The organism is Aeromicrobium sp. (genome assembly GCF_050700635.1).
Lineage (GTDB): Bacteria > Actinomycetota > Actinomycetes > Propionibacteriales > Nocardioidaceae > Aeromicrobium.
In genome coordinates, this window is sequence record NZ_JBOHDT010000087.1 from 1 (window position 1) to 41,527 (window position 41,527).

The following is a 41,527-nucleotide window of genomic DNA, read 5'->3' on the forward strand; positions in this document are numbered from 1 at the left end:
GCCACGGGTGGTGCCGGCGGTAGCGCCCTAGGTGTCACCTTGGGCGGTGACACCACTGGTGGTCCCACCACGGGTGGTGCCACCACCGGCGGCAGCGCCACGGGTGGTGCGGCCACGGGTGGTCCCACCACGGGTGGTGCCGGCACGGGCATTGGCACGGGTGGCGCCGCCACCTCTGGTGCCGGCGGCGACGGTGCCGGTGCGGGTGGTGCCGCCACGAATACAGGCGGCAGTACGACCAGTGGTACCGGCGGCAGCGCCACCACTGGTACCGGCGGTGCCGGCGGTATGGGCGGTGCCGGCGGCGCCGGAGGTACCAATACAACTGTTTCCGGCACCGGGTCCAGCACCGGCGGCGCAGGCGGAGCTGGTGGTGCTGGCGGTGCCAGCGGCGGCGCGACGGGTGGTGCGAGCACTGCGACTGGCGGGGATGTCACCGGCGACGCGACGGGTGGTGCCGGCACCGGGACTGGCGGTGCCAGCGGTGCTGCCACGGGTGGTGCCGGCACGGGCACCGCCACGGGCGGCAACGCCACGGGTGGTGCCACCACGGGCGGCAGCGCCACAACTTCCACCACGGGCGGTGCCACCACGGGTGGTGCCACCACGGGTGGTGAGGGCGGCCTCGCCGCAGGTGGCGCTGGCGGCAGCGGCACGGGTGGTGTCGGCGGCGATGGTGCCGCCGGCGGTGCCGGCGGCGCATCGGGCCCAGGCGGTGCGGGTGGTTCCAGCGGCGACACCGGTGACACCGGTGACGCGGCCAGTGGAGACAACACCGCGAGCATGGAGTCGACGGTCAACTTCGGCGACATCGACATCAACATCGACGACTCGGACGCTCTGTCGTCCGGCAATCAGTCCGGTGCCGCTGCGGACCTCTCGACGATCGCGACCGGCGCGGCGATCGTGTCGCAAGACAACGACGCGCTGGGTATCAGCTTCGGCGACGTGATCGGTGGAGGCGGCGGTGACGGTGGAGCCGCGACCGGTGACGGCGGTGCCGGTGGTGACGGCGCAGCCGGCGGTCCTGGTGGATCCGGCGGTGACGGTGGAGCCGGGGGTTCAAGTGCAGCCGGTGACGGTGGCACCGGTGGAGCCGGCACCGGTGGAGCCGGTGGAACCGGTGTAGGAGGCGGAGGACTCGGAGGAGACGTCGGAGGGGACGGTGGAGCTGGCACCGGTGGAGCCGGCGGTGCTGGTGGAACCAGCGGTGCTGGTGGGGCCGGCGGTCCTGGTGGACTCGGCGGTCCTGGTGGATCCGGCGGTTCTGGTGGGGCCGGCGGGGACAGCGGTGACGGCGGTTCCGGCGGTGCCGGTGGCGGTGCCTCCGTCACCAACTCCGGTGCGCTGACCGTTTCCATCGACTCGAACTCCGCGGTCGGCATCGCCAATGTCGCGGCAGACGACCAGTCGGTGGCCGCTGGCATCGGAGGTGCCGCAGCCGGTCACACCGGTGGCGGCGACGCCCAGGCTGGCGTCGGGTCGCAAGTGGCCAACAACGGCGGCTTCAACGCCGGCGAGAACGGCGTCATGGGCAACCAGGGCGTTGCTGCAGGTGACGGGAACATCATCTCCTACTCCAACGGCGGAGACGCGGCCGTGGCCAACAACGAAAGCACGGCGGTTCAGGGCGACTCGTTCGTCGCCGATGGCCACGGGTACGACAACGATGCCCAGGTCACCAACGACGACTCGTTCAACGAGGACAGCAACATCACCCACGGTGATTTCTCGCCGGTGGTCTCCGCTGTCGATGACAGTGAGATCGAGGACGTCGAGATCGAGACCGAGATCGAGTGAGCATGCATTCGCACGGCGGATCCCCCGGCCCACGTTTGGGTCGGGGGATCCACCGTTCATAGCCGGACTCGGATAGCGTTTAACTCATGACGGACCCCGCAGATCCCAACTTCCGCTACGAGAATCCCCAGCGGCCCGCGGTCACGAGCGCACTGCCGCCGTTGCCGCAGATCCGCCGTCCGCTCATCGTCTGGCTGGTACCGATTCTGACCTTCGCCTCGGTTTTGTCTTCCGTGCCTGCCTTGGTGCTCACCTACCGGAAGTGGGATGCGGTGAGGAGCGCGCTCGAGAAGCAGCTGGCCGACCTGCAGCCGGACTACTCGGCAGACGACGTCCGCGTTGCCGTCCTGGTCGGACTGATCGTCATGGTCGGATTCGGCATCGTCTTCTCGCTCGCCGAGCTGCGCGCATCCGTCCGCCTGCTCGACAAGCGCCGTGGTGCACGGACGGCGCTGCTCTGGCTGGCCGCCTTCCATGTGCCGTTGATCGCAATCACGGCACAACTGCGTGATCTCGGGCAGCTCAGCCACAACGCGGCCTGGGTTCAGGGGGGGTGCCTCGTCCTGGCGGTGGCGGTCGCCTACTGGATCAGCGTCGGGAGGTGGCTCAAGGCGGTCACGCGGCAGGGTCCAATCCCGCTGCGACCGTCAACCGACCGGCGATGAGACGCTGAGGTCGGCGACGATCCACTCGCAGCTACGCGCCGTCACGCGGCAGGCCTCGGCTGTGTCGGGGTCGAACAACGGGTTGGCCGCGTAGTCGCGCCACTTCCACAGTGCAGCGAGAGCGTGTTGTCGCAGATCGTCCTCGACTCCCAGCCGCTCGGCCGCCGTGGTGCCCGAGCCACCCAGCAGGCGTTCCATCTCGGAGCGGTCTTCGGAACGAAGATTGATGCGCGAAGAGCTCACGCGGCCGAGCAGCTTCATCTCCTGGAACGGGTGCGGATCGGCGAGCAGCTCATCGACCGTCTCGGCCAGCTGCACCGCATCCGGAACAGGGTGATCGGCAAAGAGCTGTTGCAAGCCGAGCAGGACGGCGTGTGCCTTCAGCTGAGGGTGCCGGCGGCGACAGTGCACATCGATGACACGCTTCAGCTCATCCAGTCCGCTGTGCCTGACGAGCTCGTCGGCGAGCGTGGTTGCGTCCGACACACCCATCTGGATGACCGCTAGGGCCAACCGGATCCCGAACAGGCCGAGCCGGTGGACCAGGGCTGTCCGGTCGCGAGGCGACGGAAGGTCGTCCGATTCCGCCGAGATGAATCGGTCCGTCGAGACCATGAGCGCAGCAAGTCGGTCGGGTGGAAGCGCAGCCACCTTCACCAGATGGGCGAACTCGGACTGGCGCAGGGACTGACCCGCGAGTGCAAGCAAACCGGCCACTGGCACGACGGTTTCGCATGCGGCTTCGAGAGTGGGGTCGTCGCGGAGCCGATCGACGGCCTTGTTCGCCACGGCCATGGCGTTGAGGCGACCCGCACCCAGCTCGTCGGCTCGAGACAACACGGCGATCGATCCCATCGACGTTTCCCCACCCGTACGGTCGCCGAGGGTTCGTAGGAACTCGACGTCGTGGGCGTGCAGTGACCGGAGCATGTAGACGAAGGCGTCGGCGACGGTGACGCCCCCCTCGGGAGCAACGAACTCGATCGTGCGCTCGCCAACCTCGGTCGAGATCGAAGCCATCCCCGGTGTGTCGATCAGGGTGAACTCCTCCAGTGGGGCCGCCGGCCACGTGACGTCGAGCCACTCGATCTCGTTGGCATCCAGGTGGCCCAGGTCGAGCTCGAGGCGGCCAGCCTGCCGAAGAGTCCGGATCTGGACCTCCCCCTCGGTCGCATGTCGAGCGCGCACGGCGGGGGCGTTTCCGTGGCGGTACCACGTGACGATGCGCGTGCATTCACGGGCGTCGGTCGGAGCAAGCTGTTCGCCGAGCAACGCGTTGACCAGCGTCGACTTGCCCGCCTTGACCGTCCCCACGAGGGCGACTCGCAGTGGTTCATCGGCCCGTTTGCGGAGCGCTTCGAGCCGGCCCGTTGTCTCCGAGTCGCTGCGGTAGACGGTCCGGGCCTGATCGAGCAGGCCACGTACATCGTCCAGCGAGGCAGACGTCACTGTGCTCTCGGTTCGGCGGAGAGCGCCTGGGCTGAGTCGGCGAACTGCCGCAACTTCGTCAGGCGCTCGGTGAGTGCCTCGGTTCGAGCGTCTCGATGCGCGGCAGTCGTGCCCGCCCCCCGTCTGGCGGACTCGACCGACAGGTTCAGCGACTGCCGGAACTCCTCGGCGGCTTCCTCGAACTCGGTGCGCATCTGGCGCTTCACGTCCGTCAAGCTCGATCGTGTCTCCTTGACCACGTGGAAGATCGTCTCGTCGACCGCGCGTCTGATCGCGTTCCGGGCTTCGTTGCGGCGTCGATCCAGCCGGTTGGCGGCCTCCTGACGGAGCGAGAACCCGCCAAGTACCGCGCCTGCCAACACCGAGATCGGGTTGATGAGTGCCAAGCCGGCCAACGAGGTGATGATGCCCGCCATGAGGATGCCACTGTAGGAACCACGCATGACCCCGATGAGCTTCTGCCCCCCGGTCATGCGGGTCGTCCGGATCAGGTCGATACCGGCCACATGGGTGAGCATGTCGCTCGTGTCGATCGACGGGACCTGCGGAAGCCGGATCTCGCTCTCGAGGCGGAATGACTCGGCCACCGTCGTGGCCACGTGCTCGCATCGCTCGTAAGCCCACACGAAGCTGTCGGCGATCGCCTCGGCGAATGCATCCGCCAGCCACTGGGACAGGGTTTCCCACGTATCAGCTGGATCGCTTTCATCGATGAGTCGCTCGGCGTCTCGTCCGACCGACCGAATGCGGTCGCGGACGTCGTAGTCGACGTCGCTGACGAGGTCGTGGAATCCGTCATTGAGAGCCGCCTGCCACTTGGAGGCGCGCTTGTTGAGGTCGGCTGCGATGGCCTGAGCGTCCTCGAAGGTCTGCACCAGCATGGCGGCTTCAGCTGGCCGGACGAGGGTTTCGAGCTCGGCCTGAAGCACCAAGCTCAGTTGATTGCTCACGGTCGCGGCCTCCGCCGCCGCGGCCTCGCGCAGCGACGTCACAGCACGGGGCAGGAGGTCGCGATGCAGCCGCTCGATCAGCCGCGGGATTCCCGACTCGGCGGCAAGGTCGGAGTCATCGAGGGCGAGTGCCGTGCGGTACAGGTTCGCCGAGATCGGAAGGATGGTGGCATCGATCCCGGCCGACTCCAGATGCTGTCGATTGGCTGCTTCCACGTCGCGCCAGTGCGGCGCCAGGTCGATCTTGCTCAGCACACACAGCACGATCGGGCAGATGGTTCCCGCTTGGCGCAGGAAGCTGAGCTCTGGTTCGGTCAGCTCCTGACTGGCATCTGAGAGGACGACGAGCGCATCCGCGGACGGCAGCATGGCCAGGGTCGTCACGGCATGGCGAGCCACCGCCCCGCCGACGCCGGGGGTGTCGACCAACACCAGACCGTCGCGGAGCAGGTCAGCCGGGAGGGTCACCTCAACCTTCCCGCCGTCGAGGGATCCCATCTTCGCCGCGTGATCCATCACGTGCGTGCGCAGGTCGTTGATGTCGATCGGGACGTTGGCGGAGCGGCTCTCCCCGGGGACGTCAAAGGTGAGCGACGCCCCCGGGGCGGGGCCGTACTCGATGATGGTCGGTATCGCCGTCATGGAGATGTCGTCGACGGGGCATACCGGCGCCCCGACCAGGGTGTTGACGAGCGTGCTCTTGCCCTGGTTGAACGGCCCGACCACGACGACGCGCACCGTGGGCTTGTCCACACGTTCGGCCCACGAGTCGAGCCGCCTTGCGAGGTCGTCACGGTCGAGTTCGAGCGCGTCCGATCGGAGTCCCTGCAAGATGTCGGTCAGGTCGGTCGTCTCTGCCGGGGCACGCGTGCTCATTATTCGAATTCGACGTCTTCGATCTCCGCATCGTCGGCCGCGACGATCGGCGAGCTATCGCCTTCGGTGAAGTTGCTGTCCTCGTTGAACGAGTCGTCGATGGCAACCTGCGCATTGTTGTCGTAGACGTCACCGCCGGCCACGGCGGAGTCGCCCTGAACGACCGTGCTTTCGCCCGAGGCATTGGCGGCGTCAGAGTTGTCACCAGTGGTGTAGGCGACCGTGCTGTCGCTGGCTGCGACTCCTCCGTCGCCGATGACGCCGTTCTCGCCGGCGGTGAGGCTGCCGTTGTTGGCGTTCTGCGATTCTCCGCTGGCGGCCTGCGCGTCGCCGCCCCCGGTATGACCGGCTGCAGAACCACCCTCGTTCGCCGCCACCGACTGGTCGTCTGCTGCCACGTTTCCGGTACCGACAGCGGAGTTGGAGTCGACGTCGTTCGTCTGGGACAGGCCGCCGACGATGGCGCCGGACCCGACGTTGGTGGTGTTGGAGAGGTTGTCATTGTCCTGCGAGACCACGGCAGCGCCAGTCGCGACCACGGCGCCGTCGGCCGCTGCTCCGGAGTTGTTGCCGGAGGAGATCGCATCGGAGTCGTCCATGTCCAGCGTGACATCGCCCGTGGTGGTCACCGTCGGGCTGAACACGTCGTCGTCGCTGGCGAGGTTGCTGTCATCACCGGCCGCCTGCGCGTAGTCGCCGCTGGCGACGTTTCCGTCGGTGGCAATCGCTCCAGCGCCGTGGGCGACGTTGCCGTCGGAGGCCACGGCACCAGCACCGACGGCGAGATCGTCGCCGGCGACGTTCGAGTCGACGATCGCGTCGCCCAGTGCGTTGGTGCCACCGTTGTGGGCGTTCTGGATCGTCGAGCCGACATCAGCCACGTTGACATGGTTGGAATCGATGACGTTCACCTGGTCGTCTCCGACCACCGTGTTGCCGTCGCCATCGATGTCGACATTGCCGTCGCCGATCGCGACGTCGCCGTTGCCCACGAACTCGACATCGCCGCCGGCGGCCAGGCCGCCGTTGAGCGCGATGCCACTGTTCTCGACGCCACCGCTGACCGCAACGGAACCACCGGTGGCGACGTTGATCTCCTCGGCCTCGTCGCCGACGACGGCGATGCCGCCGGGGGCGGCGATGGCCTGCGAGACATCGCCTTCAGCCCACACGTTGTTCACCGTGTTGCCGTCGCCGTAATAGTTCATGACGAAGGACTGCAGGATGTCGCCCGCTGTCTCCGCTACCGGGCCGGCCGATCCTCCCCCCACCACGACAGGTACCGGGACGAACTGCGGCACGCCGACGAGCTGCGGCACCCCGACGAGCTGCGGCCCCCCGACCATCTGCGGCACCCCGACGAGCTGGGCGGGACCGCCGAGCAGGGTGGTCACCGAGTGCACGGCGTTCGCCGCTTCTTGCGCTGCGACGTGCTCCAACCCGGCATTGGCAAGGGAGCCTTCTGGGTCGGACGAGAACTCCTCGGCGGCCTCCGGGTCGGACAGGAGCCGAAGAATGAAATCAAGCAAGGTGGTGACGCCAACCATGTCCATCGCTCCCTCTGGTCACACGGACAACATGTCGCTGCAACTGTAAAACGAGTCGATCAGCAAGATATGGCGATTGGCCAAAGAGATGGAGAATCGCCCATGACCATCTCCCTGCCGAATCGATCGACCTCACGGCCTGCAGGGAAGTGATTCAATAGGGCTGAGTTGGGAGGGTGAATGACCGTCGCCGTGGACTTGGGGTCGGGTGCAGTGAAGGTGGCCGATGGAGTCGACTCGTCCGTCATTCTGGGGCATCCGATCGACTCTGAGCTCGCCGCGCGTGTGGGCACAACCGTCCCGCTGATTCGGCGCGACGGCAGCCTCGTCGTCACGCAGGCACCTCACGATGCCTACGTCCGAGCAGTCGCCACGGCGCTCGAGGGCACGGCAGCAGAGTCCGTCACGATCCTGGCTCCCGACTGGTGGTCGAAGCGGGCGCGAGAGGTGGTGGGGCAGGCCTTCGAAGCCCACGCATCCGGACCCTTTCAGCTGGTGTCACCGGCTGTCGCCGCCATCCGCGCGTCCCGCGAGAGACAGCGTCTCCCCGCAACCGTCGCCGTGCTGGACATCGGTGCCGAAACAAGCAGCACCACGATCCTCACCGAGGTCGACGGTGTTCACCGCGTGGTGGGCCGCCCGTCGGTCTTGCACGGCCGGGCCGGCAACGAGATCGACCGGCTGTTGTCGCAAGGCGTGCTCGGTTGGCTGAGCGCAGATGGCCACACCTACGAGCCAACCGGTCCGGCGATCGCCGCAGCGGGCACGTCGCTGCGTGCCCAGGTGAGGGCGGCGAAAGAGCGACTTTCCACCCGTCCGGCGGCCACATTGAAACCGGACCTCCCCGGGGCGAACGCCGAGTTGCGGCTGGTCCGATCAGAGTTCGACGAAGTGGTTCGCGGAACCATCGACGCGATCGTGGCCATGCTCAAGGCCAGCATCGGCGAGGCCCCGGATGGAGCAGGTGCGGTGCTGCTGATCGGTGGCAGCGTCTCCATCCCGTTGGTCACGCAGGTCATTTCGGTCGAGGTGGGGCTTCCGGTGATCCTGGACGACGATCCAGCGACGTTGGCAGTGCGCGGCGCAGCGACCATGGAGATGCCGGCGCCCCCGCGGCGAAAGGGATGGCGCCGTCGCCACAGACGGGGCACTGCGCGCAACGTGTTCGATCTGAACAACGCGCCGGTGCCTGACAGCGAGCCCTATCTCGATCCGCTCCTGAACCCAGCGTTCGAGCCGAGTCCAGAACCGCGGATGGAGGAAAAGTCGGCTGATGACTTCGACGTGACCCTTCCCGACGCCGACGTTCGCGTGTCCGAAGCGGGCAACCGCGTTGAGGCGAGGCTGGGCAGTCTTGTCGAAGCTTCCCGGCGCGAGGCTGCGGCGCGGCATCTGAAGTCGGCGCCGGAGCCCCTCCACATTGTCGTCGGGACAGGGGACGCGCCCTGGTCGAATCGGACCGCCCGCTGGGCGTCGGTACCCGAAGAGTCCGAATGGAACGGCGCGTGCCACGCCTGGGTCGACGATGAAGGCCAGTTCCCACTGCGGGTCAACGATCGCGACTATGAGGTGGACATGGGGACACGGCTGGCATCGACCTCCGTCACGCTGCTCCTCATCGGTCTGCATGTGTTCGTCTCGGCGTCCGAGAACGGTGAGTTGTTGCAAGAACTGCAGCTCAACCCGGAGCACGACTTTCGCCCGGAGTAGATGACGGCAAACTCCCCTTCAGTTGTAGCCGCCCTCCGGAGGCACCATCTCCGCTCGGACGCCGAGGAGCCGGATCGGGCGGTCGTCCTCGAGCCGGCTCAGGAGCTCGAGCGCCGTGGCCGAGATGATGCCCGCGTCGAAGGTGTGCTCGGGGAGCTTGCGGATGCGCGTGAACGTGAAGAACGGAGCGAATCGCACCTTGAGGTGCACGCGCATGCAGGGCCGGTCCTCGCGGCGGATGTCCTCGACCACCTGGTCGGCGAGGGCCCGCATGGCCGCGGCGATCTCGTCCGGGTCGGTGAGGTTCTGCTGGTACGTCGTCTCGCGACCGTGCGCTCGGGGCACCCAGGGCGTGTCGTCAACGTTGGCACTGCTCTCTCCGCGTCCGAGACGGCCGAAGTGCGGCCCCATCGTCGGTCCGAACTCGGCGACCAGCGCCGGCTCGTCTGCCGTTGCGAGGTCTCTCACGGTGTCGAGGCCGAGGTCGGCCAGGCGGCTCTTGATCCGCGGTCCGATGCCCCAGATGGCGTCGGTGGGGCGATCGCCCATCACCTCGAACCAGTTGTCGCGGGTGAGCCGGAAGACGCCTTGCGGCTTGCCGAAGTCGGTCGCGATCTTCGCGCGGACCTTGGTGTCGCCCACACCCACCGAGCAGTGCAGCGACGTGGCCGCCAGCACGTCGGCCTGGATGCGTCGGGCGAAGGTCTGCGGGTCGTCCGTCTCGATCCCGACGAACGCCTCGTCCCAGCCGAGCACCTCCACGACGGCCCCGTCGAGGGCACGCAGCGTCGCCATCACCTGCTCGGACGCGGCCAGGTAGACCGGCGCGTCGACGGGCAGCAGCACCGCCTGCGGGCACTTGCGGACGGCGGTCTTGAGCGGCATCCCGGAGCGCACGCCGAACTCCCGCGCCTCGTACGATGCCGTCGACACCACCGCCCGCTCCGTCGGGTCGCCGCGTCCGCCCACGATCAGCGGTAGCCCGGCGAGCTCCGGATGCCGGAGCACCTCGACCGCCGCGAGGAACTGGTCGAGATCGACGTGGAGCACCCAGGCGCCGGTCACGAATCCGACACTACGACGCCTTCCGGACGACACCCGCCACTGGCAGACTGCTCACACCACGAACACCGAGCTGGACTACTGAGCTGGACTACTTGGGGGAGACAACATGGGCAACATCGCTGTGCACGAGTTCATCGCGCTCGACGGCGTCTTCGAGGATCCGTCCTGGACGTTCGACTACGGCTTCGAAGAGAAGATGGGCGAGACGCTCTGGGCCATCACGGACCGGTCCGACGCTATCCTGCTGGGCCGCAAGACGTTCGAGATGTTCGCACCGGCCTGGCGGGACCGCACCGTCGAGGACGACCCGGGCGCTCCGTTCTTCAACGAGACGCAGAAGTACGTCGTCGGCGCCAACGAGCCGTCAGAGGAGTGGAAGAACTCGACCAGCATCGGAGCGTACGATCCCGACGCCATCCGCAAGCTCAAGGACGAGAACGAGGGCATCTACATCAGTGGCAGCGGGCAGCTCGTGCGCGGTTTGCTGGCCGAGGGACTCGTCGACGAGCTCCATCTGTTCGTGTACCCGGTCGCCCTGGGCAAGGGAGACAAGCTCTTCTCCGAGGGTGTCGACGCGACGAAGCTCGCGCTCCAGACCACCGACGTCTACGACAACGGCGTCGTTCATCTCGCCTACGGACCCGCGTAGCGAGGTGTCACCGCTCCCGCCCGGGACTAGCATCCTGAGCATGAGCACCCCCACAGAATCGTCGGTCCTCGAAAGCGTCCACCCGCAGCTGTTCATCGGCGGCCAGTGGCGCGATGCGGAGGGCGGCGGGACGTTCGCCGTGCACGACCCGTCGTCCGGGAAGGCGCTCGTCGTGGTGGCCGATGCGTCCGTCGCCGACGGCACCGCCGCGCTCGATGCCGCCGTCGCGGCACAGTCCGACTGGGCCGCCACGCCGCCGCGCGACCGCGGTGAGATCCTGCGTTCGGCCTTCGAGACGCTCACCGAGCGAGCCGACGAGCTCGCCCTGCTCATGACGCTGGAGATGGGCAAGGCGATCAAAGAGAGCAAGGCCGAGATCACCTATGGTGCCGAGTTCTTCCGCTGGTTCTCCGAGGAGGCCGTGCGCGTCGCCGGCCGGTACTCCACCGCCCCGAACGGTGCCACGCGACTCCTCACGCTCAAGCAGCCGGTCGGACCCTGCCTGATGATCACGCCGTGGAACTTCCCGCTGGCCATGGGCACCCGCAAGATCGGTCCGGCCATCGCCGCCGGCTGCACGATGGTCGTCAAGCCGGCCGGACTCACACCGCTCACCATGCTGTGGCTGGCCCAGGTGCTCGCCGACTCCGGGCTTCCCGATGGCGTGCTGAACGTCGTCACGACGTCCCGCACCGGCGAAGTGATGGAGCCGATCATCCGCGACCCGCGGCTGCGCAAGCTCACGTTCACCGGCTCCACCGAGGTGGGTCGCCGTCTCGTCGAGCAGAGCGCCGATGGGTTGCTGCGGGTCTCGATGGAGCTCGGCGGCAACGCCCCGTTCCTGGTGTTCGACGACGCCGACGTCGATGCTGCCGTCGACGGCGCCATGCTCGCCAAGATGCGCAACATCGGCGAAGCCTGCACCGCGGCCAACCGCTTCATCGTCCACGAGTCGGTGGCGGCCGAGTTCGGCGAGAAGCTGTCGAAGCGCATGTCCTCGTTGGTGGTGGGCCGGGGAACCGACGACGGCGTCGACGTCGGGCCGCTGGTGGAGGAGAAGCAGCGCGACAAGGTCGCCGAGCTCGTCGACGATGCCGTGACCCAGGGCGCCACCGTTCTCACCGGCGGTTCGGCGGTCGAGGGCGACGGCTGGTTCTACCAGCCCACCGTGCTCAACGAGGTCCCCGAGGGTGCCCGTCTCCGCAAGGAGGAGATCTTCGGACCGGTCGCTCCGATCATCACCTTTTCCGACGAGGAGGAGGGTCTGACCATCGCCAACGACACGGAGTTCGGTCTGGTCGCGTATGCGTTCACCCGTGACCTGTCCCGGGTGGTCCGTGTCTACGAGGGTCTGGAGACCGGAATGGTCGGCATCAACCAGGGCATCGTGTCCAATCCGGCAGCTCCGTTCGGCGGCGTCAAGGCCTCAGGTTTCGGGCGAGAGGGCGGCACCGAGGGCATCGAGGAGTACCTCGAGACGAAGTACGTCGGCCTGGCGCTCTGACGTCAGAACGACACGTCGGCCCGACGGTCGCCGGGGTCGCGCTCGCACATCAGGGACCCGTCGGCGAAACGCACCCCGTCGGTGAACCGCGCCTCGATCTGACCCGATCCGAACTGCTCGATGTAGAGCCTCGCGTACAGCCCGCCCGCCTCCAGCAGCTCCTCGTGGCTGCCCTGCTCGACCAGCACACCGTCCTCGACGCCGAAGATCATGTCGGCCGACCGGATGGTCGACAGCCGGTGGGCGATCGCGATGGTCGTGCGGTTGTGCGTCGCCCGCTCCAGGGCCTCCTGCACGAGCCGTTCGGTCTCGGTATCGAGTGACGAGGTGGCCTCGTCGAGGATGAGGATGCGGGGGTCCATCAGCAGCACACGGGCGATGGCGAGGCGTTGCTTCTCGCCGCCGGACAGCCGGTAACCACGTTCGCCGGTGATGGTCTCGTAGCCGTCGGCGAACCCCAGGATGCGGTCGTGGATGTTCGCGTCGCGGGCCGCCTGCTCGATCTCGGCCGCAGTGGCGTCGGGCTTGGCATAGGCGATGTTGTCGCGGATGGTGCCGTGGAACAGGTAGGGCTCCTGCGTCACCATGCCGACCGCCTCGGACACCGAGCCGAGGGTGAGGTCACGGACGTCGTGACCGTCGATCAGCACGGTCCCCTCGGTGACGTCGTAGAACCGCGGTACGAGGTAGGTCATCGTGGTCTTGCCCGCGCCGGACGGCCCCACGATGGCCGCGAGCTGGCCGGGCTGGACCTTGAACGAGACGCCGCGCAGGGCCCAGCCCGACGTCGGCTCCTGGTCGTCGTCGAGGTCGGCCGTCTCCTCCGGCCGTTCGATCCTGACACCCGTCTCACCGAAGCGGTCGCGGTTGACGGTGCCGCTCAGCTCGCGCGGCTCGGGGTACTGGAACCAGACGTCGCTGAACTCGATCTCGCCGCGTAGCTGTGAGCCGTCGAGGTGGGAGGCACCGGGTCGCTCAGTGATCGCGGGTTCGAGGTCGAGGTACTCGAAGATGCGGCGGAACAGCGCGAGCGACGTCTGCACGTCGAGGGTGACTCGCATGAGCTGCAGCAGCGGCATCTGAAGGCGGGCCTGCAGCGTGGTGAACGCGACGAGGGTGCCGGCGGTGAGGGCGGTGCCGCCGTTGATCATCAGCCCCGCCATCAGGTAGAGGAGTGCCGGCGTGATGGCAAACGACGCCTGCACGGTGGCGAAGAAGGTGCGTCCGGTCATCGCCTGATCAACCTGCAGGTGGGCCTGCTGGCGGTTCGCCTCTCGGTAGCGTCCGACCTCCGCGTCAGCCCGGTTGAACACCTTCGAGAGCAGGATGCCCGAGACGCTGAGCGCCTCCTCGGTGATCGCGGTCATCTCCGACAGCGACTCCTGGGTCTTGCGCGCCAGCCGCTGGCGGCGCTTTCCGACGCGCATCTGGACGACGATGAAGATCGGCATCAGGATCAGCGTGAGCACCGTGAGCTGCCACGACAGCAGCACCATCGCGATGAAGGCCGCGGTGACGGTGACGGAGTTCTGAAGGATGGACGTGGCCGTGTCGGTGAGCACGGTGCGGACGCCGGCCACGTCGTTGGCGAGCCTCGACTGGATGGCGCCGGTCTTGGTGGCGGTGAAGAACGCCAGCTCCATCTTCTGCAGGTGGGCGAACAGCTCGCTGCGCAGGTCGGCCATCGCCGAGTTGCCGACGGTGGAGGTGAGCCAGTTCTGGCCGATGCCGATGAGCGCGGCGACGATGGGGATGACGCACATCGCCGCGACCAGCCAGCCGAGCAGCTCGAGGTCGGGGCCGCCCGATTGCGGGAACAGCGCGTCGTCGAAGACCGCCTTCGTGAGGAACGGCACGATCGACGTGAGGGTCGCGGCCGTGACGACGGCGACGGCGACGAGCACGAGCTTGACTCGGTAGGGCCGCAGCAGAGCCGCGATTCGTCCGAGCACCGGCTCGTCCGCGGAGGCGGCGATCTCTTCGTCGGTGAGGTGGGTGACTCTCGGCATCAGCCGTCGATCCTTGTGACGGTGATGTCGGTGGCACCATCGATGACCGGTACCAGCTCGGTCGTGCCCCACACGCCGGCGTCAGTGCGCAGGCGCGCCCACAGCAGCAGCCGATCCGGGTCGGCCACGTCGGCGGGATCGGCCTGCAGGGTGAACGCGGTGGGTCCGCCGTCCGCGCCGACGGACGTGCCGGCGAGCACCTCCCCGGCGGTGTCGACGAGCTTGACCGTGACGACTCCTCCATCGCCGGCGTCCTCGGGCACGAGGACGCTCCCGGCGACCGCGAGCACGGGAAACGTCATGTAATCGATGGTAGTTCGGCTGAGCCGGGCGGTGTCTCCGACGAGTTGCGCTGAGCGTGAACACGTCTGGCTCGTCGTCGAGGGGCGTGGTTGCGTGGACGCATGGCGAACGTGCTGGTGCTCGGGGGAACGGCGTGGCTCGGTCGGGAGGTGGCGCGTGAGGCGGTGGCACGCGGCCACGACGTGACGTGTCTGGCGAGGGGCGAGTCCGGCGAGGTCGCCGAGGGCGCGCGGCTCGTGAGCGCGGACCGCGACGACCCCCGTGCCTACGACGACCTCACAGGCGCACGCTGGGACGCCGTCGTCGACGTCACCCGTCAGCCCGGACACGCGAGGGGGGCGGTGCTGACGCTCGGTGCGCAGGCGGAGCACTGGACCCTGGTCTCCACCGGAAACGTCTACGCCGACCTCGCGCATCCCATGGCCGAGGACGACGCGCTCCGCGATCCGCTCGCCGATGACCACGCGTCGCCGGAGCTCTACGGCGAGGGCAAGGTCGCCTGCGAGGAGGCCGTCGGCGCCCTCGCGAACCACCTGATCCTGCGCTCCGGCCTGCTCGGCGGGCCCGGCGACCCGTCCGACCGCGCCGGCTACTGGGTGGCGCGCTTCGCGATGGCCGGCGACGAGCCGGTGCTGGTGCCGGACCTTCCGGACGCCGATGTGCAGCTGCTCGACGTCCGCGATCTCGCGACGTTCGTGGTCGACGCAGCGCTGCGCGGTGTCAGCGGGGTGATGAATGCGGCCGGGTTGTCGCACCCGCTCACCGAGTTCCTGTCCGTCTCGGCCGACGTCGCCGGCCACACCGGTGTGTCGATCGGAGCCGCTGCCGACTGGCTGGTCGAGCACGACGTCGAGCCGTGGATGGGCCCGCGTTCGTTGCCGTTGTGGCTCCCGGACGAGGCGCTCGGCATGGCCGCGATGGACACCTCGCGTGCCGCTGCCGCCGGGCTGACCCGCCGGCCCCTTGTCGAGACCCTCGCCGACACCCTGCTCGACGAGCAGGCCCGCGGCCTCGACCGCGAACGCAAGGCCGGCCTCACCCGCGACGACGAGCTCGCCCTCCTGGCCGCGCTCTGACGCTCAGTCCTACGAGTGGCGGAGGTTTGGCGGGTCCGGCCGACCCTAGTGGGAGCATGGACAGGCGCCCGCCCTAAGGTCGGCCCATGAGCGAGATCCCAGGCCTGGACGGCGCCCTCGGCGTCCAGTACGTCGAGACCGGCCCCGACAAGGTGGTCGTGCAGTTCACCATCGGCGAGCACCACCTGCAGCCCTTCGGCATTCCGCACGGGGGCATCTACTGCGCGGTGCACGAGTCCACGGCGAGCATGGCGGGGATGCAGTGGCTCGACGGCAGAGGTGTGGTGGTCGGCACCAACAACATCTGCGACTTCCTGCGCCAGGCCAAGGTCGGCGACACCATCACGGCGACCGCGACGCCTGTCCACCGCGGCCGATCCCAGCAGCTCTGGCGCGTCGAGTCGGTCGACCAGGACGACCGGCTGATCGCGCAGGGTCAGGTCCGGCTGGCCAATCTCGACCGACCAGCATGAGACGCCACAGCCGGTCCGGCTCGCCCTACGAAGACAAGATCGGCTTCAGCCGGGCCGTCCGCTACGGCGACCTCGTGGCGGTGTCCGGCACCGCGCCGGTGTGGCCGGGAGGCGACGTCGAGGCCGACGTCTCCGAGCAGGCCCGCCGATGCTGGCGGATCGCCCTGGGCGCCCTGACCGAGGTCGGCGGCAGCGCCCACCACGTCGTCCGCACCCGTCAGTACATCGTCGACGCCACCGACGCGGACGCCGTCGGCGCCGTTCACGGCGAGGTGTTCCGCAGCGTGCGCCCGGCCAGCACCATGGTCGTCGTCGCTGCCCTGCTCGACCCGCGCTGGAAGATCGAGGTCGAGCTCGACGCCGTCATCCCGGACGGGCTCACCGGCCCGCGCCTGACTGCCAATCTCTGAGCCGTCAGGGGTAGTGGACCTCAGCGGAGTGTCCTTCGAGGAAGGACGCGAGGTCGAACTCCTCGCCTCGTCGCGCTGCCGCGCTGCCCGCGTAGAGGCCTTCGAAGAACTCGGCCGTCCTGAGCGCAGGGCGAACCTGCCAGTTGAGGCGGGTCCCGGCCGCACCGACCATCTGATGCACCGCGCCGGCCGGGACGTGGAAGATCTCGCCCGCGGCGTGGCTCTCCTCGACGCCGTCGATGATCGTCCTGACCGTGCCTTCGAGCACCTCGAAGTGCTCGTCCTGGGCCGGATGGAAGTGTGCCGCCGGCAGGGCGGCGCCTTCGCGGTAGGTCGATTCCATCTCGAGCAGGTCGCCGTCAGTCTCGGCTGCCGTGCGGATGAACCGCAGTCGATTGCCCGAACCGGTCAGCTCTTGTCCTGCGTGGACCATGGTCCCGCTCCGTCCTGGTCGAAGATGTCCGTCATCCGTCCATCATCACTGAGAGCCGGGTCCGGTCGGTAGACTCGATGGGGTCGGACCGTGACTGGCGTTGAGGTGGTTGCCCCTCTCAGCCGTAACTGCTGAAGGACCTTCGAGTGACCATGATGACGATGACCCCCACGACACCCTTCCCAGCCGAGCGCGTCCAGGACAGCGACGTGCGGGTGCTGCTGCTCGAGAACATCCACACCGACGGCGCGAACTTCTTGCGCGGCAAGGGCTACCAGGTCGACACCCTCGACCGCGCGCTCGCCGAGGGCGAGCTGATCGAGGCCGTGCAAGGCGTGCACCTGCTCGGCATCCGCTCCACGACATACATCACCGAGAAGGTCCTGAACGCAAGTGATGATCTGATCGCCGTAGGCGCATTTTGCATCGGCACCAACCAGATCGACCTGCCGGCCACGACGCGGCAGGGCGTCGCCGTGTTCAACGCGCCGTACTCCAACACGCGGTCGGTGGTCGAGCTCGCCATCGCCGAGATCATCTCGCTGGCCCGCCGGCTGCACGAGAAGTCGACCGACATGCACGCCGGCATCTGGAACAAGTCGGCCGCCGGCAGCCACGAGGTGCGCGGACGCACGCTCGGCATCGTCGGCTACGGCAACATCGGCAGCCAGCTGTCGGTGATCGCCGAGGCGCTGGGTTTCAAAGTCATCTTCTTCGACATCGACGACAAGCTGGCCCTCGGCAACGCACGTCGCTGCTCGACGATCGAGGAGCTGCTCACCGACGCCGACGTCGTCTCGCTGCACGTCGACGGGCGCCCCGGCAACGCCGGCCTGTTCGGCGAGGAGCAGATGAGCCTGATGAAGCCGCGCTCGCTGTTCCTCAACCTCTCCCGCGGCATCGCAGTCGACACCACGGCGCTCCGCAAGCACATCGAGTCCGGACACATCGCGGGTGCGGCGGTCGACGTCTTTCCGGTCGAGCCCAAGCGCCAGGGCGACCCGTTCGAGAGCGAGCTGCGCGGGCTGCGCAACGTCATCCTCACCCCGCACGTCGGCGGCTCCACCGAGGAGGCGCAGCAGGACATCGGCCGGTTCGTCGCCTCCAAGCTGCGCTCGTACGCGTCGAACGGCGGCACGTCGCTGAGCGTCAACATGCCGGAGATCAACGTGCACGTCGACGCGACCCGGCACCGCCTCGCGCACGTGCACCACAACGCCCCCGGCGTGCTGGCCAAGCTCAACGCAATCATGGGCGACCACGGCGTCAACATCGAGACGCAGTCGCTCGCCACCCGCGGCGAGATCGGCTACGTCGTCACCGACATCGCCGCCGAGGTCGGCCCAGACGTGCTCGCCGAGCTCGCCCAGCTGCCTGAGACGGTTCGGCTGCGTCAGCTCAGCTGAGGCTGAACGGCGGGTACTCGTCCGTCAGCAGGTAGAGGTACGCGCTCACGCGCGTGCTCCAGCGCAGGACGCCGATCAGGAAGTCGTTGAGGCCGGTGGGCCAGCGGCCGAGGATGATCACGGCGAACCAGCCGATGATCACCACGACCACAGCCGCGATCCACACGAAGACCAGCACCAGCAGCTGCGGGATGGCCATGAAGAGCCGGAAGAAGATGGTCAGCCGGTTGCGGTTCTCGACCGCCGGGGCCACGTCGACCCTCACGCGTGCATCGTCGCCGGGGTCGGCGAACGGGATGTCGAACGCGAACGGCGGGTACTCCTCCCGCTGGAACAGCAGGTAGGTGGTGACGCGGGCGTTGTACCGCAAGTACATCGCGATCGGCTTTTGCAGTCCGCCCGGGATCCTGCCGGTGAACAAGGCGGCGAACCACGCGATGAAGGCGAGGATCTGGGCGACTTGCTGGATCACGGACAGGATGAGGAGGTGCGGAATCGCCAACAGCCAGTGGACCAACGGCCGCCAGCGGGCGATCGTCTCCGGGGAGTCGAACGTCAGCGTGACCGGGTAGTCGCCCTGAGCGTTCGGCGGCGGCGGCGGCGGTGGTGGTGGCGCAGGCGTCTCGGTCATGACACGAAAGTACGTGATTGCAACGGTTTTGGGGCCAAAACTGACAGAGTCTCGGCGCATCCGGCGTCGACGCGTGCATCCGCCAAGTCGTCCCCGCGCGTGGCACCGCGGTTGACGATGACGACCGGCACGCCGTTGGCCCTGGCTCGCCGGACGAAACGCAGCCCGGACATCACCTGCAACGAGGAACCGAGCACGACGAGGGCCTCGGCGGCGTCGGTGAGCCGGTAACAGTGCTCGACCGTCTCCTTGCGGACGTTCTCGCCGAAGAACACGACGTCGGGCTTGAGCCGGCCACCGCAGCGCTCGCAGGTGGCAACGACGAATCCGCCGGTCTCCTCGAGCAGCACGTCGCCGTCGGGAGCCACGGGTGCGTCTCGTTCCCAACCGGGGTTGAGCGCGTCGAGGCGGCGTTGGACTCGGCCGCGAGACGTCCGCTCGCCGCAGTCGAGGCACACCACCCGGTCGAGCCTGCCGTGCAGCTCGATGAGACCGCGGTGGCCGGCCCGGCGGTGCAGACCGTCGACGTTCTGCGTGACCAGCCCGGACAGCCGACCCTCGGCTTCGAGCGCCGCAAGCCGGTGGTGGGTGGCATTCGGTTCTGCGCTGCGCATCCGTCGCCAGCCGAGGTGGGCGCGGGCCCAGTACCGCTGCTGGGCGTCAGGACCGGACACGAACTGCTGGTACGTCATCGGCGTGCGGGCCGGCGCGCCAGGCCCGCGGTAGTCGGGGATGCCGGAGTCGGTCGAGACTCCGGCGCCGGTGAGCACCAGCCAGCGCCGGTCGCGCAGGACGTCGCGCATCCGCTCGACGTCGGCCGGGTCGGGATCGTGCACCCCACCAGCGTAGGACTACTGCGTCAACGAACGCCTTGCTTGCGCAGGGCTGCGGCGATCTCACGTCCCAGGTAGGGCGCGAGAGTCCTGACGTAGGTACGGGTCAGGTGGGTGTTGTTCTTGTAGACCATGACGCCGCCGATGACCGACGGGCACGTGGTCTCGTCGCAGTAGAACCGCGTCATGTCCACCAGGCTGGCCTTGTCCACCCGCTCGACGGCTTCGGGATGCCCGTCGAACTTGCTCAGCGCCCAGGCCCTCGACGAGGCGCAACGGTCGGGGTCGGTCTTGCCGAACTGCTCTACGCACTGGACGTTCGTGAGCGCCGTCTGTGGGTTGTCGACCAGGGCTATGACGGGGACGTCGCTCGGGGTCTGCGTCGTCCACGCATCGACGAGACCTTGCACTGCCGTCTGCTCGTACGGCACTCCCGCCGGGGAGTCCACGGCCACGGACGTCGCCTTCGAGGTGATGACGGCGTCGAACGCCCCCGGCCGGTCCAGGTAGGCGGCGAGGTTCTCCTGCCAGGCCTTGCAGTTCGCCGTCAGGCTCTTGGTCTTGCGGCTCGGCTCGGCGGCGGTCCAGTTGCACCCGGCGTGGCCGGCGACGTCGATGCGCCAGTTGTACTTCTCGGCCATCACCTCGAACGCGGGAATCAGCTGCTTGGTGTGGGAGTCGCCAACCGCGGCGATGCGAAGGTCGTAGCCGCTCACCGGTCCCACCGTGCACGCGCTCAACACGGTCTCTTCGTTCCCGGACCAGCATCCCTGGCGGTCGGTGCGGTCGTTGATCGCGTCGGCAGGGTGCGGGACGACGACACCGTCGAGCGCCGGATTGACGCACTCGCGGTCCGGATCCATCGACGCAGCGCCCAGGCAGCGTGGGTTCTCCTCCAGGACCCGTGCCAGCTCGGCGGCATGGCCGGCCTGGTCCTGGTCCACGGCGGCCCGGCCGAGCGCGGGGACGGCGAGGACGGGAACCATCGCCACCGCCACGGCGATGAGCATCGTCCGCGGCCGCACTCTCTGGGCGAACGAGAAGCGGATCGGCTCCTCGACGAGTCGCGTCGAGACCCACGAGATCGTGACGGCCAGCGCGAAGATCAGGTACTTGTCGGTGTTGCTCAGAGGACGGACGGTGACGAACGGCAGCAGGATGATGAGCGGCCAGTGCCACAGGTACAACGCGTAGGAGATGCGCCCCAGCACGGCAGCGGGCTGCAATGCGCCTACGGTCGTCGCGAACGTCGAGCCGCCCCAGCGCACCACTGCGACCGTGCCGAGCACGGGGAGGGCGGCGACGGAGCCGGGGAACGGCGTACCGGAGTCGATGACGAAGAACGACGCGATGATCGCCACGGCGCCGGCAATGGTCAGGAGAGTGTGCGCGGCTACTCGCCGTCGCGGCAGGTTCGCGATCGCCGGTACGGCGAACGACGCGAGGCCGCCCAGGCCGAACTCCCACATCCGGGTGAAGGTCGAGAAGTACGCGACGTCCGGGCTGGAGGCCGTCAGGTACACGCTGTAGGCGAACGACGCGATCGTCACGGCGATGAGGACGATCCAGATCAGCTGAAGGCGGCCGACCCTCCCCACCTTGGCCGCGACGAGGGCCAGGCACATCAGCAGCGGCAGCGCGACGTAGAACTGCTCCTCGACCGACAGGCTCCAGAAGTGCTGGGCCGGCGACGGCAGGTTGTCGGCCGCGAGGTAGTCGACGGCGTTGGAGGCCAGCAGCCAGTTCTGCACGTAGCTCGCCGACGCCATGACCTCGTAGAGGAACTGGTCCCACAGGCTTCTGGGGAGGAGCAGCATGACACCGACAGCCGTGAGCACGAGCGTGAGCAGGGCGGCCGGGAGCAGCCGTCGGGCGCGGGCCGCCCAGAACCGGCCGAGCCTGAGGCGGCCCGTCTTCTCGACCTCGCGGAACAGGTGGGCGGTGATGAGGTAACCGCTGATCACGAAGAACACGTCGACGCCGACGAAACCGCCAGGGAGCAGGTCGGGCCACAGGTGGAACACCACCACCGACGTGACCGCGATGGCCCGGAGTGCCTGGATGTCGGTGCGCAGCGAATGCAACGGTTTCGCCGGGGGACGGTCGACGGGCGCGCGCTCGTCCAGAATCGCCGTCACCACCGGGCTAATCTAGCGGCGCGCTGGTCGCGTCGTCAGTCGGTTGCCAGCTCGATCAGCTTCTCGACGGTGCGCAGGTTGCGCGACGTGCCGGGAACACCGAGCGCCTTGGCGATCGCCGGGGTCTTCATGTCGGACCGGCCGGCGCCGTGGTCGTAGCGGATGTGCCACTCGCAGCCGATGACCTCCCATGCGTCCGCGCCGGTCTCCAGGCCGCGGGCCTTCTCGATGGCCGCCTTCGTCGGCCGGCCCAGCAGGAAGGTGATGTGGCCGTTCTTGGGGTCGTCGACCTCGAACGGGTAGTTCGTGCGCGCCGTCGCCAGCTCTGCGGGCGTGCGCATGATGCACTCACGGAAGAATCCGTACTTCTTCTCGATGGCCTTCTCGAGTGCCGTGCCGAAACCCTTGACGTCCTGGGGTGGATCGCAGATGAGATTGCCCGACGCGATGAACGTCGAGACGTCCGTGGCGCCGAGGTCTGCGGCCAGCTCGCGCAGCTCGGCCATCGGCAGCTTCGCGCCACCGACGTTCACCGCGCGCAGCAGGACCACGTGGACGCTCACGCCCGCGATGCTAGCGGCGCGTTCCGCTAAGCGCTCTGCGTTTCCTTCGAAGCGAAATCGGTGTGGCGGGGCACGACCGCGAGGGCGGCGAGCATCACCACACCGGCGACGGCTGATCCGATGAAGACGGCGTGCAGCGCGGGTTCGAGCACGCTGGGCGACAGCTGGTCGAGATCGCCGCTCACGTCGCCACCGCGCCGCGCGACGGCGGCGTTGGCCACCGCACCGAAGACCGCGACGCCCACTGCGCTGCCCACCGAGCGGGCGAACAGGTTCGTTCCGGTGACGACCCCACGCGTCGCCCACCCGACGGACGACTGCGCGGCCACCAGGGTCGGCGAGGCGATCAGGCCGAGCCCGAGGCCGACGAAGAAGGATGCGACCGCCAGGTGCAGCACCGAGCTGTCGACGCCGACGATCAGCAACAGTCCGGTGCCGACGAGGATCAGAGCCGCACCGACGAACCCGGTGTCGCGGAAGCCGATCTTGAAGTACAGATGTCCGGACAGCGCGGCGGAGATCGGCCAGCCCACCGTCATCGCCGCCACGGCGAAGCCGGCAACGAGCGCGGACGAGCCGAGCACGCCCTGCGCATAAAGCGGCACGTACGACACCAGTCCGATCAGCAGCACGCCGACGACCAGGCTCGCCGCGTTGGTGCCGGTGAGGATGCGGTGCCCGAAGATCCACAGCGGAAGGATCGGCTCGGCGGCACGGCTCTCGACGAACCCGAACGCGACGAGCAGCACGCCCGCACCGGCGAGCACCGCGATGCTGGTGGGCGAGTCCCAGGCCCACGCGATGCCGCCCTCGAGCAGCCCGAGGACGAGGAGCGAACCTCCGACCGCGAGGAGTCCGGCGCCGGCGTAGTCGATGCGATGGCGCTTGCGCTCCACCTGCTCGTGGAACCGGCGCCACAGCATCGTCGCTGCGGCGATGCCGATCGGGATGTTGACGAAGAAGATCCACCGCCACGACAGGTAGTCGGCGAAGAAACCGCCGAGCGTCGGGCCGACGATGGACGACATGCCCCAGACGGCGGCGGTGTAGCCCATCACCTTCGGTCGCTCGCGCAGCGTGTACAGATCGCCGATGATCGTCATGGCCATCGGGAAGATGGCGCCCGCACCGAGACCCTGGATGGCGCGGAAGATGATGAGCGCCGGCATGCTCCAGGCGATGCCGCACAGCACGGAACCGACCACGAACAGGCCGATGCCGGCGAGCATCACCGGCTTGCGGCCGACGAGGTCGGACAGCTTGCCGTAGATCGGCACCGACACAGCCTGCGCCAGCAGATAGATGGAGAACAGCCAGGGGAACTGCGAGAACCCGCCGAGATCGCTCACGAGCGCCGGCACCGCGGTGGCGAGGATCGTCGCGTCGATGGCCACCAGCGCGGTTGAGAGCATCACCGCCAACAGGACCGGCCCGCGCTCGCTGCGCAGGCCGATGGATGCACGGGTGACGGGAGAGGTGCTCACGTCAACGTTTCAACTCATCTCGTGACGTCGCCATTCCCACCACCTCTTGCGCGAGCTTTTCCACTCACTTGGTCTCGATACGCCGGGCGCCTTCGGCGCGCACACTCGACCTGGCTCGCCGTTCGCTCGCAGAGCTCGCTCAGACGAGCGCAGAATGGGTAAATAGCCCGATGCCTGAGTGCCTTGTGGGTGCCTAGCGTGGGGTACGTACAAGGAGGACAACCATGGAGAGTCACAGAAACGCAGGTCAAGCGCGTGCGGCCATCGTCGCCATCGCACCTGTTGCACTGCTGCTGGCGATGATCTCGCACCCTTATCTCCCCGGCCGTCTGCCGGATCACGCTGCAGTCGCGGACGCCGTAGCTGATGGCACCACTCGCTGGGCGCTCGCGCACCTGGCGGCAGCCGTGGCCTCCGGAGTTCTCGTCCTCGCCTTCATCGCCATTCGCGGCTACCTGCGGGAGAGGGGCGACCCGGCCTTGAGCGCCATCGGTCTCGGGTTCATCGTGATGGGGAGCCTGTCCTATGCCATGCTGCCGGGGATGGAGTTCACGCCCCTCGCTGCGGTCGAGATCGGCGCTGATCCTGCAGCGGCCCAGGCCGCTCTCGACGACTGGTTCGTCCCGGTCCTGTTCATCGGCGCCCTGTTGTACGCGATCGGTGTCGGCTGCGTTGCAGCAGCGATTCGCCGCCACGGGGGTCTTGGGCCGACGCTGACGTGGGTCGTGGTCCTGGCGCTCATCGTCATGGTTGCGTCGCGGTTTGCGCCGTTCGCAGCAGCGCAGTTCTACGTCCAGAGTGCGGCGGCTCTGATCGCCATGTGGCCGCTCGCCTGGGTCATGAGAACCGGTCGCGAGCAAGCGGGTTCCGGGGGTCCGCCGAGACAGACGGTGAGTGCCTGAATCCGCTGCGCGTCACAAGGCGGCGGCGAGCTCGGTGGCCTGCTTGATCGCGCGCTTCGCGTCCAGCTCGACGGCAACATCGGCGCCGCCGATGACGTGCACCGAGACGCCGGCCGCTTCGAGCGGCTCGACGAGGTCGCGCACGGATTCCTGACCGGTGCACAGCACGATCGTGTCGACATCGAGCGTCCTGGGCTCATCGCCGACCGTGATGTGGAGGCCGTCGTCGTCGATGCGGTCGTACGTGACACCCGGCACCATCTCGACGCCCGAGTCCTTCAGGGTCGCGCGGTGCACCCAGCCCGACGTCTTGCCGAGGCCCTTGCCGAGGCTCGACGTCTTGCGCTGCAGCAGGTGGATCCGACGACGCGGCGGTGCCTTGACCTTCGTGGCCAGCCCGCCCCGGTCCTCGTCTGCGTCCGAGACGCCCCAGCGCTCCATCCAGTGCTCGAGCGACTCGTCGACGTCGTGCAGCAGGAACTCCGAGACGTCGAAGCCGATGCCGCCGGCGCCCATCACCGCGACGCGCTCGCCCACGGGCACGCGCTCGCGGATGACCTGCTGGTAGTCGACGACCTTCGCGTGGTCGATGCCGGGCATCGAAGGGATGCGCGGCTCGACGCCGGTGGCGATGACGACGTCGTCGAAACCGGCCAGGTCGTCCGTAGTCGCACGCCGCCCGAGGTGGATCTTGACGCCGCCGAGCTCGAGCCGGCGGGTGTAGTAGCGCAGCGTCTCGCGGAACTCCTCCTTGCCGGGGATGTGCATGGCGAGTCGGAACTGTCCGCCGACCTCGGGCTGTTCCTCGAACAGCTCGACCTGGTGCCCGCGGTGCGCCAGCTCACTCGCGACGGCGAGGCCGGCCGGTCCGGCCCCGACGACGGCGATGCGCTTGGCCGAGCGGGTCGGCAGCAGCACCAGCTCGGTCTCGTGTGCGGCGCGTGGGTTGAGCATGCAGGTGGCGCGCTGGTTCTTGAACGTGTGGTCGAGACAGGCCTGGTTGCACGCGATGCAGGTGTTGATCTCGTCGGCGCGGCCCTCCTCGGCCTTCTGCACGAAGAACGCGTCGGCGAGCAGCGGCCGCGCCATCGAGATGAGGTCGGCCTGGCCGTCGGCCAGGATCTGCTCGGCGATCTCCGGGGTGTTGATGCGGTTCGACGCCACCACCGGGACGTCGACGACGCCCTTGAGCTTCTCCGTCGTCCAGGCAAACGCGGCGCGCGGCACGGAAGTGACGATGGTGGGGATGCGCGCCTCGTGCCAGCCGATGCCGGTGTTGATGATCGACGCGCCGGCCGCCTCGACGCGGCGGGCCAGCTCGGCGGTGTCGTCCCAGCTCTGGGCATCGTCGACGAGGTCGAGCAGGCTCATCCGGTACATCACGATGAAGTCGTCGCCGACAGCCTCACGGACCCGCTCGACGATCTCGACCGGGAAGCGCATCCGGTTCTCGGCCGAACCACCCCAGCGGTCGGTGCGGTTGTTGGTGCGGGCGGTGAGCATCTGGTTGACGAGGTAGCCCTCGGAGCCCATGATCTCGACGCCGTCGTAGCCGGCACGCCGAGCCAGCATCGCGGAAGCGGCGAAGTCGTCGACGGTCTGGTCGACCTCCTTGGTCGACATCGCCTTGGGCCGTCCGAGTGGAGTGATGGGCGACGCGATGTTCGACGCGGCCCGCTTGAACGGGTGGTAGCCGTAGCGCCCGGCGTGCAGGATCTGCAGCGCGATCTTGCCGTCGTGCTCGTGCACGGCGTCGGTGACGAGGCGGTGTTTGTCGGCGAGCTTCTTGCTCGTCATCAAGGAGCCGAACGGCAGCAGCCAGCCGTGCCGGTTGGGCGCGTACCCGCCGGTGACGGATAGCGCCACGCCGCCCTGCGCGCGTTCGGCGAAGTAGGCCGCGAGCTCCGGCAGGTGCTTGGCCCGGTCCTCCATGCCGGTGTGCATCGAGCCCATGATCACGCGGTTGCGCAGCGTGGTGTGCCCGAGGTCGAGCGGTGACAGCAGGTGCGGATAGGGGGAGTTCATCGCTTCTCCAGTTCGGTGAGGATCTCGTCACACCACTCGACGGCACCGGTTTCGGCCCGCAGGCCACCGCGCAGCACGAGATAGGGGCCGATCTCCTCGTCGGTGAGGTCGGACGGTTCGGGGTAGAACTTGGCGGCGCTGCTCTCGTAGCTCGCGAGCTGGGCCGCGTGCTGGGCTCGCCGCACCCGCACCTGGTCGAGGAGCGTGTCGCGGTCGCCGAGATGCATGGCCCGGAGCTTGACGGCGAACTCGCTGCGGAGTGCTTCGGGCGGGGTGGGGGTCGCGAGCCAGGTGGTGAGCTCGCCGCGTCCGTCCGCGGTGATGGCGTAGACCTTCTTGTCCGGCCGGCCGGCCTGGGCGACGAGGTTCGACTCGACGAGCTTGTCCGTCTCCATCCGGCCCAGCACCTTGTAGATCTGCTGGTGGCTGGCCTTCCAGAAGTGGCCGATCGAGGCGTCGAAGCGACGCGCCAGGTCGTAGCCGCTCGCGGACCGTTCCGCGAGCGACACGAGGATCGCGTGCTCGAGCGCCATGGGCGGTGACCCTACTATGCAACGAGTTGCAATGCAACGATGTGCATTGTCTCGGCAGCGCGTCGGACGGGCCACACTTCAACGCATGGAGAGGACCGCATCGATCCTGTCGTGGATTCTCGGGCTCGGCTTCGGGCTGCCGGCCGTGTACGGGGCATGGTTCTTCGCGAGGCACGGCGAGATCTGGACCCTGTTCGGGTTCCCCGCCTACGGCGACGGGCCGTTCGAGCGGATGGGCATCCCCACGAGCGTGCCGCTGATGGCCGCCTTCGCCACGGTCTGCGCGGCCGAGTGCATCACCGGGTGGTTGATGTGGTCTGGCGCACCGGCCGGCTGGTGGATGGCCGTTCTTCTGCTGCCCGTCGAGGCCGTCTTCTGGATCGGGTTCGCGCTCCCGTTCGGTCCGCCTCTGGGCGTGGCGAGGGCGGCCCTCGCGCTGCTCACCTGGCCGTGACAATCTCGGGACATGGACGATCCGGAAATGGTCGAGCGCCTGGGTGAGGGTGCGTACGGATACTTCGCGGGCGGGGCTGGCGACGAGATCACGCTGCGCGACAACGAGGCGTCGTGGTCGCGGCTGGCGCTCCTGCCGCAGGTGCTCGTGGACGTCGGAGCGCGCGATCTCTCCGTCCCGCTGCTCGGCAGCGACCTGCCGCACCCGATCATCGTCGCGCCGATGGCGTACCAGAAGCACGTGCACGACGACGGCGAGGCGGCCCTGGCCCGAGCCGCCGCGGCCACGGACAGCACTTTCGTCCTGTCGTCGCAGACCACCACCAGCCCTCCAGACGTCGCGGCCGCGGTCCCCGATGCCCGCCAATGGTTCCAGCTCTACGTGTTCAAGGATCGCCAGGTCTCCCTCGACCTCGTTGCCCAGGCGCGGGAGCACGGCTACCAGTCGCTCGTCATCACCGTCGACTTCCCGGTCGCCGGGTGGCGCGAGCGCGACATGCGGAGCGGCTTTCAGGTCGAGCACCCCTTGGCGATCAACCCGGGCGGCGAGCCCTTGACCACTGAGGAGCTGTTCGCGTTTCACGACCCGACGCTCGACTGGGACGACATCGCCGAGTTCGCCGACACCGCCGGGATGCCGTTGCTGCTCAAGGGCATCCTCAGCCCCGAGGACGCCCAGCGCGCCGCGTCGGCCGGCGCCGCCGGGATCGTCGTGTCGAACCACGGTGGACGGCAGCTCGACACCGTGCTCTCCGGTGCCGACGCGCTGCCGCCCATCGTCGACGCCGTCGACGGCCGCATCGACCTGCTCGTCGACGGTGGCATCCGGCGCGGCTGGGACGTCGCGAAGGCACTCGCGCTCGGTGCCGACGCCGTGCTCGTCGGACGCCCGCTGCTGTGGGGGCTGGCGCGCGACGGCCAGGCCGGAGCCGAGGCGGTGCTGCGTCAGCTCCTGGATGAGTTCGACTCGACGTTGGCGCTGCTCGGCTGTCCTCGCGCGCGGGATCTCGACGCGTCGTACGTCACAGCAGCTCCGTGGACGTAGGCGCTGGGGCGACATGGTCCTCTGGCTGCCGCGCGAGCGGTGGCTGGGCGGCCGGTCATGGCTTCCGTGTGGACGCTTACTCACCGCCGCGACGAAGGTCGCCGGTTCCGCTGACGTGTTCGGTGAGCCACCGACGCACGCTGCGCGCGGCCACCCGACCGGCCCGATTGGCGCCGATGGTCGAGGCGGACGGTCCGTAGCCCACGAGCTGGACGCGCGGGTCGGCGACCGCCGTCGTGCCGTCGAGCTGGACGCCGCCGTTGATGCTGCGCAGTTGCAGCGGAGCGAGGTGGGCGATGGCAGGACGGAATCCGGTGGCCCACACGATGACGTCGGCGGGAACGAACTGGTCGGCCCAGCGCACGCCGTCGAGCTCGATCCGGTCGAACATCGGCCGTCGCTCGTATGCGCCGAGCCGCTGAGCCTCGGCCTCCTGCGGACGCAGCATCAAACCGGTGACGCTCACGACGCTCTCCGGCGGGAGGCCGCGGCTGACGCGGTCCTCGACGAGCGCGACCGCGGCCCGACCCGCCTCGGGAGTGAACTCCTCTGTGCGCCAGACGGGTGGTCGACGGGTGACCCAGGTGGTCTCGGCGACCGGTGCCAGCTCGCCGAGGAACTGCACTGCCGATGCACCGCCGCCGACCACGACCACGCGCCGTCCGGCGAGCACCTCCGGTCCGGGGTAGTCGATCGTGTGGAACTGCTCGCCGGCAAAGCTGTCGATACCCGGGTAGTGCGGCACGAACGGACGGCTCCAGGTGCCGGTCGCGTTGACGAGAGTGCGGGTGAGCCAGGAGCGGTCGCCGGCCTCGACACGAAGGATGCCGTCCTCATCGACCACCTGGTCGACCTGCACCGGTCGCTCCACCGGTAGTTGATGGGCTCGCTCGTAGTCGGCGAAGTAGCCGGGGACGAACCGGTTCGCCGTGTCGTCCGTGCTCGACGAGGGCACCGGAGCATCGGGCAGGTCGGCGATGCCGTGGAGATCACGCATCGTCAACGAGTCCCAGCGGTGCTGCCAGGCACCTCCCGGGCAGTCGTCGGCGTCGAGGACGACGTGCGGCACATCGTGGGCGGTGAGGTGGTACGACGTCGACAGCCCGGCCTGGCCGGCGCCGATCACGAGACTGTCCAGGATCTCCACGTCACTCGTCAACAACGAGCGCTGCCGGACTATGCCTTCACGCGGCCCTTCTGACCTGCGCCGCCTCGACCGTCTTCTCGATGATGCGGATGACGAGCTCGGGGTCGTCGGCCATCGGCACGTGTCCGCTGCCGGGTAGATCGACGTGCCGGGCCTGGGGAAGCCTTTCGCGCGCGGTCCTCGACTGGGTATAGGGGAGGATCCGGTCCTTCGTGCCCCACGCGATCGTCGTGGGGACGGGCACCTGGTTGTCGAACGAGTAGGTGACGCCCTCCCTGGCAGTTCGCTCGAACGCCGTGGCGTGCTTGAGCGCCAACGAGTCGCCGTAGGTTTCCTTGGCGCCGTGGCGCTCCGGATGTGTGTACAAAACCCAGCCGACGAGCCGGCGTCCCCAGTCCCTTCCGGCGAGGAACCGCAGGACAGGCTCCGGCGTGAGCAGGGCCGTGATGCGGAGAAGAAACAGGGGAACGAGGGCCTGGACCCGGCCCACGGGGCCGAAGAAGCCGGCCGGGCTGAGCGCCGTCACCGACGAGACCAGCCCCCGCGAGCCGAGCTCGAGCGCGATGGCTCCACCCAGGGAGTTGCCGACGACGTGCGGCTTGACGATGCCCCATTCCGCGAACTGGTCGGCGAGATGGTCGCACGCGTTCTCCATCGAGTACCGGACGCCACCGGCGTACGCGGGCGACTGACCGAATCCGGACAGGTCTGGCGCGATCACGTGGAAGTGCTCCGCGAGCCGGTCCAACACCGGATCCCACGCCTCCCGGCGGTGACCGATGCCGTGCAGCAGCACGAGCGGCGTGCCGGAACCGCGGCGGGTGTACATGAGATCGGGGAGCATCGGGAGCCTTTCGGGGAGAACGTGACATTGATGATGACACGTTCGGACGGGTCTGGGCACTTCGTGTGATCGACCCCACTTGACAATCGTGACACCAACACTGTCACAATCGTGTGGTGACAGATCTTCCCAAGTCAGGCCCGCTGGCGGGCGTCCGCGTGGTCGAGCTCGCCGGCATCGGGCCGGGCCCGTTCGCTGCGATGATGCTGGCCGACCTCGGCGCCGACGTCATCCGCGTCGACCGCCCCGGCGGCGGCCGGCTGCAGATCGCGCCAGCCGACCGCGACATCCTCTTCCGCGGCCGCCCCAACGTCGCCATCGACCTCAAGTCGCCGCGTGGCGTCGAGCTCGTGCTCGACCTCGTCGAAGGGGCGGACATCCTGATCGAGGGCTTCCGGCCGGGCGTCATGGAGCGCCTCGGCCTCGGACCCGACGCCTGCCTGGAGCGGAATCCGAGGCTCGTCTACGGGCGTATGACCGGGTGGGGCCAAGACGGTCCGCTCGCCCACACCGCCGGCCACGACATCAACTACATTTCCGTCGCGGGCGCCCTCGACGCACTCGGCCACGCCGACCAGCCGCCCACGTTCCCGCAGAACCTGCTTGGTGACTTCGGCGGCGGCGCGCTCTACCTCGTCGCCGGCGTCCTGGCCGCCCTCACCCACGCTCGAGCGACCGGCAAGGGGCAGGTCGTCGACACGGCGATCACCGACGGCGTCGCGCACCTCATGGCGATGTCGGTCTCGATGCAGCAGTCGGGCGTCTGGGACGGAGGGCGCGGCACGAGCCTGCTTGGCGGGGCCGCTCCTTTCTACGACGTCTACGAGACGTCCGACGGACGCTGGATGTCCGTCGGCGGGCTCGAGCCGCAGTTCTACGCCGCCATGAGCGACCTGCTTGCGCCCTTCGTCGATGGAGCACTGCCCGATCGCAACGACCTCGGCGAGTGGCCGGCCCTGCGCAAGGTGCTCGCCGAGACGTTCGCGCAGCGTACGCAGGCGGAGTGGGTCGAGACCTTCGACGGCACCGACGCGTGCGTGGCGCCGGTCGTGCCGCTCACCGAGGCCTACGAGCATCCGCACAATGTCGCGCGCGGCACGTACGTCGAGGTCGACGGCCTGACGCAGCCGGCCCCGGCGCCGCGCTTCTCGGCCACCCCGGCCACACTGACGACCACCCCGGCCAAGCCTGGCGCGAACACCCGGGCCGCCCTGACCGCCTGGGGCATCGACGACGTGGAGACGTTGATCAGCGACGGCATCGCCGTCCAGTCGGACGATCCAGAGAACCAGGAAGGCAGCACAGCATGAAGCGCACCATCTTCGAGGCTGACCACGACCACTTCCGCGACACCGTGCGGGCGTTCTGCGAGAAGGAGATCGCGCCGAACCACGAGCATTGGGAGAAGGACTCGATCGTCCCGCGCGAGCTGTGGACCAAGGCCGGCGAGCTCGGGCTGCTCGGCTTCATGATGCCGGAGGAGCTCGGCGGTGGCGGCATCGACGACTTCCGCTTCAACGCCGTCCTGGCCGAAGAGATCGTCCGCGTGGGCGGTAGCGGCGTCGGCTTCGGCATCCAGACCGACCTAGTCTCGGGCTATCTGCAGAGGTACGCGTCCGAGGAGCAGAAGAAGCGGTGGTACCCGAAGTTCTGCACTGGCGAGATGATCACGGCGATCGCCATGACCGAGCCCGGCACCGGGTCCGACCTCCAGGGCATCCAGACGACTGCCAGGCGCGACGGCGACGAGTACGTCATCAACGGTGCCAAGACCTTCATCACGAACGGCATCAACGCCGACTGGGTGATCGTCGTCTGCAAGACCGACGCAGAGGCCGGCGCGATGGGGTTCTCGCTCATCGTCGTCGAGCGAGGTGCGGAGGGGTTCGAGCGTGGCCGCAACCTCGACAAGATCGGGCTCAAGGCGCAGGACACCGCGGAGCTCTTCTTCGACAACGTGCGCGTACCCGTGTCCAACCTGCTCGGCGAGGAGAACCAGGGCTTCGTCTACCTGATGGAGAACCTGCCGCAGGAGCGCCTCATCATCTCCGTCATCGCCGCGGCAGCCTGCCGGCACATGATCGACATGACGCTGGAGTACGTGAAGGAGCGCAAGGCGTTCGGCAAACCGATCGGCTCGTTCCAGAACACCCGGTTCACGATGGCCGAGCTGGAGACGGAGCAGCAGATCGCCCAGGTCTTCGTCGACCGCTCGATCATGGAGCTCCTCGAGGGCAACCTGTCGGTGGCCGACGCCGCGATGGGCAAGTGGTGGACCACCGAGCTGCAGAAGCGGACGGCCGACACCTGCCTGCAGATGCACGGCGGCTACGGCTACATGTCCGAGTACCGCATCTCGAAGGCGTACCTCGACACCCGCATCCAGACGATCTACGGCGGCACCACCGAGGTCATGAAGGAGATCGTCGGCCGCACGATGGGTTTGTGACGGACTAGGTGCGCTTGCGCACCGTGGCTCGCTTCGACTCGTCGACTGCCTCCTCGTAGGCCGTCACGAGCGCCTGGACGGTGAGCGGTTTGAACCGCTCGATCATCGCCGTCATGTCCTCCGGCGGGAGGTCGGACTCGCGCAGGTGTGGCCAGACCTGGGTGCGGAAGACCTCGGTCATCTCCTCGGCGATCGCGCGGCCGTGGGCGGTGAAGATCTTGCGCGTCGCGAGTGCTGCGTCCGTCGGCAGCCCGAGCTCGAGGAAAGCGATGCCGAGCGCCAGGTGTGCAGGCGCGAGCTGGAAGACGTCTTCGGTCGGTGTCGGCTCGACGACTCCGATGGCCACCAGCAGCTCGATGTCGTCGTCGGCGAGTGGGCGCCCGGAACGCGTCTCGAGCTCGACCCGGGTGACGCTCTCGGGTAGGTCCGGCGCCCACGGCGCGAGCAGGGTCCGGTGCAGCGCCACCTGGGCGGGTGTCGCGTCAGCGGGGATGCGATCGAGGTATCCCTCGATCGCCGACAAGGTGAACCCGTGTGCCTGCAGCTCGCGCACCAGCTCCAGTCGGGCCAGGTGGTCCGGACCGTAGTAGCCGTTGCGACCCTCACGCCGCGGCGGCGGGATGAGCCCGCGGCCGGCGTAGAAACGCACCGTGCGCACGGTCATGCCGACGCGGGACGCCAGCTGCTCGACGCTCAGCGTCTCGGCCTGGACAACCATGCCCACATCCTTTCCACGTGATGAGCCCCACAGGGCCCCGGCTACCACTCTGACAGTGATGGTGTCACAATCGTGGGGCACGCCCCAACCGTCTGCCCATAGATTCAGTAGGGACCCACACCATGACCGAGGCATTCGTCTACGACGCCATCCGGACGCCGCGTGGTCGCGGCAAGAAGACCGGTTCGCTCCACGAGGTGAAGCCGATCTCGCTGGTCACCGGCCTGATCGACGAGATCCAGAAGCGGAACCCGTCGCTCGACCCGGCCGGTATCGAGGACCTGGTGCTCGGCGTGGTCTCGCCGATCGGTGACCAGGGGTCCGACATCGCCAAGACCGCTGCGCTCGCGGCCGGTCTTCCGTACACCGTGGCCGGCGTCCAGCTGAACCGGTTCTGCGCTTCCGGCCTCGAGGCCGTCAACCAGGCCTCGCAGCGCGTCCGCTCCGGCTGGGAGGACCTCATCCTCGCCGGCGGCGTCGAGTCGATGAGCCGGGTGCCGATGGCGTCCGACGGCGGCGCCTGGGCCATGGACCCCAAGACCGCGTTCGACACCGACTTCGTGCCGCAGGGCATCGGCGCCGACCTCATCGCCACGATCGAGGGCTACAGCCGTGAGGACGTCGACACCTTCGCGGCCGAGTCGCAGGCGCGGGCCTCGAAGGCGATCGCCAACGGCTACTTCAGCAAGTCGGTCATCCCGGTCAAGGACGACAACGGCCTGACGATCCTCGACCACGACGAGTTCGTGCGCGAGGGCACCACGGTCGAGAGCCTGTCGGCGCTGCCCCCGGCGTTCGAGCAGATCGGCGACTTCGGCGGCTTCGACTCCGTAGCGCTGGAGAAGTACCACCACGTCGAGAAGATCAACCACGTCCATCACGCCGGCAACAGCTCCGGCATCGTCGACGGCGCCTCCCTCGTGCTGATCGGGTCCGAGCAGGCCGGCCAGACCCACGGCCTCACCCCACGTGCGCGGATCCTCTCCACCGCGGTCAGCGGGTCCGAGCCCACGATCATGCTCACCGGCCCCGCGCCCGCGAGCCGCAAGGCGCTCGCGAAGGCCGGCATGTCGGTCGAGGACATCGACCTCATCGAGATCAACGAGGCCTTCGCCGCCGTCGCCATGAAGCTGATGCGCGACCTGGGCGACTACCCGCACGACCAGACCAACGTCAACGGCGGCGCCATCGCCATGGGCCACCCGCTCGGTGCCACCGGCGCGATGCTCCTCGGCACGCTCGTCGACGAGCTCGAGCGTCGCGACAAGAAGTACGGACTCGCCACGCTGTGCGTCGGCGGCGGCATGGGCATCGCCACCGTCGTCGAGCGTCTCTGACCCCCGAAACCTTCAGGAGAAACGAACCTTCATGTCCACCACCACAGAAGCAGTCCGTTACGAGAAGGCCGACGGGATCGTCAACCTCGTCATCGACGACCCGTCGCAGAGCACCAACACGATGAACCAGGCGTACGGCGACTCGATGGAGCGCGCCGTCAACCAGCTGGTCGACGACATCTCTTCTGACGGCGACTCAGTCAGGGGCGTCATCGTGTCGTCCGGCAAGAAGACGTTCTTCGCCGGCGGCGACCTCAAGCTGATGACCCAGGCGACGCCCGACGACGCCGAGGACATCTTCACGAACGTCCAGGGCATGAAGGCGACACTTCGCAAGCTCGAGACCTGCGGCAAGCCTGTGGTCGCGGCAATCAACGGCGCGGCACTGGGCGGCGGCCTCGAGATCGCACTCGCCTGCCACCACCGCATCGCCGCGGCCGGCGGCTACGAGATCGGTCTTCCCGAGGTCACCCTCGGCCTGCTCCCCGGTGGCGGCGGTGTCACGCGCACCGTGCGCATGTTCGGCATCCAGGACGCGCTGATGAACGTACTCCTGCAGGGCCCGCGCATGAAGCCGGTCGTCGCGCAAGCGAAGGGTCTGGTCGACGAGGTGGTCGACAGTCAGGAGGCGCTGCTCCCGGCCGCGAAGGCCTGGATCGAGTCGGTCCAGGGCAACGAAGAGGCAGCCTCGCAGCCGTGGGACCGCCAGGGCTACAAGATCCCGGGTGGCGCCCCGTCGAGCCCGAAGCTGGCGCAGTTCCTGCCGGCGTTCCCCTCCAACCTGCGCAAGCAGACGAAGGGCGCGCTCTACAAGGCCCCGCGCAACATCATGTCCGCGGCCGTCGAGGGCGCGCAGGTCGACTTCGAGACCGCGACGCGCATCGAGTCGCGCTACCTCGTCGATCTCATCACCGGCCAGCAGTTCAAGAACATGACGCAGGCGTTCTTCTTCGACCTCGGTTCGATCAACGCCGGTGGCTCGCGCCCGGACGGCATCGAGCCGAAGAAGTTCACCAAGGTCGCCGTGCTCGGCGCCGGCATGATGGGCGCCGGCATCGCCTACGTGTCGGCGAAGGCCGGCATGGAGGTCGTGCTCAAGGACGTCGACCTCGCGGCTGCCGAGAAGGGCAAGGCCTACAGTGAGAAGCTGCTGGCGAAGCAGCTCGAGAAGGGCCGCACGACCCAGGAGAAGGTCGATGAGTTCCTGTCCCGCATCACGCCCACTGACGACTACGCCGACCTCGAGGGCTGCGACCTCGTGGTCGAGGCCGTCTTCGAGTCCGTCGACCTGAAGCACTCGGTGTTCGGTGAGCTGGAGCCGGTCGTCAAGCCGGACGCGCTGCTCGGCTCCAACACGTCGACGCTGCCCATCACCGGGCTGGCCGAGGGCGTCAAGCGCCCCGAGGACTTCATCGGCATCCACTTCTTCTCGCCGGTCGACAAGATGCCGCTGGTCGAGATCATCGCGGGCGAGAAGACGAACGACGCCACGATCGCCGGCGCGCTCGACTACGTGCAGCAGATCAAGAAGACGCCGATCGTCGTCAACGACAGCCGCGGCTTCTTCACCAGCCGCGTCATCGGCCACTTCATCAACGAGGGACTCGCGATGCTCGGCGAGGGTGTCAACCCCTCCTCGCTGGAGCGGGCAGCGACGCAGGCCGGCTTCCCCGTCGGCGTCCTGCAGATCAGCGACGAGCTGAACCTCGAGCTGATGAAGAAGATCCGCATCGCCTCGCAGAAGGCGGTCGAGCAGGAGGGCGGCACGTGGGTGAAGGCGCCCGCCGAGGACGTCATCGACACGATGATCGAGCTCGGACGCTCGAGCAAGCTCGTGGGCCAGGGCTTCTACGACTACGACGAGAGCGGCAAGCGCACCGGTCTGTGGTCCGGCCTCGCCGAGACGTTCCCCGTCGCGGAGGAGCAGCCGGACTTCCAGGACATCAAGGACCGCCTCGTCTTCGTGATGTCGCTCGACACCGTCCGCTGTCTCGAGGAGGGCGTGCTGCGCACGGTGCCCGACGCGAACATCGGCTCGATCTTCGGCATCGGCTTCCCGCCCATGCACGGTGGCGCGCTGCAGTACATCAACGGGTACGAAGCGGTGGGGGCGGACGGGAGCAGCCGGATCGGCGTCGAGGCGTTCACCGAGCGCGCCCAGGAGCTGGCGGAGAAGTACGGCTCGCAGTTCGATCCGCCGCCCCTGTTGCTCGACAAGGCGAAGAACGGCGAGAAGTTCGCCTGACTCCGACCTCCAGATCTGGCGTCGAAGCCACCAGGGTGCCCGCCCGCGGTGGTGGACTGGGGGCCATTTCTGGGTGCACGCCAGGTGCAGATCGCCGGCCTGATCTTCCAGAACCTGCTGGCGAACCCGCTGGCGTCGCCGGACTTCGTCGTCGTCTCGTCAGGCGCGAGCATGTTCGCGAGCCGGGCGGCATTCCTCGACATCAACCACCAGGTCGAGCTGCTGGACCTGCTGACCGATCCCAACCTCAGCCGGGGCACCACGATCGTCGTCGTCATGCACGACCTCAACCTGGCCTGCCGCTACGCAGACCACGTCATCGCGATGAAGCACGGGTCGATCGCGGCCGAGGGCGCGCCCCGCGGCCGTCGCCACGCCGAACATCCGCTTCTCACGCGCCAGGACTGATGACGCTGAGCCCGGCCTCCTCGGCAGCTGCGGCCTGGCGGGAGTCGTACGTGACGAAGGCAGAGGCGCCGGCCTCGAGCGCCGTTGCCACATGAAGCGCGTCGAGCGTGCGCAGGACTTCGCCCGCGAGCTGACCGGCAGCAGCGAATGTCTCGTGCGTCGGAAGTACGAGCTCGAGCTCGCTCAGCGCGTCACGGATACCAGCAGCCCGCACGCCGAGACGCCGGCCGGTGCGATGAAGCTCGGTCGCAAGTAGCTCAGACGACACGAAGCGGCCGTCCGAGTCGCGTACGTCCTCGAGATGGTCGAGCATCGCGTCGGTTTCGGCCTCGCTGTAGATCAGCTTCACCCAGGCTGACGTGTCGGCGTAATGGACCGTCACCGGTCGCCGCGCAGCTCGTCGAGCACGTCTATCGATCGCAACCTGCCCTTGGCTCGCTTGATCTCCCGGGCGTGTCCGGGGTTGCGCGCGGGCGTGACGCGACCGGAGGCGACGAGCTGGTCGTAGCGGCTGGTGCCGGGTGGCACGAGAATCGCTGCGATCTCGCCGTTGTTGGTGACCGCGATCGTCTCGCCGCCCTTGACGTCAGCCAGCACCTTGCTGCTGTTGTTGCGCAGCTCGCGATGGGGAATCGTCCGCATCGTCATCACCTCTGTAGCAGAGTGTAGCAACGAGGCGCCGACGGCGCGGCGAGGAGCTCGCCCTGCCAGTTCTGGAACGGTTCAGCGGGTGCGGGCGTGGCGGGCCCACACGAAGCAGAACACGCCGAAAGCGGCGATGCCTAGCGCGACGATCGTGAGCAGGTACGGGCCGAACGGCTGGTCGCGCAGCGTGCCGAGGGCATCGTCGAGCCCGCCCGCCTTGTCGGCGTCATAGGTAATGGCCGCGGCGGCGAAGAGAATGGCGACGATGCCGAACGCCACGCCCTTCGCGACGTAGCCGATCCGCCCGAGCACGAGCACGGTCCGACCGCTCGGGCCCGTGGTGGCCTGCGGCTGGAGGTCGTTGGTGAAGCTGTCGGTGATGCCGCGCCAGGCCTGTCGCACAGCGATGGCGAAGATCGCGAGTGCGACGATGCCCACGAGCAGGCGTCCGGCCGGAGCCGCGAGCAGGTCGGCGGTGATGCCCTCCTCCTTGGAGCGACCGCCGGACTTTCCGGATCCGGACGCGATGCGTCCGGCGGCGAAGGCGAGGAAGCCGTAGGCGATCGTGCGGGCCACGGCGGACAGCCGCTTGAACGTCCGCTTCTTCTCGTCTTCCTCGGATTCGTAGCCCAAGATCGCGGCGAGCAGCTGCCACAGCGCCAGCACGACGAGTCCGAGCGCGGTGATCCAGAGCAGGATGCTGCCGAACGGTTGCTCGGCGAGCTTGTGCAAGGCCCCGCTTCCACTGGCGTCGCCACCGCCCGACCAGGCCACCTGCAGGGCGAGCCACGCGACCAGCAGGTGCACCACGCCGTAGGCCATCAGCCCGACTCGCGCGCCGGCTTTCATCGTCGTGCTGTGCCGGGCCTCTTGGCCCGCGCGCTCTCCCTGGTCCGTGACGTCCTCACCCATGGCGCCTCCCCATCGAACCGATCGTCGCAGACTGGGGGCTCACTCGCTCGCTGGCCGTTTCTCGACGATTTCTGTCAGTACCCTCTGGTATTCCTAGTTGGAACAAGGCGGTAATATTTCCGCTGCATACTGTCCTGGGAGGGATGCTCGGATGAATGCCGGTCCAGCGGTCGAGGCGATCGACCTCGTCAAGAAATTCGGCGACAACATCGCGGTCGACGGTGTCAGCTTCGTGGTGCCGCAGGGCACCGTCCTCGGTCTGCTCGGGCCCAACGGTGCCGGCAAGACCACCACCACACGCATGCTCACCACCCTGAGCGTGCCCACGAGCGGAACCGGGCGGGTGGCGGGTCACGACGTCCTCGCGGAGCCCGACGCCGTGCGCCGCAGCATGGGGCTCACTGGGCAGGCCGCCACGGTCGACGAGCTGCTCACCGCGCGCGAGAACCTGAGGCTCATCGGACGGCTCTACGGGCTGCCCAAGCAGTACATCCGCGACAGCACCGACGAGCTACTCGAGCGCTTCTCGCTCAGTGAGGCCGCCGACCGGATCGCCAAGACCTACTCCGGCGGCATGCGCCGGCGCCTCGATCTCGCGGTCAGCCTCATCGCGGCACCTCCGGTGCTGTTCCTCGACGAACCGACCACCGGCCTCGACCCGCGTAGCCGCACCGAGCTGTGGGAGGTGCTGCGTGGTCTCGTGGGGGAGGGTACGACGCTCGTGCTCACCACCCAGTACCTCGAGGAGGCCGACCACCTGGCCGACGACATCATCGTCATCGACAAGGGCAGGATCATCGCGGCGGGGACGCCCACCCAGCTCAAGGACCAGGCGGGAGCCGCGAGCGTCGTGCTCACCCTCACGTACGCTGCCGACCTGCCCCGGGCTGAGGAGCTCATGCGCGGCTGCTCGCCCGAGGTGCATGTCGACGCCGCGGCCCGGCGGCTGATCGCCCAGGCCGACGGACTCGGCGACATGTCGCGCATCGGCGACGTCTTCGAGCGCAGCGGCATCGAGGTCGACGACCTCGGCCTCAAGCGACCGAGCCTCGACGACGTGTTCCTCCACCTCACGGGCCACAAGGCCGAGGAGGAGACCGACGAGATTGACGAGCTGGAAGAGGCCATCTCATGACGACGATGTTCACCACCACCCGCCCGCCGATCTCGCCGCCGTCGATGCTTCGGGCGTCGGGCACGATCGTCTGGCGCAACCTCATCCACATCAAGCGGATGCCCGAGATGCTCCTCGACGTCACCGTGCAGTCGGTGATGTTCGTGCTGCTGTTCGCGTACGTGTTCGGGGGCTCGATCCAGCCGCCGGGAGATGTGTCGTACAAGGAGTTCCTGCTGCCCGGAATCATGGTGCAGACGATGGTCTTCTCCTCTGCGGTGGTGGCGATGGGGCTCACCAACGACCTCCAGAAGGGCATCGTCGACCGGCTCAAGTCGCTGCCCATCTCCCGGTCGTCGGTGCTGGTGGGCCGCAGCATCTCCAGCCTGATCCACTCCAGCATCGGCATCGCCGTCATGGGTGTCACCGGCCTGCTCATCGGCTGGCGCATCCGTAACGGCGTCGTCGACGCGGTGCTGGGCTTCCTCCTCCTGCTGCTGTTCGGGTTCGCGATGATCTGGCTCGGTATCTGGGTCGGGTCGCTGATGCGCACCGTCGAGGCGGTCCAGGGATTCATGTTCACGGTGATGTTCCCGCTGACGTTCGTCGCCAACACGTTCGCGCCGACGGAGCAGATGCCCGACTGGCTGCGCTTCATCGCCGAGTGGAACCCGGTGTCAGCCCTCACACAGGCCTGTCGTGAGCTCTGGGGGAACGCCGGCCCTGTCGCCGCCGATGCGGCCTGGCCGTTGCAGCACGCTGTGGAGGCGTCGATC

38 protein-coding genes and 1 pseudogene are annotated in these 41,527 nt (G+C 68.3%); 19 read left to right on the forward strand and 20 right to left on the reverse strand.

The genetic code is table 11. From position 1 onward, the window contains the following. Both ACRDPN_RS06625 and ACRDPN_RS06630 read left to right on the forward strand, forming a co-directional pair. Positions 1-1,800, forward strand: a pseudogene (locus ACRDPN_RS06625) (hypothetical protein); the annotation flags it as partial. An 86-nt stretch (positions 1,801-1,886) separates the two neighbouring features. Then, the gene (locus tag ACRDPN_RS06630; protein ID WP_431446584.1) at positions 1,887-2,465 is read left to right on the forward strand and encodes a hypothetical protein; all 579 of its coding nucleotides are present in this window, start codon (positions 1,887-1,889) and stop codon (positions 2,463-2,465) included. On the opposite strand, the gene ACRDPN_RS06635 is transcribed toward ACRDPN_RS06630, so the two are convergent. From ACRDPN_RS06635 to ACRDPN_RS06645, 3 genes are read right to left on the reverse strand one after another with little or no spacing between them, the layout of a single operon-like run. Continuing rightward, the gene (locus tag ACRDPN_RS06635) at positions 2,448-3,914 is read right to left on the reverse strand and encodes a dynamin family protein (RefSeq protein WP_431446585.1); all 1,467 of its coding nucleotides are present in this window, start codon (positions 3,912-3,914) and stop codon (positions 2,448-2,450) included. The genes ACRDPN_RS06630 and ACRDPN_RS06635 overlap by 18 nt on opposite strands. Further along, positions 3,911-5,740 (reverse strand): dynamin family protein, encoded by a 1,830-nt coding sequence (locus ACRDPN_RS06640; protein ID WP_431446586.1) that lies wholly within the window; start codon positions 5,738-5,740, stop codon positions 3,911-3,913. The genes ACRDPN_RS06635 and ACRDPN_RS06640 overlap by 4 nt, the downstream gene beginning before the upstream one ends. Then, the gene (locus tag ACRDPN_RS06645; RefSeq protein WP_431446587.1) at positions 5,740-7,287 is read right to left on the reverse strand and encodes an IniB N-terminal domain-containing protein; all 1,548 of its coding nucleotides are present in this window, start codon (positions 7,285-7,287) and stop codon (positions 5,740-5,742) included. Before ACRDPN_RS06645 ends, ACRDPN_RS06640 begins: the two co-directional genes overlap by 1 nt. Positions 7,288-7,848: 561 nt before the next feature. On the opposite strand from ACRDPN_RS06645, the gene ACRDPN_RS06650 reads away from it, so the two are divergent. After that, a complete protein-coding gene (locus tag ACRDPN_RS06650) occupies positions 7,849-8,997 on the forward strand; it encodes a hypothetical protein (RefSeq protein WP_431446588.1) in 1,149 nt (382 codons plus the stop codon). An 18-nt stretch (positions 8,998-9,015) separates the two neighbouring features. Here ACRDPN_RS06650 and ACRDPN_RS06655 read toward each other — a convergent pair whose 3' ends face one another. Further along, positions 9,016-10,062: a DNA polymerase IV gene (locus tag ACRDPN_RS06655; protein WP_431446589.1), complete on the reverse strand. Its 1,047-nt coding sequence runs from the start codon at positions 10,060-10,062 to the stop codon at positions 9,016-9,018. 106 nt (positions 10,063-10,168) lie between these two features. Here ACRDPN_RS06655 and ACRDPN_RS06660 point away from each other — a divergent pair, with 106 nt between their 5' ends. Next, the gene (locus tag ACRDPN_RS06660) at positions 10,169-10,711 is read left to right on the forward strand and encodes a dihydrofolate reductase family protein (protein ID WP_431446590.1); all 543 of its coding nucleotides are present in this window, start codon (positions 10,169-10,171) and stop codon (positions 10,709-10,711) included. Between the two features lie 40 nt (positions 10,712-10,751). Further along, complete coding sequence (locus ACRDPN_RS06665) at positions 10,752-12,215, forward strand: NAD-dependent succinate-semialdehyde dehydrogenase (RefSeq protein ID WP_431446591.1); 1,464 nt, start codon at positions 10,752-10,754, stop codon at positions 12,213-12,215. A gap of 2 nt (positions 12,216-12,217) precedes the next feature. On the opposite strand, the gene ACRDPN_RS06670 is transcribed toward ACRDPN_RS06665, so the two are convergent. Beyond that, positions 12,218-14,224 carry an ABC transporter ATP-binding protein gene (locus ACRDPN_RS06670; protein WP_431446592.1) on the reverse strand — a complete coding sequence of 669 codons (2,007 nt, stop codon included), beginning with the start codon at positions 14,222-14,224 and terminating at the stop codon, positions 12,218-12,220. Next, on the reverse strand, positions 14,224-14,526 hold the full coding sequence (locus ACRDPN_RS06675) for a YbaY family lipoprotein (RefSeq protein ID WP_431446593.1): 303 nt from the start codon (positions 14,524-14,526) through the stop codon (positions 14,224-14,226). The genes ACRDPN_RS06670 and ACRDPN_RS06675 overlap by 1 nt, the downstream gene beginning before the upstream one ends. A gap of 102 nt (positions 14,527-14,628) precedes the next feature. On the opposite strand from ACRDPN_RS06675, the gene ACRDPN_RS06680 reads away from it, so the two are divergent. From ACRDPN_RS06680 to ACRDPN_RS06690, 3 genes are all read left to right on the forward strand, one after another. Further along, complete coding sequence (locus tag ACRDPN_RS06680; RefSeq protein ID WP_431446594.1) at positions 14,629-15,603, forward strand: NAD-dependent epimerase/dehydratase family protein; 975 nt, start codon at positions 14,629-14,631, stop codon at positions 15,601-15,603. 86 nt (positions 15,604-15,689) lie between these two features. Beyond that, positions 15,690-16,076, forward strand: coding sequence for a PaaI family thioesterase (locus ACRDPN_RS06685; protein WP_431446595.1), 387 nt, complete (start codon positions 15,690-15,692; stop codon positions 16,074-16,076). Beyond that, positions 16,073-16,486 carry a RidA family protein gene (locus ACRDPN_RS06690; protein ID WP_431446596.1) on the forward strand — a complete coding sequence of 138 codons (414 nt, stop codon included), beginning with the start codon at positions 16,073-16,075 and terminating at the stop codon, positions 16,484-16,486. The genes ACRDPN_RS06685 and ACRDPN_RS06690 overlap by 4 nt, the downstream gene beginning before the upstream one ends. Positions 16,487-16,490: 4 nt before the next feature. On the opposite strand, the gene ACRDPN_RS06695 is transcribed toward ACRDPN_RS06690, so the two are convergent. Then, on the reverse strand, positions 16,491-16,919 hold the full coding sequence (locus tag ACRDPN_RS06695; protein ID WP_431446597.1) for a cupin domain-containing protein: 429 nt from the start codon (positions 16,917-16,919) through the stop codon (positions 16,491-16,493). Positions 16,920-17,071: 152 nt separating this feature from the next. Here ACRDPN_RS06695 and serA point away from each other — a divergent pair, with 152 nt between their 5' ends. Then, positions 17,072-18,325: a phosphoglycerate dehydrogenase gene (gene serA, locus ACRDPN_RS06700; protein WP_431446621.1), complete on the forward strand. Its 1,254-nt coding sequence runs from the start codon at positions 17,072-17,074 to the stop codon at positions 18,323-18,325. Here serA and ACRDPN_RS06705 read toward each other — a convergent pair. The 5 genes from ACRDPN_RS06705 to ACRDPN_RS06725 are packed head-to-tail and all read right to left on the reverse strand — an operon-like array spanning position 18,318 to position 23,974. Further along, a complete protein-coding gene (locus ACRDPN_RS06705) occupies positions 18,318-18,956 on the reverse strand; it encodes a DUF4389 domain-containing protein (protein WP_431446598.1) in 639 nt (212 codons plus the stop codon). The two genes, serA and ACRDPN_RS06705, sit on opposite strands and share 8 nt — an antisense overlap. Further along, entirely contained in the window at positions 18,953-19,792 is an 840-nt protein-coding gene (locus ACRDPN_RS06710; RefSeq protein ID WP_431446599.1) for an NAD-dependent protein deacetylase, read from the reverse strand. Before ACRDPN_RS06710 ends, ACRDPN_RS06705 begins: the two co-directional genes overlap by 4 nt. A 23-nt stretch (positions 19,793-19,815) precedes the next feature. Next, on the reverse strand, positions 19,816-21,930 hold the full coding sequence (locus ACRDPN_RS06715) for an acyltransferase family protein (RefSeq protein ID WP_431446600.1): 2,115 nt from the start codon (positions 21,928-21,930) through the stop codon (positions 19,816-19,818). A 32-nt stretch (positions 21,931-21,962) separates the two neighbouring features. Beyond that, entirely contained in the window at positions 21,963-22,490 is a 528-nt protein-coding gene (locus ACRDPN_RS06720) for a DUF1697 domain-containing protein (protein WP_431446601.1), read from the reverse strand. Positions 22,491-22,516: 26 nt separating this feature from the next. Next, positions 22,517-23,974 (reverse strand): MDR family MFS transporter, encoded by a 1,458-nt coding sequence (locus ACRDPN_RS06725; RefSeq protein WP_431446602.1) that lies wholly within the window; start codon positions 23,972-23,974, stop codon positions 22,517-22,519. A 224-nt stretch (positions 23,975-24,198) separates the two neighbouring features. On the opposite strand from ACRDPN_RS06725, the gene ACRDPN_RS06730 reads away from it, so the two are divergent. Next, positions 24,199-24,876 carry a hypothetical protein gene (locus ACRDPN_RS06730; RefSeq protein ID WP_431446603.1) on the forward strand — a complete coding sequence of 226 codons (678 nt, stop codon included), beginning with the start codon at positions 24,199-24,201 and terminating at the stop codon, positions 24,874-24,876. Positions 24,877-24,888: 12 nt separating this feature from the next. On the opposite strand, the gene ACRDPN_RS06735 is transcribed toward ACRDPN_RS06730, so the two are convergent. Beyond that, entirely contained in the window at positions 24,889-26,901 is a 2,013-nt protein-coding gene (locus tag ACRDPN_RS06735; protein ID WP_431446604.1) for an FAD-dependent oxidoreductase, read from the reverse strand. Continuing rightward, positions 26,898-27,434, reverse strand: a complete 537-nt coding sequence (locus ACRDPN_RS06740; protein WP_431446605.1) for a PadR family transcriptional regulator — start codon at positions 27,432-27,434, stop codon at positions 26,898-26,900. The genes ACRDPN_RS06735 and ACRDPN_RS06740 overlap by 4 nt, the downstream gene beginning before the upstream one ends. Positions 27,435-27,519: 85 nt before the next feature. On the opposite strand from ACRDPN_RS06740, the gene ACRDPN_RS06745 reads away from it, so the two are divergent. Both ACRDPN_RS06745 and ACRDPN_RS06750 read left to right on the forward strand, forming a co-directional pair. Then, the gene (locus ACRDPN_RS06745; RefSeq protein WP_431446606.1) at positions 27,520-27,888 is read left to right on the forward strand and encodes a hypothetical protein; all 369 of its coding nucleotides are present in this window, start codon (positions 27,520-27,522) and stop codon (positions 27,886-27,888) included. Between the two features lie 12 nt (positions 27,889-27,900). Continuing rightward, entirely contained in the window at positions 27,901-28,932 is a 1,032-nt protein-coding gene (locus ACRDPN_RS06750; RefSeq protein ID WP_431446607.1) for an alpha-hydroxy acid oxidase, read from the forward strand. Positions 28,933-29,008: 76 nt separating this feature from the next. Here the strand turns inward: ACRDPN_RS06750 and ACRDPN_RS06755 are convergent, their stop codons facing one another. Together ACRDPN_RS06755 and ACRDPN_RS06760 are read right to left on the reverse strand one after the other, a co-directional pair. After that, on the reverse strand, positions 29,009-30,079 hold the full coding sequence (locus tag ACRDPN_RS06755) for an NAD(P)-binding domain-containing protein (RefSeq protein WP_431446608.1): 1,071 nt from the start codon (positions 30,077-30,079) through the stop codon (positions 29,009-29,011). A 37-nt stretch (positions 30,080-30,116) separates the two neighbouring features. After that, on the reverse strand, positions 30,117-30,923 hold the full coding sequence (locus ACRDPN_RS06760) for an alpha/beta fold hydrolase (protein WP_431446609.1): 807 nt from the start codon (positions 30,921-30,923) through the stop codon (positions 30,117-30,119). Between the two features lie 116 nt (positions 30,924-31,039). On the opposite strand from ACRDPN_RS06760, the gene ACRDPN_RS06765 reads away from it, so the two are divergent. Both ACRDPN_RS06765 and ACRDPN_RS06770 read left to right on the forward strand, forming a co-directional pair. After that, positions 31,040-32,233, forward strand: coding sequence for a CaiB/BaiF CoA transferase family protein (locus tag ACRDPN_RS06765; RefSeq protein WP_431446610.1), 1,194 nt, complete (start codon positions 31,040-31,042; stop codon positions 32,231-32,233). Continuing rightward, positions 32,230-33,372, forward strand: coding sequence for an acyl-CoA dehydrogenase family protein (locus ACRDPN_RS06770; RefSeq protein ID WP_431446611.1), 1,143 nt, complete (start codon positions 32,230-32,232; stop codon positions 33,370-33,372). The genes ACRDPN_RS06765 and ACRDPN_RS06770 overlap by 4 nt, the downstream gene beginning before the upstream one ends. A 4-nt stretch (positions 33,373-33,376) precedes the next feature. On the opposite strand, the gene ACRDPN_RS06775 is transcribed toward ACRDPN_RS06770, so the two are convergent. Further along, entirely contained in the window at positions 33,377-34,090 is a 714-nt protein-coding gene (locus ACRDPN_RS06775; protein WP_431446612.1) for a MerR family transcriptional regulator, read from the reverse strand. 122 nt (positions 34,091-34,212) lie between these two features. On the opposite strand from ACRDPN_RS06775, the gene ACRDPN_RS06780 reads away from it, so the two are divergent. From ACRDPN_RS06780 to ACRDPN_RS06790, 3 genes are all read left to right on the forward strand, one after another. Continuing rightward, a complete protein-coding gene (locus tag ACRDPN_RS06780; protein ID WP_431446613.1) occupies positions 34,213-35,427 on the forward strand; it encodes an acetyl-CoA C-acetyltransferase in 1,215 nt (404 codons plus the stop codon). A gap of 31 nt (positions 35,428-35,458) precedes the next feature. After that, entirely contained in the window at positions 35,459-37,672 is a 2,214-nt protein-coding gene (locus ACRDPN_RS06785) for a 3-hydroxyacyl-CoA dehydrogenase NAD-binding domain-containing protein (RefSeq protein WP_431446614.1), read from the forward strand. A gap of 84 nt (positions 37,673-37,756) precedes the next feature. Next, the gene (locus ACRDPN_RS06790; RefSeq protein WP_431446615.1) at positions 37,757-38,080 is read left to right on the forward strand and encodes a hypothetical protein; all 324 of its coding nucleotides are present in this window, start codon (positions 37,757-37,759) and stop codon (positions 38,078-38,080) included. Here ACRDPN_RS06790 and ACRDPN_RS06795 read toward each other — a convergent pair. From ACRDPN_RS06795 to ACRDPN_RS06805, 3 genes are all read right to left on the reverse strand, one after another. Then, on the reverse strand, positions 38,064-38,462 hold the full coding sequence (locus ACRDPN_RS06795) for a type II toxin-antitoxin system VapC family toxin (protein ID WP_431446616.1): 399 nt from the start codon (positions 38,460-38,462) through the stop codon (positions 38,064-38,066). The two genes, ACRDPN_RS06790 and ACRDPN_RS06795, sit on opposite strands and share 17 nt — an antisense overlap. Beyond that, positions 38,459-38,722 (reverse strand): type II toxin-antitoxin system Phd/YefM family antitoxin, encoded by a 264-nt coding sequence (locus tag ACRDPN_RS06800; protein WP_431446617.1) that lies wholly within the window; start codon positions 38,720-38,722, stop codon positions 38,459-38,461. Before ACRDPN_RS06800 ends, ACRDPN_RS06795 begins: the two co-directional genes overlap by 4 nt. Positions 38,723-38,803: 81 nt before the next feature. Next, positions 38,804-39,637: a DUF1206 domain-containing protein gene (locus tag ACRDPN_RS06805; protein ID WP_431446618.1), complete on the reverse strand. Its 834-nt coding sequence runs from the start codon at positions 39,635-39,637 to the stop codon at positions 38,804-38,806. 151 nt (positions 39,638-39,788) lie between these two features. On the opposite strand from ACRDPN_RS06805, the gene ACRDPN_RS06810 reads away from it, so the two are divergent. Both ACRDPN_RS06810 and ACRDPN_RS06815 read left to right on the forward strand, forming a co-directional pair. Beyond that, complete coding sequence (locus tag ACRDPN_RS06810; protein ID WP_431446619.1) at positions 39,789-40,772, forward strand: ATP-binding cassette domain-containing protein; 984 nt, start codon at positions 39,789-39,791, stop codon at positions 40,770-40,772. Next, positions 40,769-41,527 (forward strand): ABC transporter permease (locus tag ACRDPN_RS06815; protein WP_431446620.1); only part of this gene is annotated, 759 nt, incomplete at its 3' end. The genes ACRDPN_RS06810 and ACRDPN_RS06815, both read left to right, overlap by 4 nt.

What these genes read in the sequence shown, in the direction of transcription:
- ACRDPN_RS06630 (WP_431446584.1), top strand. Translation starts at nt 1,887, where the DNA reads ATGACGGACCCCGCAGATCCCAACTTCCGCTACGAGAATCCCCAGCGG.
- ACRDPN_RS06640 (WP_431446586.1), bottom strand. Translation starts at nt 5,740, where the DNA reads ATGAGCACGCGTGCCCCGGCAGAGACGACCGACCTGACCGACATCTTG.
- ACRDPN_RS06645 (WP_431446587.1), bottom strand. Translation starts at nt 7,287, where the DNA reads ATGGTTGGCGTCACCACCTTGCTTGATTTCATTCTTCGGCTCCTGTCC.
- ACRDPN_RS06660 (WP_431446590.1), top strand. Translation starts at nt 10,169, where the DNA reads ATGGGCAACATCGCTGTGCACGAGTTCATCGCGCTCGACGGCGTCTTC.
- ACRDPN_RS06665 (WP_431446591.1), top strand. Translation starts at nt 10,752, where the DNA reads ATGAGCACCCCCACAGAATCGTCGGTCCTCGAAAGCGTCCACCCGCAG.
- ACRDPN_RS06670 (WP_431446592.1), bottom strand. Translation starts at nt 14,224, where the DNA reads ATGCCGAGAGTCACCCACCTCACCGACGAAGAGATCGCCGCCTCCGCG.
- ACRDPN_RS06675 (WP_431446593.1), bottom strand. Translation starts at nt 14,526, where the DNA reads ATGACGTTTCCCGTGCTCGCGGTCGCCGGGAGCGTCCTCGTGCCCGAG.
- ACRDPN_RS06680 (WP_431446594.1), top strand. Translation starts at nt 14,629, where the DNA reads ATGGCGAACGTGCTGGTGCTCGGGGGAACGGCGTGGCTCGGTCGGGAG.
- ACRDPN_RS06685 (WP_431446595.1), top strand. Translation starts at nt 15,690, where the DNA reads ATGAGCGAGATCCCAGGCCTGGACGGCGCCCTCGGCGTCCAGTACGTC.
- ACRDPN_RS06690 (WP_431446596.1), top strand. Translation starts at nt 16,073, where the DNA reads ATGAGACGCCACAGCCGGTCCGGCTCGCCCTACGAAGACAAGATCGGC.
- ACRDPN_RS06695 (WP_431446597.1), bottom strand. Translation starts at nt 16,919, where the DNA reads ATGGTCCACGCAGGACAAGAGCTGACCGGTTCGGGCAATCGACTGCGG.
- serA (WP_431446621.1), top strand. Translation starts at nt 17,072, where the DNA reads ATGATGACGATGACCCCCACGACACCCTTCCCAGCCGAGCGCGTCCAG.
- ACRDPN_RS06705 (WP_431446598.1), bottom strand. Translation starts at nt 18,956, where the DNA reads ATGACCGAGACGCCTGCGCCACCACCACCGCCGCCGCCGCCGCCGAAC.
- ACRDPN_RS06730 (WP_431446603.1), top strand. Translation starts at nt 24,199, where the DNA reads ATGGAGAGTCACAGAAACGCAGGTCAAGCGCGTGCGGCCATCGTCGCC.
- ACRDPN_RS06735 (WP_431446604.1), bottom strand. Translation starts at nt 26,901, where the DNA reads ATGAACTCCCCCTATCCGCACCTGCTGTCACCGCTCGACCTCGGGCAC.
- ACRDPN_RS06740 (WP_431446605.1), bottom strand. Translation starts at nt 27,434, where the DNA reads ATGGCGCTCGAGCACGCGATCCTCGTGTCGCTCGCGGAACGGTCCGCG.
- ACRDPN_RS06745 (WP_431446606.1), top strand. Translation starts at nt 27,520, where the DNA reads ATGGAGAGGACCGCATCGATCCTGTCGTGGATTCTCGGGCTCGGCTTC.
- ACRDPN_RS06750 (WP_431446607.1), top strand. Translation starts at nt 27,901, where the DNA reads ATGGACGATCCGGAAATGGTCGAGCGCCTGGGTGAGGGTGCGTACGGA.
- ACRDPN_RS06760 (WP_431446609.1), bottom strand. Translation starts at nt 30,923, where the DNA reads ATGCTCCCCGATCTCATGTACACCCGCCGCGGTTCCGGCACGCCGCTC.
- ACRDPN_RS06770 (WP_431446611.1), top strand. Translation starts at nt 32,230, where the DNA reads ATGAAGCGCACCATCTTCGAGGCTGACCACGACCACTTCCGCGACACC.
- ACRDPN_RS06775 (WP_431446612.1), bottom strand. Translation starts at nt 34,090, where the DNA reads ATGGTTGTCCAGGCCGAGACGCTGAGCGTCGAGCAGCTGGCGTCCCGC.
- ACRDPN_RS06780 (WP_431446613.1), top strand. Translation starts at nt 34,213, where the DNA reads ATGACCGAGGCATTCGTCTACGACGCCATCCGGACGCCGCGTGGTCGC.
- ACRDPN_RS06785 (WP_431446614.1), top strand. Translation starts at nt 35,459, where the DNA reads ATGTCCACCACCACAGAAGCAGTCCGTTACGAGAAGGCCGACGGGATC.
- ACRDPN_RS06800 (WP_431446617.1), bottom strand. Translation starts at nt 38,722, where the DNA reads ATGCGGACGATTCCCCATCGCGAGCTGCGCAACAACAGCAGCAAGGTG.
- ACRDPN_RS06805 (WP_431446618.1), bottom strand. Translation starts at nt 39,637, where the DNA reads ATGGGTGAGGACGTCACGGACCAGGGAGAGCGCGCGGGCCAAGAGGCC.
- ACRDPN_RS06810 (WP_431446619.1), top strand. Translation starts at nt 39,789, where the DNA reads ATGAATGCCGGTCCAGCGGTCGAGGCGATCGACCTCGTCAAGAAATTC.